This is a genomic window from Desulfitobacterium sp. (assembly GCF_035539115.1).
In the GTDB taxonomy this organism is placed as follows: Bacteria; Bacillota; Desulfitobacteriia; order Desulfitobacteriales; family Desulfitobacteriaceae; genus Desulfitobacterium_A.
Map to the genome: position 1 here is coordinate 1 of NZ_DATLJA010000092.1, position 57,671 is coordinate 57,671.

A 57,671-nucleotide genomic window follows, 5' to 3' on the forward strand; every position below is an offset into this window, starting at 1 on the left:
AAACTCTAAGTGCAACCAGCGGTTTCGCTTTCCTACGATGAATGCGGTTAAGTTCGGCAGGATAAGGCGACTAAGGCCACCGCTTTGGCGCTGACCAAGTCTTCTATATCGCAAAGCTCGGCGAAAGCCGGGTTTTCTTTAGCTAAGTTTTGCGAGTTCTTAGGTTACTCTTCGACCGTAACCTTACTCATCCGTTGGTCTTCATTAGGTTTATCACGATAGTCGCGCTTAACATTCACGATCCGATCCATTTCTTCTAACCCTTCAATCACTTTGCCAAACGAAGCATACTGCCCGTCCAGATGAGGAGAATTCGCAACCATAAGAAAAAATTGAGAACCAGCCGAATTCGGATCACCAGTTCTGGCCATAGATATTACACCTCGATCATGCTTAAGGTTGTTTTCAAAGCCATTTGCCGTAAATTCTCCTTTAATACTGTAGCCTGGTCCACCGGAACCAGTTCCTTGGGGATCCCCACCTTGAATCATAAAACCGGGAATCACGCGATGAAAAATGACACCGTCATAGAAGCCTTTTTTGACTAAAGAAATAAAGTTCTTAACGGTTTCCGGGGCAATCTCCGGATAAAGTTCTAACTTAATCGTTTGCCCATTTTCCATCTCAATCGTTACAATAGGGTTTTTAGCACTTACGTCCTGATTCGCCAAAACGCATCCCTCCTCATTATTCATTTCTGATTATAACCACTTTCTCCTGCCATTACCACTTTACCAAGAAATTTAGTTTTCAGGTTCATCTGCTTTGGCTTTATTACGGTTAGTCGAGTAGAAATAAATGATTACTATCAGAAGGAGTAGAACAATCCCACCTCGCCTTAGATAGCGATGGAGCAAAGAGATTATACTTTGCCAGTGACTTCCCAGAAGGTTTCCCAGAGTTACAAAAGTCGCCGACCAGAGGAGTGCTCCGATCCCGGATAAAACGGCGTAGCGAGTATAATTGAGCTTGCTCATTCCTGAAAAATAGGCTACAAGATGCCGAAACCCTGGGAAGAAATAACCCACAACAATAAGCCGGTCCCCAAACTTTTGGAACCAGCCTTCGGCCTTTTTAATTCTCTTTTCATTCATATGAAAAAAAGGAGCAATCCGGTGGAGAAAAGGAATTCCTAAGCTACGTCCAATCCAATAGCTTAGATTCATGCCCACAAAACTACCTAAGGAAGCAAGCAGCAGTGTCTGAACAAAATTCATATGGCCGACAGACGTTTGGAAGCCGCTAAAAGCCATAATAAACTCATCCGGCACGGGGATCCCAATCATCCCCAAGGAGAGAACCGCGAAAAGCCCCAAATAACGATAATGGTAGATAACACTCAGCAAAAAGTGTTCCAGTCCGTACATAGTCTATGCTCTCCCTACAATCAATTCTCTACGCAGGTAATCTATCTATATTCTACTTCGCTTGCGGTGAATTAGCCAATATCCCAAACCTAAAATGAGACAAATTCCAACAATGAGGTCGAGGCGACGAAACAAGGGCTTTAGAGAATCCCAATTTTCTCCAAGTATTTCCCCAACGATGATTAAAAACAGACACCAGGGAAAAGCTCCAATTACGGTATAAACAGCCATTTTGACAGGATTCATTCGGGCAATCCCGGCAGGCAAAGAAATGAATGTCCGAACGACGGGCAGAATGCGTCCCAGAAGAACCGTGAGTTCTCCGTGTTTGCTAAATAAACGATCGGTCCAGGCAAGTTCTCGTTCCTTAATAAAAAAGTAGTGCCCATAACGTTTAATAAAGGGCCGACCGCCCCAGAATCCGACAAAATAAGCCAGAAGACCGCCGAAAAGATTGCCCGCTGTGGCAGCAATTGTTGCTGGCCAAAGTTGAAAATGCCCTGTATAAACCAAATACCCTGTAAACGGTAAAATAATCTCACTCGGCAAGGGGATACACGCACTTTCAATGGCCATCGCCAAAAATACGCCGAAATATCCCATACTCGAGATCAAATTCATGACGAATTGTCCCAATTGTGATAATATAGCTTCCAAAGCTTTCCTCCTCATCTGTTTTAGTTGAAAGAAAGCAGCATGGTCAAAGCTACCATGCTGATTTTACCACAGTTGATCATTACTTGCCATAATTCTCAGCTAATTGTGCTGGTCCAGATGTTAAACTTCGAGTTGCCGAGAAAGATGTTTGCGGGAAACTGATCCATTTTGGCATTCGAAGAGAACCTTTTTGCCATCAATTACCGTCTCCAAATTGGCCGTTTTTCCCCAGAGTTTTTGCACGAGAAGGAGGGTCTTTTCTAGATACACCAAATCGAGATCCAATCCTTCATGAGCATGACGAAGATAAAGCACACGTTTACCTTCATAATCTCCATCGACAACCACTATTTTGGGATTTCCCCCGTTTACTAAATTCTGAACAAGGGTATTACGAACCTTTTCCCACGCCGTATCCGTAACCTGCCAATGGGCACCTACTTTCCGGAAATTAAAGAGATTTAATTTCTCGACCAATTCGCGATCAAGATGATTGCGGATAAACGATATATCGTTTTCCGTCTCCCTAACTTCAAATAAATACCCCATATCATTTTTCTCGGCGAGCGACTCCCATATCTTTACCCCCAAATAATAGGGGTTTAAGGCTAATCGTGACGGTTGAACCACTTGACTATGCATCACTGCAAAATCCACAACCTCTTCATCGGTTAAATCAAGTTCATGCATGATCCGCGAGTGCCAAAATGTTGCCCAACCTTCATTGATGATTTTAGTCTCAATTTGGGGGAAGAAATAGAGAGACTCTTCGCGAATCATGCTCACAATATCCCGTTCCCATTCTTCTAAAACTGACGAATTCTCCATGATAAAGAGCAACAAATCCTCTTGCTCTTGCTTCTCGTGTAAATCTTCTTGCGGCCCTTCTTCCCAAAGATCTTCATAGGGTGAACTTGGTTTTTTTAGCGAGGAGAGCGTTTTTCCCTTCCCTTCTCGGGAAGCCAGATAAGCACACGAATCCACGTGTTCTTGAATTGATAATACGGCATCTAATACCTGTTCAACCTTCTCTCGACCATAAATCAGCTCATATTTTCGAATTTGTTCGGCATGAGCAGCCATTCTCTCCACCATATCTCGAGGGGTGCGTTGAAAATAATGATTATTTTTGAAAAAATCGACATGGGCATAAACATGACCCATCACCAGCTTATTTTGAATGAGACTATTCCCTTCAAGTAAGAAGGCATAAGCCGGATCGGAATTGATCACAAGTTCATAAATCCGGCTTAAATTTAGATCATATTGCATTTTTAAACGATAAAAGGCTTTCCCGAAACTCCAGTGCGCAAACCGAACCGGCATACCGTAGGCCCCAAGGGTATAGAGTGCCTCAGCTGGGCAAACTTCAAAATGCACAGGATAAAAATCCAATCCTAAATTTCTCGCGACAGATGCAATTTCTTGGGCATATATTCCCAACTCTCGTATTTCGCGATCCATGCCCCACCCCCATATTTTGAGTCTTTAAGGCCGATTCTCCTTCTTTGGTCATTTGTCTTCGGAAAAAACTGCTTTCAGCGCTCCGTAGACTTCATTGCGGTCACGGATTGTCACTAGTCTTAGTTTGGGATCCGTAATTCGTTTTAAAGTCGACATCAAGGTGCTTGAATAATGGGTACGTAGGATTTCCCCATATCCTACGACTTGACTAACATCGACGAGCTTTTGCATAAGGGTCAACGCCCTTGAATTATCAGAGCCAATATTATCCCCGTCCGTAAAATGCACGGGATAGATATTATAGTGCTCAGGAGGGTACTCACGTTCGATCATATCTATTGCCAGTTGATAAACTGAGGAACAACGTGTGCCACCACTTTCGCCGCGGGTAAAAAATTCTTCCTCATTAACTTCTTTGGCTTCAGTATGGTGGGCAAGAAAGCGCATCTCGACATTCTCATACTTTTGGCGCAAAAACCGAACCATCCAAAAGAAGAATGTACGAGAAATATACTTTTCAAATTGTCCCATCGATCCGGACGTATCCATCATGGCAAAGATAACGGCATTCGTCTCAAAATTGGGATGGGTCTCCCAAGTTTTAAAACGCAAGTCTTCTGAGGTAATCCGCAAATTTTCTGTTTTCCCTTTATAAGCTTGGCGTTTAATACTTTCGATGAGGGTCCTTTTTTTATCAATATTGGACATCAAGCCTTTTTTTCGAATATCGTTAAATTCTGGTTTATCATGAGCAATCAAGGGGCGCTTTTTATCGTCGAGATTAGGAAGTTCTAATTCTTCGAAAAGAATAGCTGCCAAATCGTCATACGTGATTTCTTCTTCATAAATATCGATTCCTGGCTCTTCTCCCGCTCCTGAACCATTCCCCGCGCCAGGTTTTTTGGTATACTCGCGTGCCAGAATATCCCCTGAAGTCTTCTTTTTATCGGCCTGTCCGGTATGGTTTTTCTTATTAAAATCATACCGGAAGCGAAATTCTTCCAACGAGCGCATGGGAATTTTCATCGTCTTTTTGCCATCACTGAGGATAATACTTTCATCAATAATCAGGTCTCCAAGTTGTTGTTTAATGGCCTCACGGACTTTTTCTTTATGGCGACTTTGGTCGAAATAACCCTTGCGATGCAGGCTCCAGTCATCCTGGTTGACAATGATTTCATCACTCATGACGATTACTCCTTTTTAGCGGTTGAGGAGTGAGCCAACGTACCTCACGATCTCGTTAGCGCAGACAGGACAATAGCCATGCTGTTGAATCAGACGATCGGTGACATCATTGATTCGGCGAAGCTGCTCCTGGTCGGGATGAGAAACGGAAGTCGTAATTTTGATGACATCTTTCAAATCAGCAAAAAGCTTCTTCTCAATCGCCTCTCTAAGCCGTTCATGAGACGTGTATTGGAACACTTTCCCCTTACGCGCATTGATGGAAATGCGGATTAAAATTTCTTCTCGGAATGATTTCTTGGCATTCTCTGATACCCCGATTTGCTCTTCAATACTCCGCATCAGTTGTTCATCTGGATCGAGCTCTTCGCCGCTAATTGAATCGTAGAGTTTGCTTGAATTGCAATAGGCCTCCACATTGTCCAAATAGTTGTTTAAGAGAGATTTCGCCGACTCTTCATAGGCATAGACAAACGCCTTTTGGACTTCTTTTTTAGCGACTTCATCATATTCCTTGCGGGCTTGGGCGATAAAATTTACGAGATTTTCCCGTTCTTCCTTGGTAATCGAGGTATGTTGAGAAAGCCCATCCTTTAGGGCACGTAAGATATCCAAGGCATTGATGCACGACTTGTGATCCCGAATCAGCGCTGTCGAAATACGATTAATCACATAACGCGGGTCCACACCGCTCATACCTTCCCCTTGCTCTTCACCTTCACTTAATAAATCCTTGATATCTTTTTGATTAAACCCTTCGACATCTTCTCCATCATAAAGCCGCATTTTCTTGACCAGATCCATTCCTTGTTTTTTCGAGAGCTTAAGACGTGAAAGAATACTGAAAACCGAAGCCGTCCATAAGCTGTGCGGTGCAAGATGCACCTCATGCAAATCACTCTGACGGATAAGCTTTTCATAGATCTTGACTTCGGAACTCACCTTTAAGTTATAGGGAACAGGAATGACAATAATCCGGGATTGAAGAGCCTCATTTTTTTTATTGGCGATAAAGGATTTATACTCATTTTCGTTGGTGTGGGCGATAATGAGCTCATCGGCAGAAATCAGGGCGAAGCGGCCTGCTTTGAAATTTCCCTCCTGAGATAGGCTGAGCAAATTCCATAAGAACTTCTCGTCACTTTTGAGCATTTCCTGGAACTCCATTAGTCCACGATTCGCTTTATTCAACTCTCCGTCAAAGCGATATGCTCTGGGATCAGATTCGGAACCATACTCCGTAATCGTCGAAAAGTCGATGCTTCCAGTTAAATCCGCGATATCCTGCGATTTTGGATCCGAGGGGGTGAAAGTTCCGATACCCACCCGCTCTTCCTCCGAAAAAATAATTCTCTTAACTGGCACATTTTCGACGTGTCCTTGATATTTTTCATCAACTCGCAGCCGACAAACCGGGCAGAGGTTTCCTTCGATTTTGATTCCATAAAGTTGTCTAAATTCTTCGCGTAGTGGAAGCGGTAAGAGGTGTAAGGGATCTTCGTGCATCGGACAACCATCGATTGCATAAACTGCCCCTTGCTCGGTGTGCGTAAAATCTTCTAACCCTCTTTTAAGAAGTGTGACGATCGTTGATTTTCCTCCACTCACAGGTCCCATCAAAAGGAGGATTCGTTTGCGTACATCCGTTCTTTTCGCAGCAGAATGGAAATACTCCTCAACGAGTCGTTCAAGCGTCTTATCCATTCCATAAAGTTCTTTGTTAAAAAACGTATAACTTTTTTGACCATTGATTTCTTCGATCCCAGCCTGCCAAATCATTTCATAAATTCGGGCATGAGAATGCATGCCTAAAGAGGGCTTCTGTGTCACCAACTCCAGGTAATCTGCAAAACTGCCACTCCACGTTAGCGCTGCTTCTTTATCCCGATAATTTTTTAACCATTCTACAACTTCCATCGTCGTCCTCCCTTTCTCAGCACCCATTAATTAGCGGATTATTAATTATATGCCTGGCTTAAAAAGATGAGACATGACTTTTCACCTTAGTTCTATCTTGTGTTTATTCTTATGAAAAGTAAAAAACCTTTTAGAATCACTTCTAAAAGGTTTTTTACTTTAAAACTTTCCATCTTGTAAACTTAACCTTAACTCACAGTTTCTCCAGATCACAGTAATCATAGGCAAATTCCCCTGGCAAAATGTCTAGACGAACCACAATGTACTCTCCAAATTCATCTTTATCAACACGAACAACAGTACCTAGACGGCAGTTATTGGTCATTACACGATCATCTACCTGAAATTGGGCTTTTTTCCGTAATGAAGTTGAATTTTGTTCATGCGTCATTGCTAACATTATGTACCCTCCTTATGTGAATGTGAATTTTAGTTCTAACTTATTTTTATAATATCACGCTCTCAGAATAAAGTCTAGTCTAAATTCTAAAAAGATTCAAAATATTTCACTATTTTTATTGGAGTCTGCAAGTATAGCAGACTCCTTCGTTTCTTCGATGATTTGATAGGAATTAGAAGTTCGAGACAATTTTAGTACATTTGGAGGTATTCCTCAATTTCCCAAGGATGGACGATTACACTGAAACGGTCCCACTCTTTCTTTTTCGCTTCGATAAACCGACTATAGATATGCGGACCTAGCGCCTCTTTGATTACAGAATCCTGGGACAATTCATGTACAGCCTCGAGAAGGCTCTCGGGAAGGGATTCAATACCATGAACACGTCGTTGCTCAATATTCAGCTCATAAATGTTAAGATCGACTGGAGCAGGCGGAGTCAATCGATTTTTTATTCCGTCAAGCCCAGCTTTTAGTTGAACCGCTAAGGCAAGATAAGGATTACAGGAGGGATCAGGGCTCCTCAATTCAACTCGGGTTGAAGACCCACGTTTCGCCGGAATTCGAATCAGAGGACTTCGATTTCTTCCTGACCAGGCAATATAACACGGAGCTTCATAGCCAGGAACTAAGCGTTTGTAGGAGTTGATTGTAGGATTAGTGATCGCCGCAAAAGAACGAGCATGTTTAAGTAAACCGGCAATATAATGAAAAGCTTCCCCCGATAATTGCATTTCTCCCTCGGGATCATAGAAGGCATTCCGACCGTCCTTAAACAGGGATTGATTCGTATGCATTCCCGAACCAGCTATCCCGAAAATGGGTTTGGGCATGAACGTTGCATGCAAGCCATGTCGTTGAGCAATCGTCCGTACCACTAAACGAAAAGTAGCAATCTTATCGGCAATATCGAGAGCATTTGAATACTTAAAGTCGATTTCATGTTGACCTGGTGCAACTTCATGGTGCGAAGCTTCAATTTCAAACCCCATCTGTTCTAAAGCAAGCACCATGTCTCGTCGCGCTTCTTCCCCAAGATCGACAGGGGCCATATCAAAATAACCGGCCTTATCTTGGGTAATCGTCGTCGGTCGTCCCTCAGCGTCCGTTTGGAATAAGAAAAACTCCAGTTCTGGTCCAACATTCCAAACATAGCCCATTTCCTGAGCTTCAGCGATCGCCTTTTTCAGGTTACTTCGAGGGCAACCCTCAAAGGGAGTTTCATCTGAATTATAGACATCACAAATGAGGCGAGCCACTCCTCCATCGGTCGAACGCCACGGAAAAACAGCAAAGGTATTCGGATCGGGATGTAAATACATATCTGATTCCTCAATCCGGGCAAATCCTTCAATTGAGGAACCGTCAAACATAAGCTCCCCATCTAACGCTTTTTCTAATTGCTCGACAGTAATCGCTACGTTTTTGAGGATACCAAAAATATCCGTAAATTGGAGACGGATGGATTTAACGCCTTTTTCACTTGCTTCTTTTAAAACATCTTCTTTGGACATACTCATTTATGTTCACTCCTTATCACAGAAATTGAATCTTTAATATTCAATTCCCTTTCGCGCACCTATCCCCTGTTCAAAGGGATGTTTAATTTGCACCATCTCAGTCACCAGTTGCGCTTTATCTATAAGTTTTTGAGACGCATTTCTCCCTGTTAAAATCAATTCGACTTGAGATGGTCTTTCCTCGAGAAGCTCTAGAACTGAATCTTCCGGGATTAAACCAAACCAAATGGCATTAATAATTTCATCCAATATAAGAATATCCCATTGACCAGAAAGCATGATTTCTCGGGCACGAATTAAGGCCTTTTGGGCTTCTACAAGGTCTTCTTCATTAATTGTTCCTTTATGTACCCACTGACCCGTTCCAAAGTGTTCTAAGCGGCATTCAGGTGCTAAGCGCTGGATGCCCGCAAGTTCTCCATAATCCGTTCTTCCTTTCATAAATTGAATGATGTAAACATGAAACCCATGTCCCACTGCTCGGACGGCTAAGCCTAGCGCCGCTGTTGTTTTTCCTTTACTTGGGCCAGTATAAATCTGGACTAAACCTTCATCAAGTTTAGGCAATTATTCCACCTTCTTTAACCATTTCTCAAGTTGTGGATGAATATAGGCGACCTTAGGGGATAACAACAATTCAGGATACTTTTCAACAGCTTGTCTCGTAAAGGCGATCGAAAAAAAGAGTTTTACTCCCGATTTTTCATCTCTTGCTCTTAATTCAACTTTATCCGGATATAAATAATAGGAGTAATCTTCGTCCCGCCAAATAACTTCCAACTCCCCTAACTTTACCTTGATTATACCAAATTGCTCAATTTTTATTCCCCGAATACTCGAAAAGCCCTGACTTAGTTGTCCTGTTTCCAAGCCAATCTGCCCAGTAATGAGTTGGCTGCTCATTAAATGTTCGACGATGAGACGGGCCGGTAAGGAAATCTCTTCGAATATTCTCCTGTGATTACGAATTTCTTCCGTCCATTGTTCCAATTGAAGCCGATGAATCGAACGCACTTGCTGAATTTTTTTAAGCGATTTTTCCAAAGCAAAATAAATATCATCTAAACACTCTAGTACTATGAAATCTTCTTGGTTCATACTCAAGCCTCCCTCCCATTATTTCGATTCCGAAACTGACTTTAATATCTTCTAAAGTCTTCAATTCTACGTAAGGTTCTTTCTTAAGCCTTCCCTAAACATCTCTCCAACAATTGGCTTCTTCCTTATTTTACATGAAAATTGTCTTTATTCCTAGACTACTCCTAAATAGGATCCCATTTTTTGTTAGAAATCCATCCTTTCTGGCGTACCTTCTTGGAAATACGTTGTATGGCTCTCTCGATTTCTAACGTTTCAATTCCTAGGTCCCTCGCTATTTTCAGAGACTGCCAATAATATCGAAGGGCAGATAAGTAACTTCGTTGATTTTCAAAATGCTCTGCCAAGCATTGAGTCGTGCTAAAAGAAACCACCTGGTGGCTCTCTAAACACGTTTTAGACTTCACATGGTACGCCTGTGCTTCTTCAGACTCCCCTAATTGTTCCAGGATCAGGGCAATTTTTTCATAGGTCTCCCCCAACTTTTGCTCCTCTCCATATTCTTCAAACAGTTCTGCAGCTTTTTTTAGATCCTCGCACGCACCTCCATAATTCTTTCTTATTCCTTGAAGTTGACCCAAGTTTTGATAGCGAAATCCTAACCCCAAATCCACCCGGTCGTATACTCGGATCGATAATTCCATGTAATAGACGGCCTCCGAGAGATCTTTCAAATCCTCTAAAATTTTCGCCAAAAAATACGTACTTTCCGACAAATCTTCCCATTGTTCATTTCTAAGGTACAAGACAACCACTCGCTGCCAAGATGCACGGGCCTGGACTAACTTTCCTTCTTCAAAGTCAATGAATGCCAAGTATTGGATAGCATTAACCAGAGACTCTTCATCGTCAGCTTCCGAAAATATTTTACACGCCTGGATCAAATCCGTTCTTGCTAATTGAACCTCATTTTGACGGTAGGAGACTTCTGCTAGAAGAATACTGAGTTCCCCTTCTCCCTTGCGAAAACCATGAGTATGACACAATTCCCGCGCTCTCTGAAAAGCAGATTGAGCCTTGGTCCAATTCTCCAGCACTGAATAAACCTGCCCTAAGTCACTGAATAGCGTACTTAAGCGCAGACGAGGTGAGGATCCAGGATAGACTTGGATTGCCTGCTCATACCAGGAGGCCGCTTTCTCTAGATTATCCTGGGCGACAGCGACGCTGGCCAAACCGGCCAGGGCCTCTGACATTCCTTTATAATTTTCAAGCTGTTGACATATTGCTAGTGCTTCCTGAAATCCCCGTTCGGCCAGGGCGACCTTGCCTTGTTTAATTCGGGATGTCGAAAGTAATCGAAGATTGAACGCGGAAATTACCGGAACAGCTAAAAGTCTAGCTATCTTTAAACTCCGAAGATAAAACTTTTCGGCTTCAGAGTATTTTCCCTGCCCCAGAAAGCCTGTTCCTTTTTCCATAAGAAATCGCCAGTCCATTAAAATATCATCATTCATAGCATCCCCTCCGCGTTTTATCCGATGACTAACCGCCACGCTGCCTTATCCTCTCTGGGGATAAGGGCAACTAGACTTCAGATGGAGTCATTACTCCACCTGAAGTAAGTTTTCTTTATCCATCATATGCAGAATAGTGGATTTTGGCGCGAAATGAAGCTTGTACACGATTCCAATCATAATCTAGACACTCAAGTCGAAATATGCTAATCTGTTAGCGAAGGGGGTGTTGGTAAGTGAATTCATATCGTCCTACTCCGTCTTCCAGCCTTTGGGTAACGGCATGCAAAATTGTGATTTTACTTGTGGCCCTTTATTTCTCGTCCATTGTTTTAGGTCACGTGTTTAGTTGGGTTTTGACGATTGCTTTTGTTTTGATTAGGGTGGCCGTCTTTATCGTCGTTGGATTTTTTCTGTTGCATTTTTTTCTAAAACTCCTCTTTCGGTTTGATCTTTGGAATTTTGTCTTAAGCTCGCGTTTTCGCCGTTAAAGAAGTTCAAAAGCGTTTAAGGACATGAAAAAGCACCGTTCAGCGGTGCTTTTATTTTTTTATTTGCTTATTCTTTTTCATGATCAATATCCCTCCTGAATATCTTTTAAGCGAAGGAGGGATATTGATGCGTTTTATCATTTTCCAAAAGCCATCCTGGAGAAATATGATCCTCTGGGGCATTTTTCTCATCGTTTTAGTTACCTCTCGAGACAATGTTATATCCGTCTTCTCGGGAAAACTAAAACCAATCTATTCAGCGCAGGTCACCACCCAAGAAATTGGACTTACGTTTGATATCAGCTGGGGAGAACAAACTGCCGAACCTATTTTGGATATTCTCAAGCAAAAAGAAATTCATGCCACCTTCTTTTTATCCAGTCCCTGGGCAAGTAAGCATGAAGCACTTATTAAAAGAATGGTTGCTGAGGGACACGAAATTGCTTCACACGGGAACCGCCATGTTGACTTAAACACGTTAAGTCCGAGTGAGTTGGAAAAAGAGATTCTTACCTCTCAGGAGGTATTGGAGAAAATATCAGGCCAGAAGATTTCTCTACTCAGACCGCCTAATGGGGCGTATGACAATAAAGTAATTAGTATCTCTCAGAAGCTCGGATATCGTGTGATCCAATGGAGCGTGGATTCCTTAGACTGGAAACGGCCGGGCCCTGAGGCCGTCATCAACAACGTTATGAAGGGAATTCGCAATGGTCATGGTGCACAAGCAGGCGATATCATTTTATTTCATGCTTCAGACTCTGCTCCGGATACAATTAAAGCTCTTCCTGTGGTTATCGATAGCTTGAGAAACAAGAATTATGCACTTGTTCCGATCAGCGACTTATTAAAAAATGCCGCGAGCACCTGGCCTCCAGAAAGTAATCTCAACCCTCAAGAAAAAGCTCCCGTTCAGCGTTAAGCTAAACATTGTTCAAATAAAGTTTTGTTAAAGTAATCATTGGCTAAATATTAAAATTTTTGGAGTGCGGTTTCCGCACCAAGTCGCTCATTAACCTGTTTTAAAGCTTGATTCGCATCTCGGCGAAGAGCCGATGAAAGCTGACCAGACAATGACTCCTTCAACATGGTTTGAGCTGTTTGCCATTCTCCCTCTTGATACTTCTGCACTCCAAGCAAATACGTCTGGTAGGACTTGCCTTCAGAAGATTGGCTAAGCGTTGCCAGAACTTGCTCCCATTGTGCCGTTTGTCCTAAAGTTAAATAAAGAAGTGCCTTTTTTGCCTGGAAATCAAGATTTGAGTCAGACCCCCGCCATTTTTCAATTTGGGGCAAGAGACTTTCGGCTTTTTTCCAGTCTGCCTTCACTAAAGCCAAATCGAATTCTTCCTCAACAACTAAAGGATGGGCAGGAGCTACGTTTTTGGCTTTTTCCCATTCTTTTTCTGCTTCTGTTTCATCACCCTGACCCAACAAACAGCGACTTAAGGTCAATCTTTTTAAAACAACTTCCTCTTTGCTTAGGTTGCGCTCGGAAATAGAATTAATTTTTTGGCTGGCCGTATCATATTTCCCTTGAGCCATATCAATTAAGCCTTGGCCCAATATTTGAGTTGAAGAAGACGTAATTGTCGATAGAATTTGACTAGCCTCAGTAAGTTGTGCTTTTTGCAACTTAAGTTGAAACAACCAGAAACGATATTTATCATCATCATCGGCCAAGAGTTCTTGATCCGTTAGATTTTGTCCTTGATTTAAAGACAACCAGAGGGCACTGTCCCGAACGAGAGGGATTGTTGCCAACCAAGGATCCTTCTGTTTAACCCAAGTCATTTCACTCTCCATCTGACTCACATCAAAACGGTCTTGGGCGGAACGTATTCGTAATAAATGCCAGCTTGGTTGTGCTAACAGGAGTGATAAGACCACGATACCTAAGAAAATTTTGATTTTGATCTTAGCCCTGCTCCTCTTCATTTTCTTTCGTTTCACCACTCTTTAATTCCACCCTCTTCACTCTTGAATATCAATGTCCTCGCCAGGAAGAGAAGCCTTCTCCAACGACTTCTGGAACTTCGGAAATAGATAAAAAGGCTTGTGAGTCCCTCTTATGGATGATCTCTTTGATTTGCGATAATTGCGTTCGGGAAATGACACAATAAACGACCAGTTTAGCTTCACCGGAAAACGCTCCTGAGGCATTAAAAAACGTTACACCACGTTCTAATTTCGCCATAATATCCTGAGCGATCTCCTGCGGCTGAGAGGTAATAACCATAACGCTCTTGAAATGACTCATCCCCTCTTGAACCAGATCAATCACTTTGGTAGCAATAAACATATAGATCACTGCATACATGGCCATCTCCGGTCGAAGAAGAATCGCCGTCAGTAAAAAAATCACTGCATCAATACCCAGTAAGATCTGTCCCACACTAAAAGGAGTCATCCGACTAAAGAACACGGCCAAAATATCCGTGCCTCCTAGAGAACCACGTGAACGAAAAATCATCCCCATCCCTATACCCGAAAGAACCCCAGCAAAAATTGAGGCTAAGAGGGAATCGTGGGTCAGAGCTGGAATGGCCCCTGTCAGGTCTAAGGCCAAAGAGAACACGCCTACGCCGAGAATACTATACAAAAGAAAGGTTCGTCCGACCATTCTCCAACCTATTATAAATAACGGGATGTTTAAAACGAGCACTATCATGCTGATCGGCCAATTAAATAAGTAATGGAGAATAATCGCGATACCGGTTACCCCACCATCGGCAATCTGATTGGAAATAATTAGCGAATTGATACTTGACGCTACGATGACTGCACCTAAAACGATTCCGAGAGCTCTTTTGAATGTCGTCCAGAAAGCTCTGCTCCATAAGAGTTTAAGTTTTTCAATCAGCATAGCATACCATCCTAACCCTGAATCAAAATAAGCTTCAAGAATTAAATATTAAAAATCATAATTACAAACAAATCAATTATACAAATAAAAAAACCCTGCGTCAAAAGCAGGGTTATATAATCTAATGGTGCGCCCGGCAGGATTTGAACCTGCGACCTCCGGCCTCGGAAACCGTCACTCTATCCACTGAGCTACGAGCGCTTAAATTTGAACCGCTTTATAACTTTACTAAAATCGGACAAGTTTGTCAAGGAAAGTTTCTTTTGCTTTGTCTTGCGCTGAACTTCAATTAATTTCAAAACTTCAACCTAAAGACGCTTTCACAACTCGATATACGTCCTGATGAATCTCTTCAACCGATTTTATAGTCTGATCTTGATTAATACAATTAATCCTCGTCCAGTTCTCAAAGTTCGCAATTTCGAGAGCGTTTTCATAGGACTTTCTCAAGTAAGCAGGTGATTTTTCATGAATATCTTTGGGGATAGAAGATCGTTCACTGCGCAATTCAATCAATTTCAGGCTGTATTCCGGAGGCATGTCCAGAAAAATAACTAAATCAGGTTCTGGAAGTCCAAACATTTTGTATTCAAATTCCTTGAGCCAAGCCAAATATTGATGACGCTCTTGGACCTCTGGGATTTTTGCCGCTTGATGAACCATGTTCGAAGTTGTATAGCGATCGGCAAGGATAATCCCGCCCTCACGATAGAACGCCTCCCACTCTGTCTTAAAGGAGGCAAAGCGATCAACGGTGTAAAACGTTGAAGCGACATAAGGATTAACATCATTCGGGTCACGCCCAAAGCTCCCGTTTAAATACATCTTGACGAGCGCTGAAGAAGGACTGTCATAGTTCGGGAATTCTACTTTTTTCACAGGAAAATTATCTTGGCTTAACTTTTCGTATAATTTTAGGGTTTGTGTGGCCTTTCCACTTCCATCGCCTGCTTCAATAATAATCAACTTTCCCTGTCGAGGCCTCTCCGCGTACATTCCATCTCCACCTTCTCCATTGTGAGCCTTCTCCTAAAATACCACTTAACTAGAATATCACTTTTCATTAATTATTCCCAGTTCTACTCCCTATAAAAATACCGGTATACTCTACCCAAAGGAAGTATACCGGTATGACTTTTTCAAGGCTTTTTCAAGGGCTATCTCTTACTTTACGTGATGGCAAGCAACAAGGTGTCCATTTTCGACATCCTGCAACTCCGGTATTTTTTCGGAGCAAAGAGGTTCAGCATAAGGACAACGTGTACGGAAATAGCATCCTGAAGGAGGGTCAATCGGGTTTGGTACATTTCCTTGCAAAACAATGCGCTGACGATTGAGCTCAACATCAGGATCAGGAATCGGAATCGCTGAAAGCAAGGCCTGGGTGTACGGATGCAACGGATTTTCGTACAAATCAGAACTCGTCGACAACTCCACGATTTTCCCGAGATACATCACGGCGATGCGATGGGAAATATGCTTAACCATCGAAAGGTCATGGGCAATAAAGAGATAGGTTAAGCCCATTTTCTCCTGCAGCTCTTCTAACATATTAACGATTTGCGCTTGAATAGAAACATCAAGGGCAGAAATCGGTTCATCACAAATAATAACTTTAGGATTAACCGCCAATGCTCTGGCAATTCCAATTCTCTGACGTTGTCCTCCAGAAAACTCATGAGGGAAACGATTTGCATGCTCTGCGTTTAACCCCACAATTTCCAGCAAATTATAGATGCGATCAGTACGCGCCTGCCCTGTGGCAAGTTTGTGGATATCCAAGGCCTCGCCAATAATATCTCCAACCGTCATTCTTGGATTCAAGGAGGCATAAGGGTCTTGGAAAATCATTTGGATATCCCGGCGTACCGCCATCATTTCTTGAGGATTCAAATCATAGATGTTTCGTCCATTATAGATAACTTTTCCTGAAGTTGCTTCATAGAGACGGATAATGGTTCGTCCGGCCGTCGATTTTCCACAGCCACTCTCGCCAACTAATCCTAGAGTTTCTCCCTGATGAAGTTGAAAAGAGATGCCATTGACAGCATGAACCGCTTTGTGCTCGCGCGAAAATAATCCTCCGGCAATCGGAAACTCTTTCACGAGATTATCGACATCAAGAATTACCTCTGAGTTCATCCCTTAACCCCTCCTTTGTTAGGTTTATAGCCTTCAACTTTTGGAGCATCAGGATGAAGAAGCCAGCATGATGCTTGATGAAGTTCACTGAGCTTCGTTAGCACTGGCTTTTGTTCCAGACAGATCTGCATGGCATAGGGACAGCGTGCGGTGAAGCTGCATCCTTGAGGAGGATTGAGCAGATCTGGTGGATTTCCTGGAATCGGTACTAATTTCGACCTATTTTTGGAATCCAAACGGGGTACACTGTTCAACAGCCCCCACGTATAGGGGTGTTTTGGATTTTGGAAAATGTCATAAACCGTACCCGTCTCAACAAGCTGGCCACCATACATGACCATAATCCGCGTACAAAGTCCAGCGACTACACCCAAGTCATGGGTAATTAAAATAATTGAAGTATTAATTTTATTTTTAAGGTCTTTCATCAGCTCCAAGATTTGGGCCTGAATTGTCACATCTAAAGCGGTTGTAGGCTCATCCGCAATCAAAAGTTTCGGATTACAAAGCAAAGCCATGGCAATCATAACTCTTTGCCGCATCCCCCCAGAGAATTCATGCGGGTACTGTTTTAGACGAGCTTTGGGGTTCGGAATTCCTACCATTTCCAGGTATTGTTCGGCGCGTTGCAGGGCTTCAGCATTCGATAGCCCTTCATGACGCTTGAGCACTTCATTTAATTGCAGCCCAATCGTTAAAACGGGATTCAACGAAGTCATCGGATCCTGAAAAATCATCCCCATTGACTTACCCCGAATCATCTGCATTTCTTTCTCGCTTGCTTTAGCTAAATCCTTACCTTGGAAGATTATTTCGCCGTTGACGATCTTTCCCGGTGGATCCGGAATAAGCCGCATGATAGATTGAACGGTTACGGATTTTCCGCTGCCAGACTCACCAACAATTCCAATGGCTTCGCCTTCATCAACATAAAAGCTTACATCTGATACCGCTTTAACTTCTCCTGCATAGGTGAAGAAGGAGGTGCTCAAGTGATTGACTTCTAATAAACGTTTCATTTTCACGTCCTCCTTTACTTCCGCATTTTGGGATCGAAGGCATCACGCAGACCATCCCCAACAAAGTTAAATGCTAACATCAAAATAGCAATACTTAAAGCCGGAAAAATGAGAGCAAAAGGAAAAGATGGAATGTTCATTCTTCCTTCAGCAGCCATAAAACCTAAGCTCACATCCGGAGGTTGAACTCCTAATCCGATGAAACTTAAAAAGGCCTCGAGGAAAATTGCTGCGGGAATCTGAAGTGCAGCAACCACAATAATTTGGCCAATACTGTTGGGTAAAAGGTGCTTCATCAGCAATCTTTTGGTGTCTGCGCCCAAAGCCCGTGCAGCTAGAACAAATTCCTGCTCTCGCAGTGCTAAAATTTGGCCGCGAATAGTGCGGGCCATAGGAACCCAGTTAACTAGGCCCATAACAATGAAAATATTATGCAGGCCGCTCCCTAACGTTACCATGAGCAAGATAACATAGAGAAGATCAGGAACGCTGTAGATAACATCGATCACACGTTGCATGAAATTATCAACACGTCCGCCAAGATATCCTGAAATTCCACCGTAGAAGATACCAATCGTGAGATTGATCAAGACAGATCCAAACCCAATCAAAAGCGAAATTCGGGTTCCGTACATAACCCGAGTTAAAATATCACGTCCGAGCTCATCCGTACCGAAGGGGTGTACCCAACTCGGCTGAAGACGTGTTGACATCAGATCATTGGTGTAATAGTTATATTTGGAGAAAAAGGGACCAAATAAGGCAACTAGAATAAATAATGCGAGAATAACTAAACCAATCATGGCTAAGGGATTCATTTTAAATCTTCGCCAAGCATCCTGCCCGAGGGTTGTGCTTGGCCGGTTAATAACATCCGTCTTTAAATTTTGCTTTAATGGTGAAAAAACGTCAGCCGGTAAGCCCATTCTTACGCCCCCTTCTTGGAAGTCAATTTAATGCGGGGATCAACCAAAGTATAGGCGATATCCACCAACAGATTAAACAATACCAGCACAGTTGCAAACAATACGGTTGTCCCTAAAATAACCGGGTAATCACGGTTATTAATACTGGTTACGAAGAACTGACCAATGCCAGGAATATTAAATACGTATTCAACAACGAAATTACCCGTTAAGATATAAGCGAAAAATGGCCCCAAGAAGGTCACCACAGGAATAAGTGCATTGCGCAAAGCGTGCCGGAAGACAACAACATATTCTGACATTCCTTTAGCACGGGCAGTTCGGATATAGTCTTGATTTAAGACATCAAGCATACTTGATCGGGTTAAACGGGTAATCTGAGCAATCGGGTAAGCACTCAGCGCTATAGCTGGTAGAACCAAGTTAATGGGATCGCCCCAGCCAATCGGTGGAAAGAGGTGAGTTTTATAACCGACATAGAATTGCAGGAAGGTAGCAATGACAAAACTCGGCACAGAAACTCCAATCGTGGCCAGAATCGTAGCTAGATAGTCAGGCCATTTATTCTGTTTCAGGCCTGCGATAACTCCCATCAACGTACCTACAACTAAGGCCATGACTGTAGCTGTTAACCCGAGAGCAGCAGTCTTGGGTAAGCCATCATGAAACAAGTCGTTAACCGTCCGTCCTTCATAACGAAATGTGGGTCCGAAATTGAAATGGATCATATTGTTAAGATAGTCAACATACTGTTTGCTTAAGGGATCATTTAAGTGGTAACGTTGATTAATGTTCTCCATGACAGCAGGAGGCAGGACTTTTTCCGAAGAAAAGGGACCGCCTGGAATGGCGTGCATCAAGGAAAACGTTAAGGTAAGCACGAGCCAGATTACAAAAATTGCGGAAAGGATGCGCCCTAACAAGTAGCGTACCATAAGCTTCCTCCTTTAATCTTTAATAATTACATAAGAAGGGGCAAGTTTTTGAAACCCGCCCCTCCAAAAACTTCTAGTCTACAATGTGGTTTTTTGCGTAGATATTATTTTTTCTCAATTGTTACATTTTTGAAATCTACTATGCCCATCGGCGACTGCATCAGACCTTTAATATTGTCTTTTGCAACGTATTTATTAACATAGTAGTATATAGGCATAATTGGCATCTCCGCCATAAGTGTATTTTCGGCATCATGTAAAGCTTGATAACGAACTTTTGGATCTCCAGAGCTTTTCGCTGTGCTTATGGCCTTGTCATAAGCCGCATTGCTCCAACCCGTTTGATTATTTCCACCGTTTGTCACAAACATATCCATAAATGTCATCGGATCAATATAGTCGCCAAGCCAACCAGCACGGGCAACATCATACTGGAGATTTTTCTCGGACTGTTGATACACTTTCCACTCTTGTCCGGTGAGTTTGACATTCACTCCAAGGTTTTTCGACCACATATCTTGAATTGCTTGAGCAATCACGTTGTGATTACCATTCGTATTGTACAGAATGCTTACTTCAGGGAAGCCTTTACCGTCAGGGTATCCAGCTTCAGCCAAAAGTTGTTTGGCCTTGGCCAAGTCTTCTTTAATATAATCCCCTCCGACAGTGCGGAATTCTTTACCCGCTTCTGCATCTGGAATAGCACCTGGGGTATAAGCGTAGGCAGGTTGTTCACCCGCTTTTGTAATTTTCTCAACGATAGATTTTCTGTCAATAGCCATTGTTAAAGCTTGTCTCACCTTAGGATCATTAAATGGTTTTTTCGTAGTGTTGAAACGATAGTAATAAGTACCTAATTGAGGAGTAATTTTTAAAACACCTGAAGACTTTAAGCGATCTATATCTGCAACTGGAATGTTATCGGTTCCATCAAGTTGTCCTGCTTCAAAGGCAGTTAAAGCAGCTTTCGAATCTTCCACCAAGTTGAAGGTAAGCTCAGTTAGCTTAACATTCTTAGCATCCCAATAATTTGGGTTTTTAACGAGAACCATTTTGTCGTTATGGCTCCATGATTGCATCTTGAACGGACCATTACCAACAAAGGTTTCAGCTTTGGTATTCCAATCCTTTGTAGCTTTAGCTACCTTTTCATCAACCGGGAAATAAGTAGGGAAAGCTAATAGGGATTTGAAATATGGAGTAGGACTTTCAAGGGCTACTTCCAACGTCTTCTCATCAACAACCTTAATACCTACATCTTCAGCCGTAGCCTTTTTACCATTATAGGCTTCACCGTTTTTGATGTAGAAAAGTTGATAGGCATACTCGGCAGCAGCAGCCGGATCCAAAGCATGAAGCCAAGCCGCTTTAAAATCATTTGCTGTTAGAGGATCCCCGTTACTAAATTTAGTATCTTTGAGTTTAATGGTATATTTTAAGCCATCATCAGAAACCTTAATGTCATTGGCAATTGCATTTTGAGGCTGATTGTTCTTATCCAATCGAGTTAACCCTTCAAAAAGTTCCGTTTCCATGTTGGCCTCAGGTATACCGTTGGACATTTGTGGATCCAATGTCTTCGGTTCAGCTCCCGGATCCCAACTCATTTTCATGTCTTGTGCGGCTTGGTTACCACTTGTGCCACAGCCGGTCACAAGCAAACCTAAGACGAGAAGCGCCGATGTCAGGGTTGCTAACTTCTTGCTTTTAAACATTTTCTCATGTCCTCCCTTATCTACTCAATTTAAAGTTAGGTACAGTCCACATTACTATTACTGGTCTATTACTGGTCCCTACCACCTCCTTGAAGACCCTTAAGAATATTCTGGATTTAGATCCTTCCATTTTCTCATGTACATTTATCCTTCTCTAGTGTACAAGGGAAAAATAATTTTGTCTAATCAATTTTTTTGATTGATCAAGATTTACTTTTTGAACCGGAATTTTTATTTGTTTTTAATAATTTTCAACGATCTCTTCATTTTCAATCATAGGAATATCATCCACCCACAAATTAACCTGATTCATAACCATTGGCCAAATAATTGAAGCGCTGTTTTTGCCTCCGAATATTTTGTTTTCACCAAGCGCTAAATTAATACTTCCCAGTTGTTTTGTGTCATAGACCTGATACCCAATAATATCCCTAATCCACGGATTAAGACCAATCCCCAATTCCCCGAGAACGCGACGACCTTCTTCCCCCGACTCAAAGAATTCTTTCAGTTTAGCCTCATTCTTTTTTGCCGAGAAGCCAACAACTTTACCTTTAGCAAAATCAAGTCGAACTCCTTCAATCGCTTCTCCTTGGAAATGAACAAGATTGAAAAACGCCACACCTTCAACCGAATCCTCGACCGGAGCGATATAAACTTCGCCACTGGGTAAATTGATGACCGTATCCCCACTTTTAATATCGTCATCCGAGATAATTCCATCATCAATCATGGGGCGTCGTCCCGAAATCGACAATACTAAATTGGTTCCTTGTTCAGATTCAATCTTAACTGTTGTTCCCTTAGTAAGCACCTCAGCTACATACTGTGCCGAATATTCAAGTTCGTTATAATTAACATCAATCCCCTTCCAAAACATATCATGAAGTTGGAGAAAATTGGTATTCATTTCCTCTGCCAGAATTTGAGTTGGGTAGCCCAAAAATGCCCATTTCACTTTTCGTTTAAAAAGCTCGTTACGAACGTCAACCCAAGCATTTCGATAGATTTCAACCCGTTCTTGAGAAATGCCTTTCGTCAGAGAGGGTGTCACAATATGTTCAAGCATGATCATCGTGGTTACCGGCCGTAAGGTTTCGGCAAGCCGCCGAAAGTGCTTCTGCACCTCGCAGGGTTCTAATTCTCCGAGAACTTTAGATTTCATCTTCAAGGTTTCTAAGCATAATAAGGGATAAGCTCCAGCTCGCTGAATTTCAATGGCCAATGGCTCGGCCAAATCCATCTGATCAATTCCACCCATTAATCCCACGACTTCATTTGGGTTAATTCGCAAACATTCCTTGACAATTTTACGAGCTAAAGCTTCGACATCGACCTTAAGTCGATGGACTCTGCGCCAAGAAAGAATATCTTGAGTCACAAATTGTACAGATTTCGTCTCATTTTTCTCAAAGTAATCTCCTAACGATTGATCGATAAAATAATTATTGGCAATCGCCCGATAATACTTTTCGAGAATTCCACCTTTTTCTAACGTATAGTCGAGAGCAATTAGCCCATGTTTTTCTAATTCCTTGACATGATAGTGAATTTTCGACGATGACTGTTTGACTTTGTCCGCAATTTGTTTTGAAGTTAAGCTTTGTTTAATCAGCAATTGCAGAATTTCAATCCGAAGTGGGTCACAAACCGATTTTACCTTTTCTAGACTACTAAGGATACAGATATCTTTCATAAGACAATAACTACTCCCGTCTTCAAATAAATTATAATTTCTGAATTGCTATTGCAGATATCTAGTTTTTATTCGATAGCTATGACAAATATCCTCTTATCCATAAAATATTTTAGATCAATCAAATAAATAGGAGACAAGCTCCGTTACTTGCCTCCTCATAACCTGATTTATGTACTTACTAAATCTTAGCTCACTTTGCTCATGACTCTTAATTTATCTGCAAGCAGAGCGACGAACTCAGAATTTGTAGGCTTTTGACGTTCGATATTCATCGAATATCCAAAAATCCTTTTTAAGGTTTCAGTATGGCCACGTTCCCAGGCCAGTTCGATCGCATGTCGAATGCCACGTTCTACCCTACTCGGTGCTGTATCGTATTTTTTGGCAATAGCTGGGTAAAGCTCCTTCGTCACTGCACCCAGCAAAGAAACATCTTCCACAACCATAAGAATCGCATCGCGAATATACTGATATCCCTTGACATGAGCCGGGATTCCAATTTGATGCATCATCGAGGTAACTTCTGCGCTGAGATTCACACGGCTACCTGCATTTGTGACCGGGGACACTGAAGAAGGAATGGAGGCCGAGTTTAGGGATGATTCTTGCGTCAGACTCCGAATACGTTTCCCTAAAACTTCTAAGTCAAAAGGTTTAAGGATAAAATAGTCAACTCCTAACATCATCGCCTGATGGGTTAAGGATTCCTGTCCAAAGGCGGTTAACATGATGACTTTCGGTCTCGGTGCAGCGCTCCTAGCATTGATTCTTTCGAGGACACCTAACCCATCTAAATTCGGCATGACCAAATCCAGAATCACTAAGTCGGGTTCCTGTGCTTGTATCATTTCCCAAGCATCGACTCCATTATATGTTAGCCCAACAACTTGAAGATCCTCTTGAGTATGTAGATAGTCTTGTAACATTTGACATAAATTACGGTTATCATCTGCGACAACAATTTTGACCTTTTTACCCATTTTGCCATCATCCTGTCTTATTTTATTTACCGGACAATTGAATCTTTAGAGTCGTAATGTCCTTCTGCCTATCCGGTGACCTTATTATACAATATAAGGAATGTCGAAATCGCAAAAAATAAGTAAAACATCAGTCTTTGACGTAAGATGAATTTCCCTAGGGGAATACGTATTAATGGTAATTTATGTAATTACGTTTCGTCGTAAATTTATTTCATTTTAATCCATTTATTTTATAAGTGTTATTTATTTAAAGATTTAACGTGAATTAACTAGGATTAAGCAGAGAAATTTCAGAAAATCCTTTGAACCACTACCACATCGAGGATTTCTCCAAACTTTTGTCCAATTTCTCGATAGCGACCTGTTTCCTGAAATCCGAGCTTGCCAGCAAGAGCCAGACTCGCCTTATTTGTCCCCGTAATTAACCCCAACAGGGTATGATATCCCAGTTGCTGAGCGATCTGACATAGTGTCTCAAGAAGCTTTTTCCCGATCCCTAATCCTTGAAACTCTGACGCGATGTAGATTGAAAATTCTCCACTTGACTTATAAGCCGGGCGTGGGTGAAAGGGAGAGATACTGCCCCATCCCAGAATTTTTCCGTTCTTTTCCGCGACCACAAGCGGATAATAAGGGTCTTGATGGGTAAAAAACCATTGATTGGCTTTTTCTTCTGTGCGATTCACCAAATCAAAGGTTGCAACCGTGTTTTGGACTGCCCAATTGTATATTTCTGTTATCCGTTTTAAATCCAAACTATCAGCTTTACGAATTAGAACACTTAAATCCTGCATACTTTCTCTAATCCCCTTTGTCTACATAAGTACTCACCTTTATCCTACCATATTTATTGTGCTAGGTATAATCTTTCCTGGCACGGATAGAATAAGAGTTGATTATAAATTAAGGAGGTTCACTTAATGAATGCTTCAGTGGATAAAGATACCTGTATTGGATGTGGAGCATGTCCCTCGGTTTGTCCAGAGGTCTTTAAAATGGAGGATGACGGATTAGCGACCGCTTATGTAAACCCTGTCCCCAGTGAAATCGAAGCTTCGGCACAAGAAGCAGCAGATGGCTGTCCAGTCGACGCTATTCATATCGAATAATTTTTTTAATATTAATAATAAATAGAGCAAGTGGAAAGATCCACCTGCTCTATTTGTCACTCTATGGATAATTGTATTAGGTACTTAGGGCTTGATTTACTTTTTCACGCAGATCCTCAAGACCAATACGATCGATAAGTCGTCCTAATCTTTCATTTTGTTTTGCTGTTTCCTTGTAATAACCAACCACAGCATCCACAGCTGGGAGTAACTGATCCGGTTGGAGATTTTCAAGTAAAAGATTGGCTAGACGCGGTTTTACCCCACCATTACCGCCAACATACAAATGGTATCCCTTGCTCGTACCCATTAATCCAAGGTCAACATTCGCCGAATCTGTACATTTATTTGGACAACCTGCCACTCCAATTTTAAATTTAGAGGGCAAGGCCATTCCATGATAACGTTTATCCAACTCTGTCCCAATTCCTAAAGTCTCCTGCAGCCCACGCTTACAGAAGTCCGACCCTGGACAAACTTTGACACTGCGCACGCAAAGCCCTACAGCATGACCGGGGGCCATACCCAAATCCTCCCAAACTTTAGGTATATCCTCAGCTTTTAACCCTACAATGGCGATTCTTTGGGCTGAGGTAACCTTGATTACAGGAGCATTGTATTTTTCCGCTGCATCCGCAATTTTACGTAAAACATCTGGCGTTACGACACCAGCCGGGATATGAGGTGCAATAGCATACGTTTGCTTATCTGCTTGCAAAATTGCTCCTACCGGCTGCGCATTTGCTGCAGCTTGGGCCGACATTTCGCCTTGTTCCACTGTATTAATCTTCTCGAGAAGTTTTTCTGGATCTAGGTTATGCATCTGGGCAGCATTTTGGAGACTTTCGTTGACGGAAAACGGACAACCGAGACAATGTAGTCCCATTTCCTGCATCGCATCCACTGTTTTGGGATTTGCTGCCATAATATCTTTAAGTTTCATATCTAAAGTAAAGTTCATCAGTAACACCTCTCAACCATGAATAAGCATTGGCAGACAATGCGTACAGACATGTTTTTCTTCACCTTGGTATACATAGGTCAGTACCGGGGTGAGTTCACTCGTTGTTCCGCAGTGTTCACACTCTAATTCAAGATTCTCTTTCTTTGCTTCAGCCATATTAGGATACCCCCTTATCAAATTCTAGCTAAGTGTAGCATACTTTATCTATCAGGGTTGTGACCTGTAACACATCACAGTGTGTTTTTTAGAACACTTCTACCCTGAGCAGTGCAAAGACCTGTGTTCATTGTGAGCTAATCTCGATGCAAATATACACAAGGTAAAGAAAACTTGGCTTGCGCCAAGCCTCTGGCGCAGGCGGAAGCCTTAGTTGCACTTATGCTATCTGCCAAAAATTTATACTTTCTTACGAAAATGGACTACATTTTCATACATCCCTGTGAATCGGCAGGTTCATGGAAGTTTCTGTTAGTATAAAGAAAACCCGGCTTTCGCCGAGCTTTGCGATAAAGAAGACTTGGCCAAGCGCCAAAGAGCTGGCCTTAGTCGCCTTATCCTGCCGGACTTAACGACTTGCATCGTAGGATAAAGAAAGCCGCTGGTTGCACTTATCCTATCTGCCCCCAAATTTATACTTTCTGTTGGTACAAAAAAAAACGCGCACCTGCGCGTTTTGCTTACTTAGAACAAAATTATTCAGAATTTGACTGCCAGAGACTGAGACGTAATTTTGGTAATTTGGGAGATCTTCCACCCTTCGGGAGTGGATCGAGTTTCGATCGCATAGGTTGATGACAGTTTTTCATGCAGAGGAGAATCCCAGGAAATAGAGATCATCATGTTGTCTTGTGGCGATGAAGAATTTAGGAATTCAAGTTTCTTCATTGAAATAAATGGGTTCTTTTTGACAAGGTCCTTCAAACTCTCAACCTCATGTTTTCCCAGTGGCGTCATTTCTCGGCTTAACAGAAACTGATCGGCCAACTCCAATTGTCGGTTATCCAGGCAATTCCAAAACCGCTGAACCGCGACGCGTGGAGAATCCGCGAATTGGGGTTGGGCCATCGCACTAACCACTGCCTGGGGAGTCTTCCAAGCAATCATGACCACTAAACAACTCATAATAATCATTAAGAACCAGAGATATCGACTATGACGCATACTCACCCTCCTTGCTTGTCTTTATTATATTTATAGGAGGGAAAGTTAATTTCATGACATCTCATAAGTAAAAAATCTAAAACTCAATTGAAAACTTTGCGCAGGAAATTTAAAACGAACTCGGGTAGCCTTACATAATAAACTTTCATTGAGCTCACCTCTTTTCTCCTCCTAGTTTATGCTGAAGAAGGAAGCAATGAGTTACTATATAATTTGGTAATTGTTAACTGCTTCTTCAAGTTGGGCAACCAATTGCCTTTCTTCTTCTGTGCTCGCTGTAAAATAGAGACGACCAATAATTGAACTAATAATCTTCAAAACATCTTCAACCACAAGTACTTCCTTTAGCGCAAGCTGAGCGCTCGTTTCGATTAATGCAATTCCGAATTGATGCCCTACCCCGTCTTTCATCATTTTGGTACACGTTTTACCCAATAGCCGCATGACTAAGGATGCTTCCTGCGCATCCAACTGACGGATCGCATCAATCGTCGTTGTTAAACCCTGAACCATCCGTAACCCTACGTTTGTCCAATTGACTTGTTGATTATCCATTAAACAATCCCCCTAAGCTTGCAACTCCTTTGTGCCATACTATATGCCCCGAGGGATAAAGGGGTGAAAAAAGTTGTAGTGAGATATAACAAGCCCCGTACCTTGTTATGATACGGAGCTTGTAATGTCTAAAGAGACTTCACTTATTTTAGTTATTATTTCTTATTATTTCCCTAACTTAGGGACTTTGAACGTAGACACCATTAGAACGGCTAGAATTGCCAAGCAAATAGGGTAAACAAGCCAAGGCAGCATACCCCGAAAAATGAGGATTAAGCCCATAAAGCCTCCAGCAAATGTGATAGGCACACCCACAAAATAAGTATGAATATCAAGCACATTGAATCGGGCTAGGCGAACAGCTCCACATAAGACAAAGAGTGCCGCAAGAAGAATTCCCCAGTATCCAAGTTGGTCTTGCAATACGGCGCGATAGGTTAAGATAGCAGGTGCAACTCCAAACGAAACAAGATCACTTAAGGAATCCAATTCCATACCAAAATCCGAGCTTACGGAAAGTTTTCGGGCTACCTTTCCGTCCATGCTATCCATCAATGCGGAAAGAATGATTAACCCTGCTGCCAGCTTGAATCCACCATCCATGGTTAAAACCAAAGCCAAAAAACCAAAAAAGAGATTGGCTAGAGTAAATATACTTGGAATTACCCGGATATTAATGGAGTTATTATTCATCAGAAATCACTCTCCCAACAATGGTCTCTCCGCCACGAACTTTATCCCCTGCACTTACAATAACCTCTACATCCGGTGGAAGAAAGATTTCTGTACAAGAACCAAACTTGATCAGACCAAACCGTTCACCCTTTGTTAACATATCTCCATCTTTAACCCAGCAGACAATCCGTCGGGCCACGAATCCTGTAACCTGAGTCACTAAAATACGCAGATGTTCGTTTTCGATGCCAATAAAGTTCTTCTCATTAAGTTCTGAGGCATGACTTTTAAAAGCGGGAAGCATTTTTCCTTCCCGATAGGAACGATAAATAACTTTTCCGTCTATGGGCGACCGATTAACGTGGACATTAAAAAGGCTCAGAAAAATACGAATTCGAATGCTCTCACCCTTAAAAAGGCGTTCTTCGAAAACGCGTTCAACATCCATAACGACACCATCCGCTGGGGAAACTAAGGTCAAGGCGTCGTCAGGAATTTTTCGTTCTGGATTTCTGAAAAAATATAAAACAAATAAGAGCAATACCCCCGGTAAGATTGCTAATCCTGGCCAAAGCCAATAGGCAAGAATCGTTATCAGAGCGAGGACTGCAATATATAACCACCCATCACGCGAAACGGGATACTGTTTCACCTAAAATATGACCTCCCTCTCTCCAATTTCCTCTAGTTTATCACCTTTCTTAAATTTATAAAAGCTCTTCGTTGGGATATTCAGCTTCAGCCCACTGCTCGATTCTCGTCAGAATCTGTTCGTGTCCCTCGCGAACATGGGTGTGAAGCGGCAAAGAACCGAGAAAGACCTTGCCATATCTCTTCTCCATCACTCGCGCATCTAAGAGAATAACAAATCCCCGATCCGTCTTCGAACGGATGAGACGTCCAAAACCTTGTTTAAACCGCAAAACCGCTTCAGGTAATAAAAAGTCTTGAAATGAATTTTTCCCTTTTTGCTCTAAATATTCAGACCGTGCAGCAATCAGTGGCATACTTGGAGCCCAAAAGGGGAGTTTAAGCAAAATAACGCAAGATAATCCATCACCCGGGATATCGATTCCTTCCCAAAAACTATTAGCCCCGAGCAAAATTGCCTTGGGATTCTCGAGAAATTCAGCAAGAATCGAAGCTCTGCTCCTATTTTTTCCTTGTGCTAACACCTCAATTCCTGTAGGTTCTAGCAAACTCTTTAAGGGTTCTTCAACTTGCCGTAATAATTGATGAGACGTAAATAAAACTAAAGTTCGTCCTTTCATCCGGACACCAACATCGCCTATAAATTGCGTCACTGCATCTATTTTAAATAATCCTGGATCTCGGGTATTCATTAAATCTTTGACAATCAAGAATTGCATTTGCAGATCATAATTAAATGGAGAATGAACATCTAAGGCAACAGTCTTAGGGGGCAGACCCACCTCTGTGAGATAATGGTCAAAGGAACCTTCTATACTGATGGTCGCCGAGGTTAATATCGCAGCATCTAGCTGATTAAAAAGTTTTTCGCGAAGAAGATCACTCACTTCAACTGGCGAAGTTTTGAGATATACTCTCTGTCCATTGATCTCCAACCAACTGACACGCGCAGGATCATCAATTTGCAAAAGAAGTTCGAAACACTGTTGAAGAAGTTCGATCGCTCGAATTCGAGCCGTTATCTCATAGCCAAGCTCAGTTAATTCATCGATTTCTAAACCATTTAGCGATTGTAACATTGAATTGAGGACTTGTTTAAGTCTTTTCAACCGGCCAGTCATATTTTCGATCTGGGTGGCGAAATAAATCCACCAGGCTTCCTGCCGAGATTGTGGCGTTAAACGTATAGACTGACCAAGTCCGAGAATTTGCCTCAGCGAGGGGAAAAGTTCTTCTGATTGTTCCAAAATTGAGTCACAATCATCAGGTAATTCTAACCAGCTCACTTGAAAACTCTCCCAGACATCCCTGGGCATGATCTGATTCCAAAATCCCTGTTTCGATTTTATCCCCCCATAAAGGCTTGACCCTATAGGACGATAAACTTGCTCCAAGGCCCTATTCAACTGTTCCTGGCTCACATCTTGTCCGAGTTGTTCCAAGGCAGCTTGATGAAGATGGTGAGCTTCATCGATAACTAGTTCGTGATATTCGGGAAGAACATTATGATCTGCTTTGACATCAGCGAGTAATAAGGAGTGATTGACGACCACAACATCTGCTTCTTCAGCCTTTCGCCGTGCTCTCAGCATAAAACAATTCCCTGATTCCGGGCATTTCTGGGGAACACAACTTTCATTCTCCGCGTTGATATAAGACCAGACCCGGGAAACACCATAAACCTGAGCAATTTCCTGCCAATCTCCAGTTTGGGTTTCACTTAACCAAACCAAAATACTGGCTAAAACAATGCGTTCCCGATCTGTCAATTCTGAAGGATAGGTTTGGAGAGTTAACCATTTTTTCAAACAAAGATAATTGCTTTTTCCTTTGAGCAAAGCTCCACGAAATCCGAATGGCAAAATATCCGTTAAAACGGGTAAATCCTTTTGATAAAGTTGCTCCTGCAAAGGAATGGTATGGGTAGCTACGACGACTTTCTTACCTGTTTTCCGAGCCCACCACAAAGCGGGAATCAGATAGGCATAAGATTTACCTATCCCAGTGCCTGCTTCAACAACGAGATGATGTGAAGATTGTAAAGCCTCTGAGACAGCCTGAGCCATCTGGATCTGACCATGGCGGCTCTCATAACTGAGGAGCTTATTTTCCAATAGACCTTTAGGCGCAAAACAGGATTGAATCCAATCTCCTGAATCGGGAACACCCTCTAAAGTAGGCTCTTGAAAAAAAAGTCCCTCTCCCTCCAAAGCTAAACCGTTACGAATCGACCGACTCGGAAATTTTCTACTGATTTCTTGTTCCAGCGCTTTGAATAGGCTTTGCTCACTGAGCCCTTCTAAAAGAGGAAGAGCTCGTGCATAAAAGCCGAGATCAAATTCCATTCCCTTCTGCCAACATTCCTCCAGCAGCTTCCAGGAAGCCCAAGCATCCGTTTGGGCCCGATGCAACGATTCTGTTATTGGCAAATTAAGTTTCTTCACTAATTCAGAGAGCCGATAATGGTGCATGCTTGGGAAGAAGATTTGGGCAAGTTTCCAGGTATCCCAAACCGTTTGGCGAAATTTTGTACCTAGCTGGCATTCCAAAAAATCAAGATCAAAACGAACATTATGTCCAACAAGGATAGCTCCGTGTAAAAATTGAAGAATTTCTTCCCTATAATCCTGCAAACTTAATCCCTGTTGCAGCTCAAGTTCAGAAATCCCTGTTAATTTCAATAGTTTGGTTGGCACCGCATGTAAGGGCTTAATTAAGAAGTGTTGAAGGACAGGATCTTTGCCATCTTCAATACACCAGGCTGCATATTCAATGATTTCATCCTGTTCCGTGTTTAATCCGGTTGTTTCCAGATCTAAAACGACAATTTTTCCCGTGTACATATCCCTGCCCCTTTCTCCCTGTCATTGTACACAGTTTCCCTTGCCGAATCAACGGAAGAGTCACTTCTGTCCTGAAGAATAAGCAAGATATAAGTAAGAAATAATTACAGAAAGAGGAATTAGCTTAAATATCGCGAACTAGTATACTTGTGCGTATACATACTTCTAAGGAAGAAGGTTAACTCCTTTGAGTCGTAACCCTAAAATCTATCGTTGGTTTGCTCTTTTGTTGCTACTTCTCCTTCTTATTCCAGGCTGTGCGAGCAAATCCGGATTAACCCAAGATGATAATTACTCAATTACCGTTATCTCTCCCAATGGTCAAACGCAAAATATTCCCGTTCGACTGAGCTGGAATTCGAATATGGTCGTCGTGCAAAAGCTCCTCATGGAAGCTACCTTTATCATCAGTGATTTACAGACCAAAGAAAACCCGCTTGATGAATCTAACCTTGCTGATAAAAGTACCATATTACTCAAGGCTCAATTTTCCCAGAGCCGCGTTTTTCATTTAACCATCGACGAGCACGTTCAAGATCTAAAGCTTAACTCCATCAAAATTGAAGTGGCAGGTCTTCATCCAGGACGCGTTATTCTAAATGAAGACATGATTTTACAAGGGATACCTGATCCGAACTTAAAGCCTGCCTTTGATGAATTTATAAACATGCTTCGCACCTCAACCTCAGAGAGCTTCTAGCTTATAAAGATAAAGAAAACTTGGCTTGCGCCAAGCCTCTGGCGTAGGCGGAAGCCTTAGTTGCACTTATGCTATCTGCCCCAAATTTATACTTTCTGTTAGTATAAAGAAAACCCGGCTTTCGCCGAGCTTTAGCGATAAAGAAAACTTGGCTAGTACCAAGCCCTAGCGAAGGTGCTAGCCCTAGCGAAGGTGCTAGCCCTAGTTGCCTTATCCTGCCGGACATAAATACATGCATCGTAGGATAAAGAAAACTTGGCTTGTGCCAAGCAAAGCGAAGGCAGAAGCCCTAGTTGCACTTATCCTGCCGGACTTAACCACTTGCATCGTAGGATAACGAAAGCCGCTGGTTGCACTTAGAGTTTATCTGCCCAAAACTTATACTTTCTGTTAGTACAAAAAAGCAAACCAAAAAGATCAATAAAGTCAGCTGGAATTAAAACTCCAGCTGACTTTATTGATATGCCCATTTATGACCCCCAAAGCAGAGGTGTTTAGTTCAGTGAAGACTCCTTTAAGGGACTAGGATAATGCGAACAATAACGGTTAAACCCGAATACATAGGCGGCCAGCTTTTCAAGTCGAAGATGTTTCCAATCTTGAAGCTCAAGAACCTCACCAAAACGATTTTTCGCGATTCCATCACTACTGATCCAACCTGGGAGCCCCTGTTCTGACAACCGCAATTCCCAAATAATCTTTCCTTCGGAATTTTCCAGCGTAATAATCTGTAGCCCACATCTTGCGTGATAGATTTCAACCAATTTGGTCAGTAAACCATAGATTTCATAATCTATGGTTGGGTTTACTACAGGCAAGGCAAGATAGTCATGGATCTCAGCCGCAATCTCAGGCGCCCTCTTTCCTGAAGCATAATACTGTAACAAAGGGACATTTAAGGATTTATAATTTAGATATCCTGAGCGTAAGTTGATAGTCAGGGGCTCTTCTAAAGAATCGAAAATCACATCTAAGGTATTATGATTCATACTTATTGTCCCGGCATGGTTTCTAATAAGATGATACGCGACTTGATAGGCAAGAATATGTGCCGAAACCTCGTTCTCCTCCCGAAATGTACGGGAACTGCATTCCTTTACGGGGTTATAGAGTGACAATGCAAATCTCATTTTGAATACACCCCCCACTATATCACTTTTATTTGCTCCTATTATATACGATGTCACTACTACTAATCTATATAAATATTTATAATTTTCAAAAAATTTTTTATAGGTCATTTCCCTCTGTTTTAATAATAAGAATACTTCCATTTATTTTAGTATTTTTCTTCCACTACTTCAAACATTTGTGGCGTCGCCTGCTTAAAAGCTTTATTTTCCCCGACTTTATCGGTCCAGTTTGCAAAAGCATTCCTGTTTTCCCACTTCGAAAAAAGTAAAATATCATCAGTATTGATTTGTTGGTTAATGGATGCAAATTTAAATCCCTCAACACCTTCGACGTTCTTTAACCCCGAGCGGATATCTGCCAAAACTCGGTCCTGATCAGTACCATGAAACGTGTGAACGACTGAAAGCATGCTTGACCCCCCCCTTGTCCATCTGTAGTATGTTTCCTTTATTTTATCCCGACATTTCATCTTCCATACTCTTTTAGAAGTAACCACTTGAAATTATTGAGCATAAGCTAGAGTGAGCAGATCTTAACCTGAAAGAGATCGTCTTTTATTTCTCTGCATGCTATACTAGATATAGAAAAACTCACGAGCATGACAAAAGGAGGATCGTGATGAAGCTGATTTACAATCGAACGGACTTTCCAAGTGGCCGTTCGCATATCCTCATGCGTGATGTTGACTCACCTAGTCCGGAACTTGTCCATTTTGTTCTGGTGCTAACCAACAAAGGAACGCTCTGGGTCGATGTTTTTTGGCCTTATGATGAAGAATCTGAACGGTATACCCGACGCATCTCTGAACAACAATACTGGCAAACCTTCCGTGAATGGCGCCTCAATGGGGTTAAGCTCGGTAATAGTGAACGGGTAGCTGAGAACTTAGCACGTAAACAACTTTCCCTTAAAAACCAGAGAATGGCGGATGCTTAAAGCTGAGCTTCCCTAATAACAGCTACTTAGATTAGCAATAATATTTGCATCGTCGAAGAAAGACATAAGCCAATCATAATACCCCATCGAGTAGACGACTTAAAGAGTCTATTCGATAGGGTATTTTTTATACTAACAGAAACTTCCATGAACCTGCCGATTCACAGGGAGGTATGAAAATGTAGTCCATTTTCGTAAGAAAGTATAAATGTTTGGCAGATAGCATAAGTGCAACCAACGGTTTTCTTTATTGGCGCTGACGTTTTGAGGAAGACCCCAGGTCTTTTTGTAAAGCGCGTAACGCCTGTCGGGTATCAAAATTAAGAAGCTGTTCCAGGTTCGGTGGATCGGGGTTACCTAAATTTATCTTTTTTTCTGGGTGTCTTCGGCGACGATTTTTGGAGGACTTCGAAGTTTTACCTGAATAATCCTGGCTGATGTTTAACTGCTTCATTTTAGTTGCCGATGCTTTAAGCCCACTTTGGGCATGATGACCTGGTTTCTTTTGTTCGACCTTTTCGGTAGTTGAAGGGAAATGACGCTCGACCCACTCCCGGACGATCTCCGGGTTCTTCGTAACGACAAAGGCTTCTTGAATTGAGCCATTGCTTTTTAGAAGCAATTTACATCCGGTCTGAGTTGGATATTTATAGACGATGCCACGTTCTGGAGAGCCACTCACCTCAATCACACCAGGAATAATGTCAGTTACTTCAAAACACTGCCCTAATTCCTCTAACCAATTGAGTGCATCTTGGATGATTCCATGTTCTCTTTTCACTTTATTACGTCGATATTTCATCTTACTCACCCTCAATGCTTTAGTTCTTAGAAATAGAGGTGCTTGGCCTGAATTCCCGTGTTGTCAATTTTTAGTAATCCTATGGAGTATTTCAGTTCACGCCGTTTAGCTGTAGGGGAACCCGGATTAAATAACAAAATTCCTTCTCGCCACTCGATATAGGGGGAATGACTATGTCCAAAGACGATAACATCAACTGTACCTTTTGGGAAAGCTCGAAAAGCGCGTTCTGGAGTCGTTTTTCCTTGACCATAATCACCATGAATCAAGCCAAGCCTTTTCCCCTCGCAAAGAACAATTTTTTGTTCGGGCAATTGATCAAGCTCCCAGCCATCACAATTACCTTGAACGGCCTCTACCGGTGCCAGACTTGCTAAATCCGTTAAGACTCCCGGATTCAGAATATCACCCGCATGTAAGATGAGATCAACTTCGGCTAACTCCTCCCAGACTCGCGTTGGGAGAGTCTGACCTACACGGAGATGAGTATCCGAAAGTACTCCAATGATCACCTTGATTCCTTCTTTCGGCATTGTAGTAGAAAACCGATCACGAGCAGAAAGAATAATGACAGAATCCCACTGATAATGAAAGTAACTCTTGCTCCCCAAAAATGGGATAAACTACCTGCATAAAAACTTCCAATCGGGGTCATTCCTCCGAAGACGAGAGAATAAACGCTCATCACTCGACCTCGGAACTCATTCTCAACAGTCAATTGGATGAGCGAATTTGCTGAAGCTGTAAAGGTAATCATTGACCAACCCATGAAGGCTAGCATAAGAGCCGCTGCCCAGTAGTTTGACTGTAATCCCAGGAAAATTGAAAATACAGCTAGCCCAATCGCTCCCACAAATAAGGTTCTCACTTGAGGCATGCTCCCGCTTCTTACTGCAACAGTGAGCGCGCCTATAAGAGCGCCACACCCCATCGCACTCATTAATATGCCATAGCCCAGCGCCTGCTGGTTAAGTTCCAATTTGGCTAAAACGGGAACTAAAACATTAAAGTTCATCGCTATCGCACTGAGAAAACCCAGGAGTGAAATCGTGAATAAGATCGTTGGCGTTTTACGGATATATGATAAGCCCTCTCTAATTTCCGGCCACACTTTACCCTGTTTTGGAATAGACCCAGATTTTGGGGCATTGATTGGCAAAAAAAACAAAATCGTAATAACCCCAACGAAACTCACACCATTGATCAAGAAACACAACGTAGGGCCCCACACCCCCATGATGATTCCCGCAATTGCCGGGCCAATTATCCGTGCGCCATTAAAAATTGCCGAATTCAAAGCAATAGCATTTGTGAGATCTTCCCGTCCGGCCAGTTCAATGATATAGGATTGCCGAGCTGGAACATCAACCGTATTCGCTACCCCCAGAATAAGGGCTAAAATGAGCAACATCCAATACTGAATCAGCCCAGTGCCCACAAGGATCGCTAAGACAAAAGCCAATAACATTAAGGTTGTTTGCGTCAAAATGATAATTCGACGTTTAGGCATTCGATCGATCCACGCCCCAGCGTGCAAAGAAAACAACAGCATCGGGAGAAATTGCATTGCTGTTACTAACCCCAATAAAAATGGTGAATTCGTTAATTGCAAAACAAGCCAAGCTTGACCAATATTTTGGGTCCATGTACCAGTCAATGAAATAATTTGTCCGAACCAAAACCAACGAAACGGTCCATGCGCCAGAGCTGGAAACGCTCGGTAAAATCCACTATTCTGGGCTATATTATTCATAAGTCTTCCTTACTTCTACTCGATTGGAAAAAAAAGTTGCGCCATTACCCATGTCTGCCAAGCGGCTAGGAGTTAAGGCATTAATGCCAAAGCCTTGTTCATAATCACGTGGCCACCAGACCCCGAGAGCAACGACAACCCCACGTAAAACACTCTCACGAACTGACGCTTTTAGTTTACATATTCCTCGGTCATTATAAACCTCAACGTTATCCTTTTCCTGAATACCACGAGCTTTGGCATCTTCCGGATTAATCTCCAATTGGGGGCCCTGCCAGCGACTTTGCACACTTTTAAGTTGGGCGAAAGTAGAATTAAGAATGAGATGATGAGGGGGAGAAATGAGCATTAAAGGATGGTCTGGATCCTGTGTCTCTGGCCCTTCCTCAAGGGGAATATAGGTTGGAACTGGAGACAAACCCATCGCCCGCGCCCGTTCAGAATAAAATTCAATCTTGCCACTTGGTGTTCCCGGCTTTTGTCTAACAAAGGGGATTTCCTCCATTTCCACAGGAATATAACGATCAACTTTTAAGCGTTCCAAATTTATCCCTTGCTTCTGGAGGGCTGTAGTATTTAAAGCGCTCCGAGCGATATCCTCCGTAGTCTCCTGGAAACAGTCATCGTTAAATCCCATCCGTTGCGCCAGTTCTTGAAAAACTTCGATATTGGGTTTACTTTCACCTAGGCGAGGAATAATGGGATCAGCCCATTGGAGGAGACCATGCCAATAACTGACATAAAGATCTGCATGTTCTAAATGGGTCGTTGCCGGTAAAACGAGATCTGCCCAACGAGCAGTATCTGTCCAAACCTGCTCATGAACTACCGTAAAGAGATCTTCCCGTGCCAACCCCTCTAAAACTAGTTTTTGTTCAGGAGCTACTGCAGCAGGATTACTATTGTAAACAAAGAGTGAGTAGATAGGGGACTGTAGTTCTGTTAAAGCCCTGCCCAATTGGTTCATGTTCACAACTCGAGGAGAGGACTTTAAGAGATCGGGGCGTTCAACCGCATTTTTATTCAAGGGGAAATAACCCGAGTTAAATTTAATTAGGCCGCCTCCCTGGTCCTTCCATGCTCCTGTAAGAGCGGGTAAACAGGCGATAGCCCACGTCGACATGCCGCCATTATCATGATGTTGAAAACCATTACCAATTCGGATGAAACTGGGGTGAGCATTGGCGTAGTCATGTGCCAATTTGATAATCCGTTCTTCAGCTAAACCCGTAATTTTCGCCACACGCTCGGGTGGATAACTCTTAAGTTCAGCTCTAAATTCTTCAAATCCCTGGACATGGCCCCCAATCCAAGCTAAATCGTGCAATCCATCCCGAACGATAACGTAGGCCAATCCCAGCGCCAAGGCCCCATCTGACCCAGGAAGGATTTGATAAAATTCATCAGCCCATTCTGCTGTCTTATTCCGGTGAACATCGATCACCACAATTTTTGCTCCATTTTGACGAGCTTGATTCGCTAGCAAGGCTTGATGAAGATTCGTTTCTAAAACATTTATCCCCCAAAAAAGAAGGAAACGCGCTTTGACCGTTTCAAGAGGGTTGACTCCCCGTGACGTGCCATAGGCCATTTGATACCCGACATTGCCTGCTTCCGAGCAAATCGTCCTTTCGAGTTGACTTGAACCTAAGCGATAGAAAAATCGACGATCCATGCTCGCTTTATTAATGATTCCTTCTGTACCTGCGTAGGAGTAGGGCAGAATGCACTGTGGCCCGTATTCCTCAATCAAAGCTTGCCATCTCTGGGTAATCTCGGTCAGGGCCTCCTCCCAAGAAATTTGCTTGAATTGGCCGCTTCCCTTGGGACCACTTCTCTTCATTGGAAAAAGCACACGATCTGATCCATAAACGCGTTCTGCATAATACCTCGCTTTTTCGCAAATAACCCCTTGAGTCACAGGCTGGGACGGATCCCCTATAATTTTGCTGATTCGGCCCTGCTCGAGTTCTACTTTCCAAGCGCAGGTATCTGGGCAATCATGAGGGCAAACAGAATACTTGATCTCCACAAACTCCACCCCTTCTCACCTAGAAAAGATGCACCGCATGCAGGCGGTGCATCTTAATCATTTTTTTCACATCTGCCTGTCACTCCGATATTTTCTGAGGCTCATGGGTCTTCAAAACATGATAATACGTATCTCGTTCGACTGCTGTTAACCCAAGCTCATTGATGAGGTGAACCAATTCTGACTCCGTTTGCAATTGAGGCGTGGAAGCCCCAGCCGTGTGGTATATCTTCTCTTCTCTAACAATCCCATCTAAATCGTTGGCACCAAATGTTAAGGCCATTTGCGCAACTTCCGGACTAGAGGCTACCCAATAGGCTTTAATATAATTAAAATTATCTAAGATAAGGCGCGAAACCGCAATGACCTTCAAGGTTCGCATTGCACTCGCTGGAGTAATCGAGGAGAAATTCGTGTTTTTCGGATGGAAAGCTGTCGGAACTAAAGCATAAAAACCACCTGTTTCATCTTGGAGCTCTCGCAAAGCCAATAAATGCTGGATAAGCTCTTCATCTGTTTCGATGATTCCAAAAAGCATATTGGCATTGGAAGGAATTCCTAAGCGATGAGCTGTCCGATGAATTTCCAACCATCTTTGAGCACTCAATTTTCCTGGGCATATTATATCCCGGACACGTTGGCTGAAGTTTTCAGCCCCACCGCCAGGGATGAAATTAACCCCAGCTTCTTTCATCTTTAGTAAGATTTCCTCAACCGGAACGTTCTCCAGTTGTGCATAATAATCATATTCAGCTGCCGTAAACGCTTTAAGACTTATCGAAGGAACTGCTTGACGAATTTTAGCAATCAGGTCCATGTAGTAGGAAAAGGGAAGTTCAGGATGGATTCCTCCGACAATATGGATCTCAGTAGCCCCTAAAGATGCGTAATGCTCCGCTTTGCGAACAATTTCCTCGACGCTCATCGTATAAGACCCTTTTTCACCGGAGTCTTTCCCAAAAGCACAAAAACCGCACCGAATTTTACACACATTACTATAATTGATGTGACCATTATTATTAAAATAAACCTGATCTCCCGTTAAGATTTTTCGCTTTTCATTGGCTAAATATCCTAAACCCAGCATATTTGTCGTTTCTAACAATTTGATTCCATCTTCTAAGGTTAAGCGAATATTCGCCTCTACTTTTTCAAAAATATCTTCTAAGCCGCGTGCTAACGATTCCAAAACATTTCCTTCTTCCTTGCAAAAATCAAGCTTCTAAAATTATATCATAATTTTCAGCAGAGACGAAAATAATATCTCTTAGTGATTAAAAAGAAATAAGGCGTCGACTCTTTGTCCACGCCTTAAAACGATCAATGAAGATAGCTACCATAGCTTGTTCTTTGCATTCTTATCGCTTTTCTCACTTCATTAGCGACTCTCCACGTCTCCTGATATTGTGGGGTTAATAGATTGAGTCGCCCGCTATGTTTATCGATCAGAATATCTACTGAAGGCTTCTTATCCTGAACTTTTTCTCCAGGATGGAGGATGTCGATTCCTATTTTATCTTCATCATATTCAGGTGGAACTAAATAATTGAGAACCTCTTCTGTGGCCTCAATAAGTTCGCTAACCTGGTCTTGAGGATATCCTTCGCGAAGGAGGATATCTTTTACTTGAGTCAGAGGATGATCAAGAGTGAGCAGCATCTGGGCCCGTTGCACAAGATTATAGTCAATATCCACGACGCCACCTCTTTTTCTGAAATGTTTTACATTTACATTTTCCCCTTTCCGATTAAATCGAATACAAGCTAGTTCTTGACGAACTTGGAGAACTTGTCCAACCATTCAAATAATTAAATAGGAGGCTTTCCATGTCTAAATTTTTATCTTTTCCTTTTCTCGTCGCTGCCTTTTCAGGAATAGCGATGGCAGTTCAAGGCTCCTTGAATTCCGTGCTCGCGCAAAAAACGCACCTCTTAGCTGCAACCTTAGTTGTTCATATCATTGGTGTCGTCGTATCCCTTATTAGTGTTTTGTTTCTTCACATTCCCGTTGTTCAATTTAGCTGGTTATCTATACCTTGGTACCTTTATCTCGGTGGAGTTCTGAGTGTCGTTATCATTGGCTTAGTTGCTCTGAGCATTCCTAAAATTGGCGTATGTAACGCAACAACGGCAATTATCATTGGTCAAGTTGGAGCGGCCCTGATCATCGATCATTTTGGCTGGCTAGGAATTGAACGGTTACCCTGGAACTCGTGGCAGATTCTCGGCTTAGTCCTTTTTGCCGCGGGAGCGAAATTACTCTTTGTCTAAACTTCATCCTGTTTTCGTTCGCGTTTCAATCACGGCCATATTGGTTATAATCGAATAGACTTCCTCACTTACCGTAAATTTAAGGATTTGCCCGTTCGCGGCAAGGATCACCGAATTCTTACTATCGGCGTTTTTATCCCTGTTAATTAAGTTGGTTAGAAAAGTATAGGTTTCACTCGTAACCGAAAGTTGTTTAAATTCCCCATCAGCTACAAATATTACCCAATACCCCGCCGAGACCTCGCTGTTATTCCCATATAGACCTTTGATTACACTGGAGGAGTATCCAGGATTAAGCAAGCTTGAAGTTTCCTGGGTAAGGTTGCTCGAATCCAGATTCAAGCCGAAATTATTAACCTTATTAGTATCTGAGGCAACGGTTGTTGTAGGATCGGATAAACGGGAATATACATCCTTAAAGAAAGTGGGAAAGATGAAAAAGCCCACAACCCCAATAATCAACACCCAAAATGCCAAAGCCTGTAAGTCCTGCCAATCATTACGTGGGTGACGTCCCCAGGAATTCGGCATAATCATCCCTCCCTGTTAGTTTTTACCTCTCTCAATACTATACGAATAAACCTGTGCTGTTATGATAATCGCCTAGGTTAAAACTTGCATCTGGGCACTTCACCCACTAGAATAATAGAGAGGTGTGTGGAGGCAATGGAGATTTTACGTCAAAAATTAAGTTTGTTACCAGAAAAGCCTGGAGTTTATTTAATGAAGGATGCGACCGATCAGATCATCTATGTTGGGAAAGCCAAGATCCTTCGTAATCGAGTCCGCTCTTACTTTACTGGTTCGCATAATGGCAAAACTCAAGTGATGATTAGTCAAATTGCCGATTTTGAAACGATCCTCACAGATTCTGAAGTCGAGGCCCTTGTACTCGAATGTAATTTGATTAAAAAATATAATCCGAAATATAATATCCTTTTAAGAGATGATAAATCTTATCCTTTTATCACGATAACAGAGGAACTGCACCCGCGAATTATGGTCACCCGGAAAGTAAAAAAAGGCTCTGGCAAATACTTCGGGCCCTATCCCAATGCAACTGCTGCGAAAGAAGCCTCTCGTCTGCTGAACCGACTTTTTTCCTTCCGCAAATGTCGTCATATTCCGTCCAAACCCTGTCTTTACTATCATCTTCATCAATGTCTCGGTCCTTGTATTGAAGAGATCCCGTCAAATGCTTATGAACAAATGCGTAAAGAAGTAACCTCCTTTTTAAAAGGAGATCAGCATAAAATTCTCGATCAGCTTGAGCAAAAGATGCGGAATTCCGCGGAAGCCTTAGAATTTGAAAAGGCGAAGGAATACCGCGATTTAATCGTCGATTTGCGGAAAATCGGTGAAAAACAAAATATAACCCTTAATGATTTTGTTGATCGGGATGTCGTAGGTTATGCCCTTACTAAAGATCAAATCTGTATTCAAGTCTTCTATTTGCGTCAAGGAAAATTATTGTCCCGGGATAACTTTATCTTCCCCTTCTATGAGGACCCCGAAGAAGCTTTCATTTCTTTTCTGGCCCAATTTTACACGGATAAGATCACACTTCCCCAGGAAATTCTTGTCCCACCGATCGATATCTCGCTCTTATCTCATCTCTTCCCCATCCTTGCTCCCCAAAAAGGACAGAAGCGAGAATTGGTGCATATGGCCATGGAAAATGCCAATAAAACCCTTCATGACCAAATTACGCTTGAAGTGCGACATATTGAAGAGAACCTTCAAGCCTTAGAAGATTTGGGCAAACTCTTAAATCTTTCCTCTCCCCGCCTCATTGAATCCTTTGATATTTCCAATACAGCGGGTACCAATACTGTAGCTGGCATGGTTCAATTTCTTGATGGAAAACCGAATCGACATAACTATCGTAAGTATAAAATTCAACCTATGGTTAACATGGATGACACTGCTGCTATGCGTCAGGTCATAACCCGTCGCTATACCCGACTCAAACAAGAAAACTTACCCCTACCTGACCTGATTTTATTAGATGGGGGTAAAGGCCAAATCAGTGCTGCCCTTGATGCTCTTCACTCCCTCCAACTTAATGTCTCGATTGCCGGGATGGTGAAAAATGATCGTCACCAGACAGCAGGCTTGTTGAATGAAAAAGGGATTTCTGTTCTGATTGAAAAGGACTCACCCACCTTCCATTTATTAGAGCGCATCCAAAATGAAGTTCACCGTTTTGCCATCACCTTCCATCGTCAGCAACGTGCCAAAAATATGATTCTGTCTGAATTAGATGGTATACCTGGAGTAGGACCCAAGCGCCGTCAAAACCTTCTTCGCTACTTTAAATCGACGGTTAACGTTCGTACAGCCAGTTTGGAAGAACTTCTGGACGCAGGCTTACCCGCTCCAATCGCCGAAACGGTCTATCACCATTTTCGGGAGGAAAAAACCCTATGATACTCAACTATCGTGTGGAACTATGCCGGGAATGCTATTACAAAAGAACCCAGCAGTGTCGTAAAACCGACCTCTATATTCACAATTTAACGTCAGCCGAACCCGGTGGGGAGTGCAACAGATATAAACCTGTTCCCTGGCTCCCACGCTAAACTTTGAATCAAAAGTAGCTTGTGGAGTTTTAGAAGCACCATCAGAGGCAGACCTAAGGCTTTTTAAGAGTAGGGCATTAAAAAGAGAGTAGCAAAATTGCTACTCTCTTTTAATGCTCAGACTGCTAGTTGGAAACTCTTTTTGCCCCCACATAGCGGGAAGCATAGTAACTGTCTGATAAACTTGTGGTCCTAACTCCACTATTCGAAGCATGCATAAAACTTCCTCCACCAACATAGATGCCGACGTGGGAAGCCCCTTTGGCATAAGTCGAGAAAAAGACCAAATCGCCAGGTTGTAATTGATCTCGAGAAACAGCGGAACCTACTCCATATTGATCATAAGACGTTCGTGGTAAATTTACTCCTGAACCTTTAAAAACATATTGAGTATAACCAGAACAATCAAACCCGCTTCTGCTCGTTCCTCCAAAAACATAAGGTATACCCTGAAGGCTCATTGCATTACGAATCAACACGGAGGAATCAGTACTGCTGCTCCGTGATACTTGGGTTTGTTGCTTAGTACTGTTTGTACTAGCAACTTGCTTCGGTTGGTTCCCAGCCTCGGTTTTGGCGTCAGGTTGCTTTACTACTTCTGCAACCTGAACCTTAGGATCAGATATTTCCTTTTTGATCTGAGTCTTTTTGGCTGAAGTTATAATCTTATTACGTGTTGCTGCAGCAGAATAACCAGACAATGCGTTAGGCGTCAACGCTACAGTCTTCAAGCTAGTTGTGGGTAACGAAGCTAGGGCAGGGTTATGTACCCCCGCTAAACTACTGAGAAGCAGTACACTGGACAAAGCCATACTGCCCACCCACACTCTCCGTGAGGCTAGACTCATTAAACAAATCCACCTTTCTGCGCTTACGAGGTTAGTTGACGGATTCGGGCAAGAAGGTGTAAAGCCCTACGCAATCGCTTGCGATTCACCCCATATTGAGTCCCCCGCTCTGCGGCATTGAGATCATAAGTGATCCTTGTCCACAGTATTCAGCGTATCTTATTGCTATATAGTATTCGATAATAAAACCAATAATCCTCCCTAACGCTAATGGTAATTTTAGGATTATTATCAGAAAACCAAAAAACACCTCTCAATCGAGAGGTGTCGCCCATGGACTTTAGGACATTAGTGAAAAAATATTGCGGCTTAGGTCAAGTAGGTTTTCCCGCTAAGCTCCTCCGGTTTCCCTAGAGGCGGTTTCCCTTTTCTCTCAGCCTGAGGTGTTACCAGCACTCAGAACTTGATCGCCACTGAGACCGCACTTCAATCCTCACTAATTATCGTTCTAGAAGTTTTCCTTGACACTCATTAACAGTCTAGCCTCTTTTGCAGATAAGCATTTCCGGCAGACTGAACCATATCGGCCAACATGATCCAAGTCCCTCTCGCCTTCCCAACTTTTCCACCTCAAGGCAGGCTACGCTGCACTAAGTTCCTTCCTAATGCAGGTTCATACCCTAAGCCGTAACCTCAAAGAAGCCACGCACTTAGGCCTCCACGGTTAAGGGTAGCGCCCACATGCCATTGCGGATCCCCCTGAACCTTAACTCCCAGCAGCAACCCTCGACTGGGCGTCGAAAGCCACCACCAGGAACTTCATCGGTATGCCCTCGGCGGATTCTTAGGCCCGCCTTCGACTGCCATTTTGTGCACTAGAATAACGCTCCATTGCCCAAAGGAATAATAACTACAATTACATTTTACATGCTTATTCGGATATTTAAAACTATCCTTTAACTATTCATACTCAAGAGAATCCCTAAAAATGAATGCAAACATGACTAAACGCTTAAAAATTTTAAACCAGGATAAAATATCTTCTAATCTTAAATATTCCCCAAAAATGCCGAAAAATCTTCAAAAATCCGAATTATTATAGTTTGATAAAAACCCAGAAAAAAAGATAAAGAGCTTTAAAAAAGCTCTTTAGGAAGATTAACTGTCACAGCTGCTGCAACCAGAATCGCAGCTACTTTCATTATTGGTTTTGATTTCGAATCCGCCACCATAACGAGATTCTACATAATCGACAACTGCCCCTTCAAGATAAGACGCCAGTTTTTCCTCGCTTAGGATCGTAACTCCAAAACCTTCATCCAAAATATCATCCTCATTTTTTGACTCATCCAGAGTCATGCCGAAATTCGGCCCACCTCAACCAAACCCAGCGACGTAGAGACGCAAGTAAGAATTTTCTTTATTCTGACTTGCCATGACCTCTTTCACTTTCTCGGCTGCGATTTCAGTAATACCAACCATAACTTAATCGCGCTCCTTTTAGAGTAATTTAAATTGAATCTAAGATGTTATTCATATTACATTGAAATCTGCCTGATGTCAAACAGAAACTTTTCTATTAGACAACTTCACTAAACGAGTTTAGCGTCATTTCCCGGTTTTACATCCTTCCATAAGCGTTTAAGTTCAATTTCAACATTTGCCGGTAAATCTTGAGCATCTTTTTGAAGTCGATCCATTTGTGATTTTACCCGTTCCACCCAATTGGGATTTTCCGGCCAGACAATATACGCTTGAGTCTGGGGAGTAAACGTACTTTTGATAAGAAAGATAAAGACAAAAACAACGAATAAACGCCATATGGTTTTAAACAATGGATTATCCAACCTTTCACCTTCAGATAATCCTAGTATAACCCGTGATGCTGACGTTTAAGCTTTAAGCAAGGATAGCTGGTGCCAAAACTCCTCACAGTAATCGAAAAGTGGCTTAAAATAAACTTGGGCACTCGGCGTAAACAGATGTTGGGAATAGTTTCGTACCCGTTCATGGTAAAATTCCTCACACGAATTTGGGCCAAAAAAAGGCTTTCCTTCTTTTCCTGCCCAAGCAAATAAACGGGCAATCCCCATCGGACCGACAAAATCTAATTTATCTGCATCGTAAAGAATCTTTGCTTCGAGTGTAAGCGGTTCATGCCCACCCTCGCGGGAATGCGAAACAACTGCTTCACTAACTTGGTCCATTAAATCCTTCGGATATCCTATTTTTTTTAGAACGTTCATTCCTAAGGCAGCACTGCTCTCAGCATGTGTTTTTTCGATCGTTCCAGAGCGTCCAATATCATGAAGAAGCGCTGCTAATTCGACAACGCGTAAATCGGCCCTCTCCTCGATCGCGATCTTTCTGCCCCAGTCTTTCACTCTCAACGCATGTTCTAGATCATGCGCCGAATCTTTACGTGCATAATATCCTCGAACTGCTGAAATAACTGCTTGAAATTCATCTGTCTCTGGATTATGCAAATCATCACCCCCGGTTCGAATCCGGTCTTTCAAAGAGAATTCGTTCAAATGCCAGGATGGTTTCAAGCTTTAAATTACTGCCGTAACGAACCATCAGCATGTTAGCAGGATGGGAAGCAATCTCCTCCTCATCTGTGTCCTTGATAACCATCCCCACAGGTGACATGAGCTGCCTCATCATTTCACGGTACTCCCAAACATGAAGTCCTGTGCTCTCCAGGTCCCAGTGCCAATAATACTCTGTGGCAACTACGAGATAATCCTCCATTGAAGAATCACCAAAGGAGACTTCTAACATTTTTCGGGCAATTCCAAAACGACGAAACTCAGGTGAAACTTCGATCGCGCCGAGTTCGATTAATTGCTCGGGTCCTTTCGACCAACGTTCGAACGAATCCGGTCTATGAAAGGTAACATACCCCAAAAGGCGCTGTCCAAGGCGCGCAATAATGACCCTGCCTTCTTCAAGCTGGATAATTCCGAGAAGAGCCTCTTTTTGCCTTTTCGGTGGGCGAAAAGCCCTTAGCCCAGGATCGAATTCCAGGGAGGCCATAAGCTCAGTACCGACTGGTCCTTCAACCAAAATGGGGCCTTCTGAAGTTGGGATAACAAGGCTTTTAGCTTCCGTATCACTCTTCACCATGAGTCTCCTCTACGTCTGATTCATCTGATGACTAATCGCCCTCTAAGTCTTGATAAGTTCTACAATCCATTATCTTTGCAAGATCAGCTCAGCTGTGTGCCCAGTTCGCTAAATATGCTCTCTGTGCTTCACTTAATTCATCAATTTTTAGATTTAACGCTTCCAGTTTAAGTCGAGCTACCCGTAGATCCATGTCGTGAGGAACGGAATAAACCTTTGCCGGCAAGGGTTTGGGTACAGTAGCCAAGGAAGCTAAGGAAAGAGCCTGGAGGGCAAACGTCATATCCATCACTTCGGCGGGATGCCCGTCCCCAGCAGCTAAGTTTACGAGCCGCCCTTCTGCCAGCAAGAAAACTTTTCTCCCATCGGCCAGTTTAAATTCTTCAATGTTCGGTCGTACAATTCTTATTTTCTTGGCTAACGCCTTAAGCTCGACTTTATTTATTTCGACATCAAAATGTCCGGCATTAGCCAAAATAGCTCCGTCCTTCATCACCTTAAAGTGTTCACCCCGGATGATATCTTTATCCCCAGTCACCGTAATAAAGAAATCTCCCCAAGTTGCTGCTTCGAGCATCGGCATCACTTGGAAACCATCCATCCAGGCTTCATTGGCCTTGATCGCATCAACTTCACAGACAATAACTCGGGCACCCAATCCTTTGGCCCGCATAGCCACACCTTTGCCACACCACCCATACCCTGCAACAACTACGGTTTTACCCGCAACGACGAGATTAGTCGTTCTCATAATTCCATCCCAAACCGATTGGCCTGTACCATAACGGTTATCAAATAAATATTTCATCTGGGCATCATTAACCGCAATCATGGGAAAACCAAGCTCTCCATTTTTCTCCATCGCCTTGAGTCTAAGAATGCCAGTCGTGGTTTCTTCCGCCCCACCCTGGACATGGGCGATAAGTTCTCTTCTTTCCTGGTGAATAGTCGATACAAGATCTCCACCGTCATCGATAATATAATCAGGTTTAGAATCGAGCGCTTGATGGATATGTTGATGATATTCCTCCGCCGTTGCTCCATGCCAAGCATGAGCACGAATTCCGCCTGCTACTAAGGCTGCAACAACATCATCTTGAGTTGAAAGGGGGTTGCTGGCAACAACTGTTACATCCGCTCCTCCCGCTTGGATTACTTTCGCTAAATAGGCCGTTTTGGCCTCTAAATGCAAGCAGACTACCACTCTCTTCCCTTTAAAAGGTAAGTCCTGCTCAAACTCCTTACGCACTTGATTTAAGACCGGCATGTGCCCTTCAACCCAATCAATTTTAAGTTGGCCTTGAGGCGCCAACTTAATATCTCGTATCGTAGATTCTTTAATTTCTGGCAAAGCAGATCACCTCCCATTCTTATATTTTTTTCATGTTTCGTTAGTCTACAAATTTTCATTCTGCGTAGGAACTCAAAACTCCTGCCTATGAAAACCTTAATGGATCATAGATAAAGAAAACTTGGCTTGCGCCAAGCCTCTGGCGTAGGCGGAAGCCTTAGTTGCACTTATGCTATCTGCCCAAAACTTATACTTTCTGTTAGTATAAAGAAAACTTGGCTTGCGCCAAGCCTCTGGCGTAGGCAGAAGCCTTAGTTGCACTTATGCTATCTGCCAAAAACTTATACTTTCTTACGAAAATGGACTACATTTTCATACCTCCCTGTGAATCGGCAGGTTCATGGAAGTTTCTGTTAGTACAATAAAAGGCCTGCGTAAACGCAAGCCCTAACCGTCTTTCCTCTTTTACTGAGCCGCATCTTTAGCCATAGCTTGAGCGTCATCTTTAGCCACTACTTCAAGCATTTTCTTGACAATTCCATCAAAGTTCTCTGTTTGATAGTCTTCAATTTTGCCGAGATCCGACATGCTGGATAGCACAGGATCAATGGGCAACTGTCCTAAATACGGAATCTCATTCTTCCGGGCCTCTTCCTCACCCTTTGGTGTACCGAAAATCTCAATTTTCTTATCACAGTCTGGGCAAGAAACATAAGCCATATTTTCAACCAGTCCGTAGAACGTCGTATCATATTTTTTAGCCATTTTAATAGCTTTGCGGACGATCATGCTTGCCAGTTGTTGGGGACTCGTGACTATAACTACCCCATTAACAGGTATACTCTGGAAGATCGTAATCGGGACATCTCCTGTTCCAGGAGGCAAATCAATCAACAGATAATCGAGTTCTCCCCAGACTACATCGGTCCAGAACTGTTGAACCAACTGGGTAATAATTGAACCTCTCCAGATGACCGGATCATCTTCGTTCTCAAGCATTAAATTTAAGGACATAACTTTGATACCGCCCTTGCTTAGTGGAGCAGTTACACCAGTTTTATTGACATTGGCCTTTTCCGTAATGCCAAAGATTTTAGGGATGCTCGGCCCAGTAATATCAGCATCCAGGATTCCTACTTTATAGCCTTGCCGCATTAAATTCACGGCCAACATACTCGTCACCGACGATTTCCCGACTCCACCTTTACCGCTCATAACCGCAACTATTTTACCAATTTGGCTGGCTTTTTGAGCTTCCGTTAATTGAGGTTTGGTTGAACAACTATCGGTAGTACAATTCCCCGCAGCTGAGCATGAACTACAAGCTTCACTCATTTTCAATTCTCCCTTTCTCAGGTACTTATTCCCCCATGGGGTATCTGCACTTTTATATTCTTCTTTCTTATAAACTTTGTCAAGGTTCGTAAGAACTTTTCCAGTTTGAAAAGTATGCTCGATCAGTCTATTCCTCCAAAACCTTTTCCAGTCGGTCTAACAATCCCTTAAAGACTTTCAACGCTTCTTGCACAGGCAGTGGGGTTTCCATGTCCACCCCCGCCTTGCGTAAAAGTTCAATCGGATAATCCGAACTACCACTCGAGAGGAAGGTCAGATAGCGTTTCACAGCAGGTTCGCCTTCTTCGAGAATTTTCCGTGACAGGGCGGTTGCCGCGGAGAAGCCTGTCGCATATTTGTATACATAGAAGGAAGTATAAAAGTGAGGGATTCTTGCCCATTCAAGAGCAATTTCTGGGTCAGAGATCACGTCAGGACCGTAATACTCCTGATTCAACTTCAGATATTCACGCGACAGAAGGTCTGCTGTTAATGCTTCTCCTTGTTCAACCCAAGCATGCGTTTTTTTCTCAAACTCAGCAAACATAGTTTGCCTAAAAATTGTACCACGGAATTGTTCCAAGTAATGATTGAGCAAGTAGGCTAACACCTTGGGATCTTCTGTCGTCTTTATGAGATGCTCCATGACCAGGGCTTCATTTAAGGTTGAAGCCACCTCAGCCACAAATATCTTATAACCCGCATAAAGATGCGGTTGAGTCTGATTTGAGAAATACGTATGCAGGGAATGCCCCATCTCATGAGCTATTGTAAACATCGAATCCAGCGTATCCTGATGGTTGAGTAAGACATACGGGTGGGACCGGTAGGTCCCCCAAGAATAGGCTCCACTGGTTTTCCCCTGGTTCTCATAGATATCAATCCAATGGGATTCGAAGCCTTCATTAAGAACTTTGAGATAGCTTTCTCCCAAAGGTTTAAGGCCTTCGCGAACCATTTGCAGCGCTTCCGGATAAGCAATTTCCATTTTAACCTCGGGGACAATTGGAACGTAAATATCGTACATATGAAGTTCTTCTAGCCCTAGCATTTTTTTACGAAGACGCATGTACCGATACATTTCTGGAAGAAATTCACGAACTGTCTCAATCAAAGCGTCATAAACTTTGAGCGGAACCCGATCATCATCCAAAGAAGATTCTATCGCCGAGGGATAATGACGAACCTTCGCAAAGAACACATCTGCTTTAACATTCGCGTTTGTAGTCGCTGCCCACGTATTAATTTGTTTTTGATAGGTATGATAAAGAGTAGTAAAAGCCTCCTGCCGAACCCTTTGCTCAGGGCTTTCCATAAATTGAGTGTAATTTCCTTTGGTTAATTCAACCTCTTGACCCTTATCATCTCTAATCGTTGGAAATTTAAGATCGGCATTATTAGCCATGCCAAAGATCATACTCGGCGCTTCAGCCATTTCGCCGGCTTCTGCGAGTATTTTTTCTTCAGCTGTACTTAAAACATGTTGACGTTTACGGAGAATGTCCTCTAAGGAATGATCATAGATTTCTAACTTTGGGTTGGCCTTCCGGAATTCCGCCAACCTTTCCGCAGGGATCGCCAGAAGCTCTGGAACCACGAAGGCTAAGGCGCTGCTCATCCGCACCGAAAGTGCTCCTGCCCGATCGGTCATTCCCTGATAAAGCGCCTCCCTGTTATCCTCATCTCGTCTCATGCGGGCATATGTATAGATTTCTTCCAGTTCCGAGCCGACCTCTTCCATCCAGACGAGACAAGAGAGCAACTGGTCCGCATTCTCTCCTAATTGACCTTGAAACTGAGCCGCTTCCTCTAAGCTCTTTTCCACTTTCGCGAATTCCTCTTCCCACGCTTGATCACTAGGGAAGATATCTTCAAGGCGCCATTTGTATTCATCAGGAATTTCTGATCTAGATTTTAATTTTGCGTGTTCCACGGATAACCCTCCTCAAGATCTTTTCTAAATTATTATACACAAAAACAGGAAAAATTAGTAATTCATTCGTCTGAACTACTCCATTGTGTAAAAGGCCTTCGTCCCAAATTTATATTGAAATAACAAGAATCCATCGTAACCTCCTGTTGCGAATCAATCCATTGAGGAAAATTGATTGCATAATCTAAGCTCGGCAACTCTACATCTGCTGTAATCAATCCTAAATTTTCTCCCTGATAAACATCAATTTCCCATACCAGTCCTGAATAGGGAACGCGATAGCGAATCTTTTCTACTGGAGGAAAAAGGGCTAACTTAAGGAGCTCCTTCTGGTCAGGCAAGCTCACCTCGGGTCTCATCGATTCGAACTCGAAGCGACTCCCATCCTTTTGCAGACTTTTGATGTTAATGATCACGTCCTGATCAATCACTCGAAAACGAATGGAGGGTTGCACTGCTAAATATCCTTGGATCATTCGCTGCCCATCTTCCAATACGGGTAGTAATTTCCGATGCACTAAATATTTACGTTCAATCTCAATAGCCATTCGCTCGCTCCTTCTGCGGATAGATAAAGTGAAACAGGCAGCGTACGTTCCACTGCCTGTTTCTGCCACCTCGTCCACCTATCTCCCAGGAAGGTTCCCCAACCTTCCATTAATCATTTTAGCGTGTGGGCCCTAATTCTGCAAGTTCAATCTTTGGGATTAGATAAAATAATAATAAAAAAGCTTTCCTATTTAAAACTTTCCTGATATAATCATTTAAAATCTTGCGCGTTAATAACGATGAATGAGAGTATACGTGATCCAAACCCTCAGGGAACCGATGCCATGGACTGAGAGCATTGGTGGTTAATGGAACGGAAATTCACTCTGGAGTTGCGTTCTTGAACTTGAAGTAGGGAACGCCGGAAACCTCCGTTATCAGGTATTCCTACTTATTAAGGAAATTCGAGTGGTCGGTTTTTAGTTTTGAACCGGCAATGAGGGTGGTACCACGAGGCTTGGCTCGTCCCTTTGGGGAGCCAAGCTTTTTTCTTTATACTAACAGAAAGTATAAATTTCCGGCAGATAGCATAAGTGCAACCAGCGGTTTTCGCTTTCGCAAGCTCGGCGAAAGCCGGGTTTTCTTTATCTGATGACTAATCGCCACTAAGTCCCTAACAAGCAACTAAGGAGGATTTAACATGAATAGCATTGGTTATCTTGGTCCTAAGGGAAGTTTTTCGGAAGAAGCACTTCAGCTTTTTATGTCTAAGCAAAAAGAATGGAAAGAAAATCGCCCTGATCCCCTCCCCTTCAGTACCATACCTAGACTTCTCTCAGCCTGTGAACGGAAGGAAATCAGCTTCGGCTTTGTTCCCCTTGAGAACTCAACTGAAGGACAAGTTGCAGCTACGATGGATATGTTAGGACAAACTGAAGACCTCTATATAGTTAAAGAATTTATTCATCCTGTTAATCAATGTCTATTAACCCCGAAGCCCCTGAAATTGGGCCAAATTGAACGTGTTTATTCCCATGAACAAGCTCTCGGGCAATGTCGGGACTTCTTAGAAACTCATCTTCCCCAGGCAGAGCAAATAGTTTGTCTTAGTACAGCCGAAGCCGCGCAAAAGATCTCCTCAGTCCAAGAAAACTGGGCAGCTATCGGACCACGCCGGGCAGCTGAACTTTATTCTCTTCATTGTCAAGAGGAGAGGATTCAGGATGCAATGCTTAATGCAACCCGTTTCATTTTGGTCACTCATTCTTTAGCCGAAATGAGCTCGGAAACAAGCGCGGAAGATAAAACCTCCTTACTCATCATCGCCCAAAATGTTCCTGGCTCCTTAGCTCAGATTCTCCAGGAATTCGCCTCGAGAAACATCAACATGAGCCGAATTGAATCCCGTCCCTCGAAAAAGAAATTAGGGGAGTACGTTTTTTTCATCGATATCGATGGCTACGTATTTTCCCCCATCATTCAAGAGGCACTTTGGGCACTCCACCAAAAAAATGTTTCGACCAAACTTCTAGGCTCCTACCCTAAAGCTGCAACTAATCCTCTACCTTAATTGGTCTCAAAGTAAGCCTAAAGAAAAAGTTGGGTCAATAAATTTGGAATTTCCGCAGGACTCGTTTTTTCCACTTTCCGAACCGTCTTTTTTTCCAGACCTTGAAGCCCGGCTGGAATAGTCCAACCTGTTAGGTCACTAAGTCGGGCAAGGCTTTCCCATTCATTCTTCGTCGCCTGTTCAGGCTTGATACTTTGGAGAACCGTCCCAGCAAATTTAAAAGGACTTGCGGTTGAAGCAATAATTGTATAAGTCGAGTCCCCAGTCGATTGGGCATAGTCTTGATACACCTTAACTGCAACTGCCGTATGTGGATCCAAGACATAAGTCTGTTCAGTATAAACCTGATGTATCTCATCTTTAACCTCAGCTTCGCTCGCCCAGCCTGCTTTAACATATTTTCTGGCCTTGCTCAAGGTCTGAGGATCCACGGCAAATTTTCCCTTGGACTGAAGCTCGCCAAACCAGGCCTTCACTTTATCTGCGTTGCGATCACTCATTTCATAGAGAAAACGTTCAAAATTACTAGAGATGAGAATATCCATTGAAGGGGAGGAGGTCAAATAGAAAGGCCTTTGGCGATCATAGACTCCAGTTTGGAAAAAATCTGTGAGCACGTTATTTTGGTTAGAGGCACAAATCAATTCTTTAATGGGTAACCCCATTTCTTTGGCATAATACGCAGCTAAGATATTGCCAAAGTTCCCGGTTGGAACGACAACATTCATGAATTCTCCCGCTTTGATTTGATCCTTGGCCACGGCCTGCGCGTAAGCCCAGTAATAGTAAACAATTTGTGGCAAAAGTCTACCCCAGTTAATAGAGTTTGCTGAGGAAAAGGCATATTTCCCTTTCTGGAAGACATCTCTCATCTCTGCAGACCCGAATATTTCCTTTACTTTTGACTGACATTCATCAAAATTACCATCGACGGCGATCACATAAGTATTTTCACCCTCGGTCGTCGTCATCTGCCGCTTTTGAACAGCGCTCACTCCCTTTTCAGGGTAGAAGACCGCGATCTCGATCCCAGGAACATCCCGAAATCCTTCTAAAGCCGCTTTCCCAGTATCCCCTGAGGTAGCAACTAGAATCAGGACCTTATCTCCTTGAGCAACTGACCGAATACTTTCTTTCAACAAATGTGGGAGCACTTGTAAAGCCATATCCTTAAAGGCTGAAGTTGGGCCATGCCATAATTCCAGAATACCCATTTTTCCGACTTGGACTAAGGGGGCCGGATTTTCAGAATCGAAAAGATCTGGGCGATAAACATTAACCGCTTGATCTAAAGTATTATCTGAGAATTCTGGAAGATAGAGTTTAAGTATAGTGCGAGCCATTTCAGGGTAGTTTAAGCTACCAAGATCTTGCCAATCGATTTTGAGAATATGTTTAGGAACAAATAATCCCCCGTCTGGTACCATTCCTAAGGCAATGACTTCTTTTCCGGTTCGTTCCGAGGAATTTCCTCTCGTACTAATATACACGCGTTTCCCTCCTAGCCATAATCATCTATTGTTATTCGCTCCCTGGAGACACTTTTCCTTCTCTAGTATACATGGGAAGGGTCCTTTCGTTAATCTTTTCCGCTTAAAGGGGGAATATTTATGAGCATTCCGGAAAGTTCTCATCGTCAATACCGCCAGACCCTCATTCTTGGACTCATCCGTAGTGTCGACGAATTATTTCCGCAAGAACAGCTGAAAATAGCTTACTCTATTCTGGATGGTATCTATTGCGAATTTGATAATTCTTTCATTTCGGTACGAGAAGTCACTCGCATTGAAGACCATCTCAAGAAGTGGGTCGCTGATGATCAACACTTGCAGTTTCAGCTTGAAGATGATGGTTTTTTTCACTGTGAAGTCAACGGGAAAATCATAAATTCCCTTTATCCGCCATTACCACGAAGCGCCCCTATCTATCCTTTTCGTCTCATCCATTACCCTCCGGGATTTATTCTTCTCTTTTCGAATCCTGATCATCCTGAAAAGCTCGCTCCCTTCATTCCCCCGGAAAAACTAGCAGCGACCTTCCTCGAAACTCAACGTTGGGGCGAAAACCTTCATCTTGCTGAAGTTAAGGACGTTAACCAAATCATTTGGGAACAGCACTCCCAAGAGTTAATTTGCCTAGCCGAGGCTCTTCATGAAAAAAAAGTGTCCCTCATTGCCGACCGGATCCTGAAGCAACGCAAAAATGTAAGAATCATTATGATTTCAGGCCCTTCTTCCTCCGGAAAAACAACCTTTGCGCAACGTCTTGCGACTCAACTTCGGGTCAACGGCCTTCGTCCGGTCGCCTTATCCTTAGATAACTATTTTTGCGCCCGTGAAGAAACGTCCAAGGATGCAGACGGGAAGCCTAATTTTGAAGCTTTAGAGGCGCTCGATCTCCCCCTACTCAATATTCATCTCCAATCTCTGATTGAAGGGGAAGAGATCGAATGCCCCATTTACGATTTTGCAAGCGGTCGGCGGAAACCCCATGGCACCAAGATGAAACTCTTAGACGATCAAATTCTGGTGATGGAAGGTATTCACGGCCTTAATCCCCGACTTCTTTCCTCACTTGACCGCAACCATCTCTTTCGAATTTATGTCAGTGCCCTTTTCCAACTCAACATTGATCCCTATAACCGGATCCCTACAACTGAGGTCCGCTTAATTCGACGAATGGTCCGTGATGATAAATTTAGAGGAATTTCCCCAGAAAACACCCTCGTCCAATGGGCAAGCGTTCGACGCGGGGAAAATACCAATATTTTTCCGTACCAAGAAGAAGCTGACGTAATGTTCAATTCAAGCCTGCTTTTTGAGTTAAATGCCCTTCGTTCCTATGCCGAACCCTTACTAATTTCTGTCCCTCAGGAACATTCGCAGTACCCAACCGCGATCCATCTGCTACGATTGCTCTCCCACTTTGAACCCTTAGACATTTCCAAAGTTCCCTTTAACTCCATTTTACGTGAATTTATTGGGGGCGGAATCTATTCCTATTAAATTAGAGAGCTAAAAAGGATATTAGGAAAAGGGGAACCATCAGAAGAATTCCTGATAGTCCCCCTTTATTTTACTAACAGAAACTTCCATGAACCTGCCGATTCACAGGGAGGTATGAAA

At 42.7% G+C, this 57,671-nt stretch carries 57 protein-coding genes, 1 tRNA gene, 1 riboswitch and 1 other annotated feature; of the genes, 9 read left to right on the top strand and 49 right to left on the bottom strand.

The genetic code is table 11. From position 1 onward, the window contains the following. Positions 1-164 precede the first annotated feature (164 nt). The 11 genes from VM640_RS14635 to VM640_RS14685 all read right to left on the bottom strand — a co-directional run bounded on the left by VM640_RS14635 (position 165) and on the right by VM640_RS14685 (position 11,068). Entirely contained in the window at positions 165-623 is a 459-nt protein-coding gene (locus VM640_RS14635) for a peptidylprolyl isomerase (protein WP_349255227.1), read from the bottom strand. A 120-nt stretch (positions 624-743) separates the two neighbouring features. Next, on the bottom strand, positions 744-1,367 hold the full coding sequence (locus VM640_RS14640; RefSeq protein WP_325393499.1) for a DedA family protein: 624 nt from the start codon (positions 1,365-1,367) through the stop codon (positions 744-746). Positions 1,368-1,412: 45 nt separating this feature from the next. After that, positions 1,413-2,024, bottom strand: coding sequence for a DedA family protein (locus tag VM640_RS14645; protein ID WP_325393501.1), 612 nt, complete (start codon positions 2,022-2,024; stop codon positions 1,413-1,415). Positions 2,025-2,144: 120 nt separating this feature from the next. After that, a complete protein-coding gene (locus VM640_RS14650) occupies positions 2,145-3,488 on the bottom strand; it encodes a SpoVR family protein (protein ID WP_325393503.1) in 1,344 nt (447 codons plus the stop codon). A gap of 48 nt (positions 3,489-3,536) precedes the next feature. Next, on the bottom strand, positions 3,537-4,676 hold the full coding sequence (yhbH, locus tag VM640_RS14655) for a sporulation protein YhbH (protein WP_325393505.1): 1,140 nt from the start codon (positions 4,674-4,676) through the stop codon (positions 3,537-3,539). A gap of 15 nt (positions 4,677-4,691) precedes the next feature. After that, entirely contained in the window at positions 4,692-6,593 is a 1,902-nt protein-coding gene (locus VM640_RS14660; RefSeq protein WP_325393507.1) for a PrkA family serine protein kinase, read from the bottom strand. A 193-nt stretch (positions 6,594-6,786) separates the two neighbouring features. Next, positions 6,787-6,993, bottom strand: coding sequence for a hypothetical protein (locus VM640_RS14665; protein WP_325393509.1), 207 nt, complete (start codon positions 6,991-6,993; stop codon positions 6,787-6,789). A 191-nt stretch (positions 6,994-7,184) separates the two neighbouring features. Next, positions 7,185-8,513, bottom strand: a complete 1,329-nt coding sequence (gene glnA, locus VM640_RS14670) for a type I glutamate--ammonia ligase (RefSeq protein ID WP_325393511.1) — start codon at positions 8,511-8,513, stop codon at positions 7,185-7,187. Positions 8,514-8,546: 33 nt separating this feature from the next. Continuing rightward, positions 8,547-9,080 carry a cob(I)yrinic acid a,c-diamide adenosyltransferase gene (gene cobO, locus VM640_RS14675; protein ID WP_325393513.1) on the bottom strand — a complete coding sequence of 178 codons (534 nt, stop codon included), beginning with the start codon at positions 9,078-9,080 and terminating at the stop codon, positions 8,547-8,549. Continuing rightward, entirely contained in the window at positions 9,081-9,611 is a 531-nt protein-coding gene (locus VM640_RS14680; RefSeq protein ID WP_325393515.1) for a hypothetical protein, read from the bottom strand. 164 nt (positions 9,612-9,775) lie between these two features. Next, entirely contained in the window at positions 9,776-11,068 is a 1,293-nt protein-coding gene (locus tag VM640_RS14685; protein ID WP_325393517.1) for a tetratricopeptide repeat protein, read from the bottom strand. A 236-nt stretch (positions 11,069-11,304) separates the two neighbouring features. Between VM640_RS14685 and VM640_RS14690 the strand changes: the two genes are divergently transcribed. Further along, entirely contained in the window at positions 11,305-11,559 is a 255-nt protein-coding gene (locus VM640_RS14690; protein WP_325393519.1) for a hypothetical protein, read from the top strand. A 127-nt stretch (positions 11,560-11,686) separates the two neighbouring features. Further along, positions 11,687-12,481: a polysaccharide deacetylase family protein gene (locus VM640_RS14695; protein ID WP_325393521.1), complete on the top strand. Its 795-nt coding sequence runs from the start codon at positions 11,687-11,689 to the stop codon at positions 12,479-12,481. Positions 12,482-12,531: 50 nt separating this feature from the next. Here the strand turns inward: VM640_RS14695 and VM640_RS14700 are convergent, their stop codons facing one another. From VM640_RS14700 to VM640_RS14755, 12 genes are all read right to left on the bottom strand, one after another. Continuing rightward, complete coding sequence (locus tag VM640_RS14700) at positions 12,532-13,512, bottom strand: tetratricopeptide repeat protein (protein ID WP_325393523.1); 981 nt, start codon at positions 13,510-13,512, stop codon at positions 12,532-12,534. 34 nt (positions 13,513-13,546) lie between these two features. Next, positions 13,547-14,425, bottom strand: a complete 879-nt coding sequence (locus VM640_RS14705) for a YitT family protein (protein WP_325393525.1) — start codon at positions 14,423-14,425, stop codon at positions 13,547-13,549. A gap of 125 nt (positions 14,426-14,550) precedes the next feature. Next, a tRNA-Arg gene (locus VM640_RS14710) sits at positions 14,551-14,626 on the bottom strand. A gap of 102 nt (positions 14,627-14,728) precedes the next feature. Continuing rightward, positions 14,729-15,421: a dTMP kinase gene (locus tag VM640_RS14715; RefSeq protein WP_325393527.1), complete on the bottom strand. Its 693-nt coding sequence runs from the start codon at positions 15,419-15,421 to the stop codon at positions 14,729-14,731. 168 nt (positions 15,422-15,589) lie between these two features. After that, a complete protein-coding gene (locus VM640_RS14720; protein ID WP_325393529.1) occupies positions 15,590-16,567 on the bottom strand; it encodes an ABC transporter ATP-binding protein in 978 nt (325 codons plus the stop codon). Next, the gene (locus VM640_RS14725) at positions 16,564-17,586 is read right to left on the bottom strand and encodes an ABC transporter ATP-binding protein (RefSeq protein ID WP_325393531.1); all 1,023 of its coding nucleotides are present in this window, start codon (positions 17,584-17,586) and stop codon (positions 16,564-16,566) included. The genes VM640_RS14720 and VM640_RS14725 overlap by 4 nt, the downstream gene beginning before the upstream one ends. A 14-nt stretch (positions 17,587-17,600) precedes the next feature. Beyond that, the gene (locus tag VM640_RS14730; RefSeq protein WP_325393533.1) at positions 17,601-18,512 is read right to left on the bottom strand and encodes an ABC transporter permease; all 912 of its coding nucleotides are present in this window, start codon (positions 18,510-18,512) and stop codon (positions 17,601-17,603) included. Positions 18,513-18,514: 2 nt separating this feature from the next. After that, entirely contained in the window at positions 18,515-19,447 is a 933-nt protein-coding gene (locus VM640_RS14735; protein ID WP_325393535.1) for an ABC transporter permease, read from the bottom strand. Between the two features lie 104 nt (positions 19,448-19,551). Beyond that, positions 19,552-21,162 (bottom strand): peptide ABC transporter substrate-binding protein, encoded by a 1,611-nt coding sequence (locus VM640_RS14740; protein ID WP_325393537.1) that lies wholly within the window; start codon positions 21,160-21,162, stop codon positions 19,552-19,554. A 241-nt stretch (positions 21,163-21,403) separates the two neighbouring features. Further along, positions 21,404-22,858 carry an aminopeptidase gene (locus VM640_RS14745; RefSeq protein WP_325393539.1) on the bottom strand — a complete coding sequence of 485 codons (1,455 nt, stop codon included), beginning with the start codon at positions 22,856-22,858 and terminating at the stop codon, positions 21,404-21,406. Positions 22,859-23,046: 188 nt separating this feature from the next. Next, positions 23,047-23,841: a sporulation transcription factor Spo0A gene (gene spo0A / locus VM640_RS14750; RefSeq protein WP_325393541.1), complete on the bottom strand. Its 795-nt coding sequence runs from the start codon at positions 23,839-23,841 to the stop codon at positions 23,047-23,049. 293 nt (positions 23,842-24,134) lie between these two features. Next, on the bottom strand, positions 24,135-24,638 hold the full coding sequence (locus VM640_RS14755; RefSeq protein WP_325393543.1) for a GNAT family N-acetyltransferase: 504 nt from the start codon (positions 24,636-24,638) through the stop codon (positions 24,135-24,137). Positions 24,639-24,764: 126 nt separating this feature from the next. On the opposite strand from VM640_RS14755, the gene VM640_RS14760 reads away from it, so the two are divergent. Further along, positions 24,765-24,953 (top strand): ferredoxin, encoded by a 189-nt coding sequence (locus VM640_RS14760; protein WP_325393545.1) that lies wholly within the window; start codon positions 24,765-24,767, stop codon positions 24,951-24,953. A gap of 76 nt (positions 24,954-25,029) precedes the next feature. Here the strand turns inward: VM640_RS14760 and VM640_RS14765 are convergent, their stop codons facing one another. The 7 genes from VM640_RS14765 to VM640_RS14795 form a co-directional block, all read right to left on the bottom strand. Further along, a complete protein-coding gene (locus VM640_RS14765; RefSeq protein ID WP_325393546.1) occupies positions 25,030-25,914 on the bottom strand; it encodes a DUF1858 domain-containing protein in 885 nt (294 codons plus the stop codon). A gap of 12 nt (positions 25,915-25,926) precedes the next feature. Then, positions 25,927-26,073, bottom strand: a complete 147-nt coding sequence (locus VM640_RS14770; RefSeq protein WP_325393547.1) for a hypothetical protein — start codon at positions 26,071-26,073, stop codon at positions 25,927-25,929. Between the two features lie 540 nt (positions 26,074-26,613). Further along, positions 26,614-27,078: a hypothetical protein gene (locus tag VM640_RS14775; RefSeq protein ID WP_325393549.1), complete on the bottom strand. Its 465-nt coding sequence runs from the start codon at positions 27,076-27,078 to the stop codon at positions 26,614-26,616. A 204-nt stretch (positions 27,079-27,282) separates the two neighbouring features. After that, complete coding sequence (locus tag VM640_RS14780; protein ID WP_325393551.1) at positions 27,283-27,633, bottom strand: recombinase; 351 nt, start codon at positions 27,631-27,633, stop codon at positions 27,283-27,285. Positions 27,634-27,798: 165 nt separating this feature from the next. Further along, complete coding sequence (gene pssA / locus VM640_RS14785; RefSeq protein ID WP_325393553.1) at positions 27,799-28,326, bottom strand: CDP-diacylglycerol--serine O-phosphatidyltransferase; 528 nt, start codon at positions 28,324-28,326, stop codon at positions 27,799-27,801. Beyond that, entirely contained in the window at positions 28,319-28,960 is a 642-nt protein-coding gene (locus VM640_RS14790; RefSeq protein ID WP_325393555.1) for a phosphatidylserine decarboxylase family protein, read from the bottom strand. Before VM640_RS14790 ends, pssA begins: the two co-directional genes overlap by 8 nt. Before the next feature lie 55 nt (positions 28,961-29,015). Beyond that, positions 29,016-31,802: a helicase C-terminal domain-containing protein gene (locus tag VM640_RS14795; RefSeq protein ID WP_325393557.1), complete on the bottom strand. Its 2,787-nt coding sequence runs from the start codon at positions 31,800-31,802 to the stop codon at positions 29,016-29,018. Between the two features lie 187 nt (positions 31,803-31,989). Here VM640_RS14795 and VM640_RS14800 point away from each other — a divergent pair, with 187 nt between their 5' ends. Next, positions 31,990-32,502 carry a hypothetical protein gene (locus VM640_RS14800; RefSeq protein WP_325393559.1) on the top strand — a complete coding sequence of 171 codons (513 nt, stop codon included), beginning with the start codon at positions 31,990-31,992 and terminating at the stop codon, positions 32,500-32,502. 494 nt (positions 32,503-32,996) lie between these two features. On the opposite strand, the gene VM640_RS14805 is transcribed toward VM640_RS14800, so the two are convergent. Beyond that, positions 32,997-33,632 (bottom strand): hypothetical protein, encoded by a 636-nt coding sequence (locus VM640_RS14805; protein ID WP_325393561.1) that lies wholly within the window; start codon positions 33,630-33,632, stop codon positions 32,997-32,999. A gap of 149 nt (positions 33,633-33,781) precedes the next feature. Beyond that, positions 33,782-34,045, bottom strand: a complete 264-nt coding sequence (locus VM640_RS14810) for an antibiotic biosynthesis monooxygenase (protein ID WP_325393563.1) — start codon at positions 34,043-34,045, stop codon at positions 33,782-33,784. Positions 34,046-34,254: 209 nt separating this feature from the next. Here VM640_RS14810 and VM640_RS14815 point away from each other — a divergent pair, with 209 nt between their 5' ends. After that, the gene (locus tag VM640_RS14815) at positions 34,255-34,572 is read left to right on the top strand and encodes a hypothetical protein (RefSeq protein ID WP_325393565.1); all 318 of its coding nucleotides are present in this window, start codon (positions 34,255-34,257) and stop codon (positions 34,570-34,572) included. Between the two features lie 247 nt (positions 34,573-34,819). On the opposite strand, the gene VM640_RS14820 is transcribed toward VM640_RS14815, so the two are convergent. The 6 genes from VM640_RS14820 to VM640_RS14845 form a co-directional block, all read right to left on the bottom strand. Next, the gene (locus VM640_RS14820) at positions 34,820-35,374 is read right to left on the bottom strand and encodes a DUF2103 domain-containing protein (RefSeq protein ID WP_325393567.1); all 555 of its coding nucleotides are present in this window, start codon (positions 35,372-35,374) and stop codon (positions 34,820-34,822) included. 26 nt (positions 35,375-35,400) lie between these two features. Further along, positions 35,401-35,886: a metallophosphoesterase family protein gene (locus VM640_RS14825; RefSeq protein ID WP_325393569.1), complete on the bottom strand. Its 486-nt coding sequence runs from the start codon at positions 35,884-35,886 to the stop codon at positions 35,401-35,403. Beyond that, entirely contained in the window at positions 35,883-37,127 is a 1,245-nt protein-coding gene (locus VM640_RS14830; protein WP_325393571.1) for an MFS transporter, read from the bottom strand. The genes VM640_RS14825 and VM640_RS14830 overlap by 4 nt, the downstream gene beginning before the upstream one ends. Continuing rightward, entirely contained in the window at positions 37,120-39,159 is a 2,040-nt protein-coding gene (locus tag VM640_RS14835; protein WP_325393573.1) for a molybdopterin-containing oxidoreductase family protein, read from the bottom strand. The genes VM640_RS14830 and VM640_RS14835 overlap by 8 nt, the downstream gene beginning before the upstream one ends. Positions 39,160-39,238: 79 nt before the next feature. Further along, positions 39,239-40,348 (bottom strand): aminofutalosine synthase MqnE, encoded by a 1,110-nt coding sequence (gene mqnE, locus VM640_RS14840; protein WP_325393574.1) that lies wholly within the window; start codon positions 40,346-40,348, stop codon positions 39,239-39,241. 131 nt (positions 40,349-40,479) lie between these two features. Continuing rightward, positions 40,480-40,854, bottom strand: coding sequence for a hypothetical protein (locus tag VM640_RS14845; RefSeq protein ID WP_325393645.1), 375 nt, complete (start codon positions 40,852-40,854; stop codon positions 40,480-40,482). Positions 40,855-40,985: 131 nt separating this feature from the next. Here VM640_RS14845 and VM640_RS14850 point away from each other — a divergent pair, with 131 nt between their 5' ends. Further along, positions 40,986-41,429, top strand: a complete 444-nt coding sequence (locus tag VM640_RS14850) for a DMT family transporter (protein ID WP_325393576.1) — start codon at positions 40,986-40,988, stop codon at positions 41,427-41,429. Positions 41,430-41,432: 3 nt separating this feature from the next. Here VM640_RS14850 and VM640_RS14855 read toward each other — a convergent pair whose 3' ends face one another. Then, complete coding sequence (locus tag VM640_RS14855) at positions 41,433-41,960, bottom strand: hypothetical protein (protein WP_325393578.1); 528 nt, start codon at positions 41,958-41,960, stop codon at positions 41,433-41,435. 84 nt (positions 41,961-42,044) lie between these two features. Here VM640_RS14855 and uvrC point away from each other — a divergent pair, with 84 nt between their 5' ends. Beyond that, positions 42,045-43,859 (top strand): excinuclease ABC subunit UvrC, encoded by a 1,815-nt coding sequence (gene uvrC / locus VM640_RS14860; protein WP_325393580.1) that lies wholly within the window; start codon positions 42,045-42,047, stop codon positions 43,857-43,859. A 277-nt stretch (positions 43,860-44,136) separates the two neighbouring features. Here the strand turns inward: uvrC and VM640_RS14865 are convergent, their stop codons facing one another. From VM640_RS14865 to VM640_RS14905, 9 genes are all read right to left on the bottom strand, one after another. After that, complete coding sequence (locus VM640_RS14865; RefSeq protein ID WP_325393581.1) at positions 44,137-44,859, bottom strand: C40 family peptidase; 723 nt, start codon at positions 44,857-44,859, stop codon at positions 44,137-44,139. A 5-nt stretch (positions 44,860-44,864) separates the two neighbouring features. Next, positions 44,865-45,024, bottom strand: a riboswitch (cyclic di-AMP (ydaO/yuaA leader). 933 nt (positions 45,025-45,957) lie between these two features. After that, positions 45,958-46,281 carry a HesB/IscA family protein gene (locus tag VM640_RS14870; RefSeq protein ID WP_325393582.1) on the bottom strand — a complete coding sequence of 108 codons (324 nt, stop codon included), beginning with the start codon at positions 46,279-46,281 and terminating at the stop codon, positions 45,958-45,960. 110 nt (positions 46,282-46,391) lie between these two features. Further along, on the bottom strand, positions 46,392-46,634 hold the full coding sequence (locus tag VM640_RS14875) for a hypothetical protein (RefSeq protein ID WP_325393584.1): 243 nt from the start codon (positions 46,632-46,634) through the stop codon (positions 46,392-46,394). Between the two features lie 57 nt (positions 46,635-46,691). Beyond that, complete coding sequence (locus VM640_RS14880; protein WP_414648010.1) at positions 46,692-47,318, bottom strand: HD domain-containing protein; 627 nt, start codon at positions 47,316-47,318, stop codon at positions 46,692-46,694. Beyond that, positions 47,290-47,928: a GNAT family N-acetyltransferase gene (locus VM640_RS14885; RefSeq protein ID WP_325393586.1), complete on the bottom strand. Its 639-nt coding sequence runs from the start codon at positions 47,926-47,928 to the stop codon at positions 47,290-47,292. The genes VM640_RS14880 and VM640_RS14885 overlap by 29 nt, the downstream gene beginning before the upstream one ends. An 88-nt stretch (positions 47,929-48,016) precedes the next feature. Further along, complete coding sequence (locus VM640_RS14890; RefSeq protein WP_325393588.1) at positions 48,017-49,279, bottom strand: adenosylhomocysteinase; 1,263 nt, start codon at positions 49,277-49,279, stop codon at positions 48,017-48,019. A gap of 405 nt (positions 49,280-49,684) precedes the next feature. Next, entirely contained in the window at positions 49,685-50,554 is an 870-nt protein-coding gene (locus VM640_RS14895; RefSeq protein WP_325393590.1) for an Mrp/NBP35 family ATP-binding protein, read from the bottom strand. Between the two features lie 127 nt (positions 50,555-50,681). Next, positions 50,682-52,487: an oligoendopeptidase F gene (gene pepF / locus VM640_RS14900; RefSeq protein ID WP_325393592.1), complete on the bottom strand. Its 1,806-nt coding sequence runs from the start codon at positions 52,485-52,487 to the stop codon at positions 50,682-50,684. A 62-nt stretch (positions 52,488-52,549) separates the two neighbouring features. Then, entirely contained in the window at positions 52,550-53,035 is a 486-nt protein-coding gene (locus VM640_RS14905; RefSeq protein WP_325393594.1) for a CYTH domain-containing protein, read from the bottom strand. 231 nt (positions 53,036-53,266) lie between these two features. Beyond that, positions 53,267-53,509 (top strand) — a binding site (T-box leader). A gap of 167 nt (positions 53,510-53,676) precedes the next feature. On the opposite strand from VM640_RS14905, the gene pheA reads away from it, so the two are divergent. After that, positions 53,677-54,546: a prephenate dehydratase gene (pheA, locus tag VM640_RS14910; RefSeq protein ID WP_325393596.1), complete on the top strand. Its 870-nt coding sequence runs from the start codon at positions 53,677-53,679 to the stop codon at positions 54,544-54,546. Positions 54,547-54,563: 17 nt separating this feature from the next. On the opposite strand, the gene thrC is transcribed toward pheA, so the two are convergent. Then, the gene (gene thrC / locus VM640_RS14915) at positions 54,564-56,036 is read right to left on the bottom strand and encodes a threonine synthase (protein ID WP_325393598.1); all 1,473 of its coding nucleotides are present in this window, start codon (positions 56,034-56,036) and stop codon (positions 54,564-54,566) included. A gap of 120 nt (positions 56,037-56,156) precedes the next feature. On the opposite strand from thrC, the gene VM640_RS14920 reads away from it, so the two are divergent. Beyond that, positions 56,157-57,551 carry a uridine kinase family protein gene (locus tag VM640_RS14920; RefSeq protein WP_325393600.1) on the top strand — a complete coding sequence of 465 codons (1,395 nt, stop codon included), beginning with the start codon at positions 56,157-56,159 and terminating at the stop codon, positions 57,549-57,551. The last annotated feature ends 120 nt before the right edge of the window (positions 57,552-57,671 follow it).

Excerpts from the sequence above, each read along its gene's own strand:
- VM640_RS14635 (WP_349255227.1), bottom strand. The coding sequence starts at position 623 with ATGGAAAATGGGCAAACGATTAAGTTAGAACTTTATCCGGAGATTGCC.
- VM640_RS14640 (WP_325393499.1), bottom strand. The coding sequence starts at position 1,367 with ATGTACGGACTGGAACACTTTTTGCTGAGTGTTATCTACCATTATCGT.
- VM640_RS14650 (WP_325393503.1), bottom strand. The coding sequence starts at position 3,488 with ATGGATCGCGAAATACGAGAGTTGGGAATATATGCCCAAGAAATTGCA.
- yhbH (WP_325393505.1), bottom strand. The coding sequence starts at position 4,676 with ATGAGTGATGAAATCATTGTCAACCAGGATGACTGGAGCCTGCATCGC.
- VM640_RS14660 (WP_325393507.1), bottom strand. The coding sequence starts at position 6,593 with ATGGAAGTTGTAGAATGGTTAAAAAATTATCGGGATAAAGAAGCAGCG.
- VM640_RS14665 (WP_325393509.1), bottom strand. The coding sequence starts at position 6,993 with ATGTTAGCAATGACGCATGAACAAAATTCAACTTCATTACGGAAAAAA.
- glnA (WP_325393511.1), bottom strand. The coding sequence starts at position 8,513 with ATGAGTATGTCCAAAGAAGATGTTTTAAAAGAAGCAAGTGAAAAAGGC.
- VM640_RS14680 (WP_325393515.1), bottom strand. The coding sequence starts at position 9,611 with ATGAACCAAGAAGATTTCATAGTACTAGAGTGTTTAGATGATATTTAT.
- VM640_RS14685 (WP_325393517.1), bottom strand. The coding sequence starts at position 11,068 with ATGAATGATGATATTTTAATGGACTGGCGATTTCTTATGGAAAAAGGA.
- VM640_RS14695 (WP_325393521.1), top strand. The coding sequence starts at position 11,687 with ATGCGTTTTATCATTTTCCAAAAGCCATCCTGGAGAAATATGATCCTC.
- VM640_RS14705 (WP_325393525.1), bottom strand. The coding sequence starts at position 14,425 with ATGCTGATTGAAAAACTTAAACTCTTATGGAGCAGAGCTTTCTGGACG.
- VM640_RS14715 (WP_325393527.1), bottom strand. The coding sequence starts at position 15,421 with ATGTACGCGGAGAGGCCTCGACAGGGAAAGTTGATTATTATTGAAGCA.
- VM640_RS14720 (WP_325393529.1), bottom strand. The coding sequence starts at position 16,567 with ATGAACTCAGAGGTAATTCTTGATGTCGATAATCTCGTGAAAGAGTTT.
- VM640_RS14725 (WP_325393531.1), bottom strand. The coding sequence starts at position 17,586 with ATGAAACGTTTATTAGAAGTCAATCACTTGAGCACCTCCTTCTTCACC.
- VM640_RS14730 (WP_325393533.1), bottom strand. The coding sequence starts at position 18,512 with ATGGGCTTACCGGCTGACGTTTTTTCACCATTAAAGCAAAATTTAAAG.
- VM640_RS14735 (WP_325393535.1), bottom strand. The coding sequence starts at position 19,447 with ATGGTACGCTACTTGTTAGGGCGCATCCTTTCCGCAATTTTTGTAATC.
- VM640_RS14740 (WP_325393537.1), bottom strand. The coding sequence starts at position 21,162 with ATGTTTAAAAGCAAGAAGTTAGCAACCCTGACATCGGCGCTTCTCGTC.
- VM640_RS14745 (WP_325393539.1), bottom strand. The coding sequence starts at position 22,858 with ATGAAAGATATCTGTATCCTTAGTAGTCTAGAAAAGGTAAAATCGGTT.
- spo0A (WP_325393541.1), bottom strand. The coding sequence starts at position 23,841 with ATGGGTAAAAAGGTCAAAATTGTTGTCGCAGATGATAACCGTAATTTA.
- VM640_RS14755 (WP_325393543.1), bottom strand. The coding sequence starts at position 24,638 with ATGCAGGATTTAAGTGTTCTAATTCGTAAAGCTGATAGTTTGGATTTA.
- VM640_RS14760 (WP_325393545.1), top strand. The coding sequence starts at position 24,765 with ATGAATGCTTCAGTGGATAAAGATACCTGTATTGGATGTGGAGCATGT.
- VM640_RS14765 (WP_325393546.1), bottom strand. The coding sequence starts at position 25,914 with ATGAACTTTACTTTAGATATGAAACTTAAAGATATTATGGCAGCAAAT.
- VM640_RS14770 (WP_325393547.1), bottom strand. The coding sequence starts at position 26,073 with ATGGCTGAAGCAAAGAAAGAGAATCTTGAATTAGAGTGTGAACACTGC.
- VM640_RS14775 (WP_325393549.1), bottom strand. The coding sequence starts at position 27,078 with ATGCGTCATAGTCGATATCTCTGGTTCTTAATGATTATTATGAGTTGT.
- VM640_RS14780 (WP_325393551.1), bottom strand. The coding sequence starts at position 27,633 with ATGGATAATCAACAAGTCAATTGGACAAACGTAGGGTTACGGATGGTT.
- pssA (WP_325393553.1), bottom strand. The coding sequence starts at position 28,326 with ATGAATAATAACTCCATTAATATCCGGGTAATTCCAAGTATATTTACT.
- VM640_RS14795 (WP_325393557.1), bottom strand. The coding sequence starts at position 31,802 with ATGTACACGGGAAAAATTGTCGTTTTAGATCTGGAAACAACCGGATTA.
- VM640_RS14805 (WP_325393561.1), bottom strand. The coding sequence starts at position 33,632 with ATGAGATTTGCATTGTCACTCTATAACCCCGTAAAGGAATGCAGTTCC.
- VM640_RS14810 (WP_325393563.1), bottom strand. The coding sequence starts at position 34,045 with ATGCTTTCAGTCGTTCACACGTTTCATGGTACTGATCAGGACCGAGTT.
- VM640_RS14815 (WP_325393565.1), top strand. The coding sequence starts at position 34,255 with ATGAAGCTGATTTACAATCGAACGGACTTTCCAAGTGGCCGTTCGCAT.
- VM640_RS14820 (WP_325393567.1), bottom strand. The coding sequence starts at position 35,374 with ATGAAATATCGACGTAATAAAGTGAAAAGAGAACATGGAATCATCCAA.
- VM640_RS14830 (WP_325393571.1), bottom strand. The coding sequence starts at position 37,127 with ATGAATAATATAGCCCAGAATAGTGGATTTTACCGAGCGTTTCCAGCT.
- VM640_RS14850 (WP_325393576.1), top strand. The coding sequence starts at position 40,986 with ATGTCTAAATTTTTATCTTTTCCTTTTCTCGTCGCTGCCTTTTCAGGA.
- VM640_RS14855 (WP_325393578.1), bottom strand. The coding sequence starts at position 41,960 with ATGCCGAATTCCTGGGGACGTCACCCACGTAATGATTGGCAGGACTTA.
- VM640_RS14865 (WP_325393581.1), bottom strand. The coding sequence starts at position 44,859 with ATGAGTCTAGCCTCACGGAGAGTGTGGGTGGGCAGTATGGCTTTGTCC.
- VM640_RS14885 (WP_325393586.1), bottom strand. The coding sequence starts at position 47,928 with ATGGTGAAGAGTGATACGGAAGCTAAAAGCCTTGTTATCCCAACTTCA.
- VM640_RS14895 (WP_325393590.1), bottom strand. The coding sequence starts at position 50,554 with ATGAGTGAAGCTTGTAGTTCATGCTCAGCTGCGGGGAATTGTACTACC.
- VM640_RS14905 (WP_325393594.1), bottom strand. The coding sequence starts at position 53,035 with ATGGCTATTGAGATTGAACGTAAATATTTAGTGCATCGGAAATTACTA.
- pheA (WP_325393596.1), top strand. The coding sequence starts at position 53,677 with ATGAATAGCATTGGTTATCTTGGTCCTAAGGGAAGTTTTTCGGAAGAA.
- VM640_RS14920 (WP_325393600.1), top strand. The coding sequence starts at position 56,157 with ATGAGCATTCCGGAAAGTTCTCATCGTCAATACCGCCAGACCCTCATT.